Source organism: Maribacter sp. Hel_I_7, assembly GCF_000688315.1.
In the GTDB taxonomy this organism is placed as follows: domain Bacteria; phylum Bacteroidota; class Bacteroidia; order Flavobacteriales; family Flavobacteriaceae; genus Maribacter; species Maribacter stanieri.
Genome location: NZ_JHZW01000002.1, coordinates 631,196 through 688,866, shown reverse-complemented (window position 1 = coordinate 688,866; position 57,671 = coordinate 631,196). Strand labels below are relative to the sequence as shown.

Below are 57,671 nucleotides of genomic sequence, written 5' to 3'. Positions count from 1 at the left end.
ATATAGACAGAAGCGAAAGTATCTGCGCTGTAATGCAACGAGTTCTTTAAATTTTCCTCGCCGTAAACATCTTTTAATTCCATGGATGCAAAAGCGTCATACTTTACAATTTTTTTCTTTAAATCTGGAATCTGCTCAGAGGAACAAGAAAAACCTCTAAGTGGGTAATGCTTTTCTTTGTTATAATAGCCTAGAACAATATCTGCGTTGCCATTGGCATCAAAGTCATTGTAATACACATCAAAAGGTTTGTCGGAGTTAGTTTTGTATTTGTAATTAAGACCTAAATTACCAGCTATATAATCCATATCGCCATCATTGTCAAAATCTCCTTGTTCTATGCTAAACCACCACCCGTAAGATGATTTAAAATCTTCCATTTCACGTTTTGATAAGCTTCCATTGTTGTTTTCGAAGATGGTGATAGGCATCCATTCACCAACTACAATTAAATCTAAATCACTGTCATTGTCATAGTCGCTCCAAATAGCATCGGTTACCATTCCCATGTTTAATAACTGTGGGGATAATGATTCTGTTTTGTTTGATAATTGTCCGTTATCATTAATAAGCAACATACTAGATGCCGGATTAGGATATTGCTGTGGTGTGTGTCTAGCGCCTATAAAAAGGTCCCAATCGCCATCACCATCATAATCTGCTGCTTTTACAGTAGAACCACTAATTCTAGCGCTATTTAAAATTGCACCTTTTTTAAAAATTCCATTACCTTGGTTTAGATAAATTCTGTCAGTGTAATGGAAATCGTTTTTTGGGTATTCGTTACCACCGCTTACCACATACAAATCTGTAAATCCATCATTATTAATGTCTACAAAAAGAGCGTCGATATCTTCATATGCCGCTTCTTTTTTCCAGAATGCCGTCTCAATTTCTTTGAAACTTCCATTTTGTTCTTGAACAAATAGAGAAGGGGATTGATTTGCGGCACCACCAATATAGAAATCATCTAAACCATCATTATTAATATCACCAGCAGTTAATGCTGGTCCGAACTGCGATAATTTATGAGGTAGTAAAATCTGTTTTTCAAAATCATCAAAGCTATTTTCTATATGGTTGAATTTAGCCGGAAATGATGAAGTCCTATCCGCAAAAAGGTATTTGGAAGATTCTTCTGTTTTCGGTGTTATTTTTTTAGAATCACTAGATGAAATTTTTAAGATTTGATTTGTCTGAATGTTCTTTTTACTAGTAATGTTTCCATTAGGCCATAGTACGGTAAGACTATCTATTTTATTAAGATTGTTTAGTCCAAAATGTAGGGTAGATTCACTTGTAGAATAGATGCCCCTAACATTGGTAGTTTCTAAAGTCTGCACACCTTGTGAGGTGTAAACTTGAACTCTAGCGCCAAAGGTAGGTTTGTGATTATCATCAACTAATTCAATTCTTAGAAAATTTCGGTCGTTAGCCGTTTCAGAGTTGTTTCTGTAAAAGAAAGCCTCGTTGTTGATGTTATTTACTACTAAATCTAAATCACCATCATTGTCAAAATCTGCATATGCAGAACCATTGGAAAATGATTCATCATCTAAACCCCATTCTTTTGAGCTGTTTTCAAATTCAAGTTCTCCTTTGTTTTTATAAGCATAGTTTCTTAAAGGTTGGGAAGGGACCATGCTTACTGCTTTTTCTAGGTCAACTACGTCCCATATACTTTTAATGTTCTGTGCATTAGGGTTTTTCTGAAGCCAATTTGCCCTAGTAGTATTTATGTAATTAGCTACGTTTTTATCAGCATCGGTATTTCTAATATCTCTTAGAAGACCGTTGGTTACATAGGTGTCTTTTAACCCGTCATTATCAAAATCAGCGATGAGGTTAGACCAGCTCCAATCGGTTGCTGCCATACCGGAAAATTGTGCAATGTTACTGAAGGTTTCATTACCGTTGTTAAGTTGTAACGTATTGTACATGTATTGGAAACCCCCACCATCTTCTACAACCTTCCAGAAAGAACCAATGTTCATTCCGCTCATGTTAGATTTTAATCTAAAGTTGTCTTCCGAGACCATGTCAAGTACAAAAATATCTAGGTTTTGGTCGTTGTTAATGTCCGCAACATCAACACCCATACTGTAATAAGAAGTCTGTTTTAAAGCACTTTTTTCAATACTGGAAAAAGTACCGTCTTGGTTGTTCAAAAATAAAAAATCTGGAGCATAAAAATCATTGGCAATATAAAGGTCTGTCCAGCCATCATTATTTATGTCACTTGCAGAAACAGCATTGGGGAATCCGGTTCTATCAATTCCTGCCAATTTAGAAACATCTTTGAAAGTGTCTCCGTTATTTTTATAAAGTTTTAATGCATATTCAGGTATAAGAAGATTGTCTGCATTGTGGTATTGCGAAAGACTACCAGGATTTGGTGGTTGCGTTAAAAGAAATAAATCTAACAACCCATCTTTATCATAATCTAAAAAAGTAGCATGTCTAGTTCTTTCAGTATTTGCTATCTGATATGTTTCTGCCTTTTCTTCAAATGTACCATCACCTTTGTTGACGTATAATAGGTTTCTTCGCCATTCAGGATTTTCATCATAAAGCTCTCTACTGACATAAATATCTAAATGTCCGTCATTATTAATGTCCGCAACAGTAACGCCGGTTGACCACCCGTCAAAATTTATGATACCCGCTTCTTCAGTCTTGTCAATGAAACTTAAATTGCCTTGGTTGATGTATAATTTGTCTGGCACCATATTGCCTGCAAAAAAAATATCTTGAAGCCCATCATTATTAAAGTCGCCAACACCAACACCAGCACCGCCATAGAAGTTGGCGTATGCAAAAATGTTTTTATCCTTATCGTCTTTTATACGGTTGTTAAAGTCGATTCCTGTTTCATCAGATTTTAGTAAAGTGAAAAGTTTTTCATTCACTTCAATTTCTTTAGTGGTAGTGTTACAGCATATTAGCAGTAAAGAACAGCAATAAAATAAAAGCCTGGTTTTCATGATTACAAGATACTATTTTACACAAAAAAAAGGAGAGTTTCCTCTCCTTTTCAAACTCAATATAAATTAACTCAACTATTATGAGAGGTTTCACTCAAAAACCTGTCGTAATATTGTTATTGTGCATCCCACCAAACTCTAGTGGTAAGAACATCTGGCCCTTGAGCTGCTACTGCAGCTGCATAATTATCAGGGTTAGTACTTTGTTCACTCTCAGAATACGTAAGTCTTCTTGGTATAGTACCGTTGGTAACATTACCAGGGTAGTTTACTGGGGTAAGATTAGGGAAACCTGATCTTCTCCAGTTAGAAAACGTTTCATATTCATTTAAGAATGTTGCTGCCCAATATTGGGTATTTATTTGCTCTATGGCATTTGCAGCATCATATGGGTTCGCAGTTAAATAAGCTGTAATGTCTTCATCAGCTATAACTGCATCTTCTCCATATAGAGATAAATGTTTCATAGCAGCGGTAACACCATTGTTATAATGTGTAGCAGCATCACCAGCAAGACCCCAACGTACATTTGATTCTGCTAACATAAATTCCACTTCGGCATATGTTTGGAAAATCATTGGAGTTGTTTCTCCTGTAATGATACTTCTATTTGGTTCTGCATAAGCATCTGTATTGTCCTCACCTGTTAACTCTAATAACATTGGTGAATCTAAACCATTAGGAAAACCTATTAAATCTTCAGGAGCAGTACTACCATCACTTCTTCTTGCTGCCAAAATTGGTAATCTTGGGTCATCACCACCTTGTAAAAAGTCAATGAAAGTCTTACTCATTCTTGGATTGCTGTCTGCTGTAAAAACTTCTCCTATTCCATTCTTGTTATCAGCATCATGTTGTAGGTAGAAAATGTCTTCATTTGAAGTCATTACTCCACCAGCAATTGCTTTGGTTGCCCATGCTTGAGATGCTGCTGGATCAACTTTTATCAATCTAAGACCTAAACGTAACATTAATGAATTTGCTAGTTTTTTCCATTTAGCTTGGTCACCTCCGTAAACTACATCTGCAGATCCAAATTCTGAAGTTCCAGTACCTAAAGCGGCAGCTGATTCTTCCAATTCTTTTAATAAATCTGGATATATTTCACTTTGTGCATCATACTTTGGAAGGAAAATACCGTCTATTACAGCTTTGCCAGCTTCACTATAAGGTACATCACCATATAGATCTGTTAGCCTTGAATATGCAAAAACACGCAATATTCTTACAATAGCCTTCATTTCTTCCGGGGCACTCTCTTCTTCTAATTGAAATTGCAAATCTTCTATAGATTTTATGGCGTTGCCATAATAACGATCTAATAAAGAAGAAGCATAGCCTCTGTTCCAAGTATATTTATCTCCACTCCAGTATCCTGCAGTTGTAGAAATATGCTGCATCATTGTAGATTGGTAAATCATACCAGCTCTCCAATTGTCATATCGCTCACTAGAGATAAATTTTATAATAGCAGTTAGCTTATTACTAGCTGCAACTTGACTTGGTTTGGTAGGATTGACATTCAATTCCTCAAAACCATCGTCACATGCACCAACAAAAAGTAGTGCGAACATTAGTATAAATATTGATTTTTTCATAGTTCTCTTTTAAAACTTTACATTGATAGTTAGACCATAACTTCTAGCTGAAGGAACCCCGAAATATTCTAAACCTTGAGAGTTACCTGCAGTATATGCACTTTCAGGATCGATGTTATCTACACTTCTTTTAATGTAAAATAAGTTAGAAGCGATAAGGGAAACATTTACATCTGTTAGGAATACATTATCCAAAGATTTCTTTGGTAATGAATACCCGATGCTCATTTGTCTGAATTTGATATAATCTGAATCTTCAACGAATTCTTCAGCGATATCATTTATTTCACCATAGTAAGTTTCTAAATCTTCTGGTGCAACAGTTGTTGTAAAAGGTTGCCCATTTGCAACATCAATACCTGAAACGGTTAAACCGTTTTCACGACCTTCTAAAGTGTTTTTATGTAATCCTGTTCCATAAAGTATAGTATTGGTTCCAGAAAAAATCTGACCACCAAATTTACCGTCGATCAAGAAATTTAAATTGAAATTCTTATATCTAAATGAGTTTGTGAAACCAACTGTTAATGGTGGTACACCTTCACCTAAAATTTTACGTTCACCTTCTACTGCTCTAGGAACACCATCACCATCTATTTCATAAATGATAGTACCGTTATCATCACGTTCGTAAGATACACCTACGATAGTACCGTAAGTTTCGCCTACGATATGTGTAATTCTAACATTTTGAGTTCTTGGCTCATCTAAATTAACATCAGAATCAACATTATCTGTAGCAACAACTAAACCTTCGTTGTAAGCACCGTTAATTGTCGTATTCCATGAAAAGTCTTTTGTTTGAATAGGAGTACCACTCAAAAGAAATTCAACACCTTTATTTGAAACCTTACCTAAGTTAGCACTTGCGCCAGAGAAACCAGAGTACTCAGAAGTGGCAACATTTACAATGTCATTTGTAGTTTCATTGTTATAGTAAGCGAAATCTAATGAAAGTCTGTTATTGAATAATCTCATATCCAAACCAATTTCAGTTTCGTTTTTACTGAATGCAACAAGATTTGCATTTGGTACTGTACTACCAGAAATTCTACCTAATGGTTGACCTTGAATAGGGTTTCCGAATATTTCATAAGTTAACGCAAGAGAATAAGGATCCTGAGCACCACCAGCAACTTCAGAATAACCACCTCTTAGTTTTAAGAAGCTTACGAAATTTGGTAAGTTCAAAGCATCTGATAAAATTAAACTAGCATTTATAGATGGATAAAAATCATCATTAGGCGTTGTCTTTCCAGGGAAAGATAAGGTAGAGAACCAGTCATTTCTACCTGTAAAAGTTACGTAAGCCCAACGATCGTAAGACAATTCTAATGAACCATATACAGAACCAATTTTTCTTTCAGAATATTCTCTGCTTCTTGATTGGCTAACAGTGTTACCTATATCCTCTAAACCAGGAACAATAAAATCATTACCACCTAAGAATAAGTTTTCAGATTTTACGTGGTTGTTGTTCGCTCCTACAAGAGCAGAAATTGCAAACTTGTCTGTAATGTTCTTTTCTGCAGCTAATATTAAATCAGCATCAACTTGGTTATATCTTCTTTCTTCTTCATTGATACCACCTAAAGGTTTGTATGCTGTACCAAATGGCTCTACAGATGTTCTTCTGATAATGTCATTATCTATACCAACTCTACCGGTTAGGGATAACCAATCTAATATATCATAACGTAAAGAAGTAGATGCTATAATTCTATTTCTTACATCTTGATTGTTGAAGTTATAAGCAGCAAAATATGGATTCGTAGAGAACGTGTTGTTTGAAAAGCCTCTTTCACTTCCATCAGGATTTGTTGATGGTTGTAATGTTGTTACATCAATATTACCTGGTAACAATGCAACTGAGAAGTTTGCGTTACCTGGTGAATCTGAAAGTCTAGGTCTATTCTGAACCTTTTCTATAATATATTTAGCATTAACGTTACTTGTAAGTTTCTCGCCTAAAATTGCACTAGAGTTAATAGAAAATGATTTTCTATTTAAACCTGCATTTGGCAATACATCTTCGTTTGTTAAGTCTGATGCAGAAAGTCTATACGTTAAGTTTTCAGAAGCATTGGTGATTGCTACAGTATTAATAAATGTAGAACCAGATCTGTAAAATTTATCTACATTATTACCTGTGTATGAGTATGGTCTAGAAACACCATCAAACTGAGGAGTACTAACACCGTCGTAAGCCTCACCCCAAGATGAAGTGCCTGCTTCAAGGGCAGCTTGCTGAGACCCTGGTCTTACACCTCTTACACCTTGACCGTATTCTCTTTGAAAGTCTTGTAAGTCGGTATTTACTTTATCAAAAGTTACCGAGCTACTAAATTCAACTCCAAAACCTTCTTGTCCTTTACCAGATTTGGTTGTAACTATAATTACACCACCTGCAGCACGAGAACCGTATAGTGCAGAAGCCGCACCACCTTTAAGAACAGAAATAGATTCGATATCATCAGGATTTAAACTAGAGATACCATCTCCACCATCAGATCCACCCCATAAACTAGCAGAACCATTGTTTCCATTACCTATAGGAATACCATCTACAACATATAAAGGTTGGTTATTACCAGATAATGAACTTGCTCCTCTAATTACAACTCTACTTGAACCAGCAGCACCTGTTGCATTTTGAGAAATGTTCACACCCGCAATTTTACCTTGTAATGAGTTGATTGCGTTTGGTGTTTTAACCGTAGAAATTTCATCGGCATCAACCTCTGTTAAAGAATAACCTAATGCTTTGGTTTCTTTACGAATACCTAAAGCCGTTACTACAACTTCATCTAATTCGCTAGCATCTTCAGCGATTGAAGTGTTTACTGTTGACCTTCCATTAACGCCAACTTCCTTAGTCTTGTACCCTAAAGAGGAGAAAACTAATGTTGCGTTTGCATCAACGCTAATTGCATAATTACCATCAAAATCGGTAGAAGTTCCGTTCGATGTGCCTTTTTCAACTACGTTAACACCCGGCAAAGGTGATCCTGTATCATCTGTGACAACACCGGATACGTTTTTATCTTGACCTGTTACTCCTTGAAAAAAAAGCAGTAATGTAATGGTCAAAAAACTTAAGAATTTTTTGTTCATAAATGATTGAGTTTAGTTAGTTTGTATAAAATACGAGGATAAGTTGAGCTATATTCCATCTAATGTTCAAAAATTTCGACTAATAACTATTGTGATAAGCTTAACAACGTGTTAATAAAAAGTAAATTTTTAAATATTAAACATTAATCATGGGTTTTGTGATGCACTAATAACACGCCATTGGTCATCTGTTATAGCAGGTCCATCGAAGAAAGAAACACCTTTTGCACCATTGCTTTTAGCTTGGTAAATAGCTTCTTTTAATTGCTCAGGGGTCATTTCTGGTACATAAATTCCGGTATGTAGTTCTGTATCTTTTCCTTTTAAATCTTCAACACCTTGTTTAGTAGCATACCCGATCCAATCTATTTCTTCGTTGTAGAATACATTGTAAATCATTGGTAATACGGCATCTACTTGCCATTTATCCCATCGTTGGCGTACCATGTGATCTGCCATTTCTGGATAAGGAAATACGGCGGCGGTTAATTGTTTGCCATTCTCATGTGTAATTTTGTATGCCTCGTCAACAATAGCTTTAACCTTATTCAATCTAAAATTTTTCCATTCCATATCTATCGCAGGATTGCTGAAATCCTTAGGATTCTTATGGTGTTCTTTTTCAAATTCTGACGTACAAACATCACAATAGCAGAAGTCATATCTCGCTAATTCTGTCTCTTGCTTTAAATCATATTTGGGTAACAAACCAATTGGAAGGAAAATATCGGAATATCTAATATAATCTAAATGGAAACTAGCTACGCCTTCTACTTTAGCTAGACCTTCTATTAAGCTAAGTACATGTTCGCGCGATTCTTTTCTGGTTGGGCAAAGCCATTTGTAATAACCAACATAAGGTGGTTCGTCAAAACAAGATTTTCCATCTCTACTTACAGCGTACCATTCTGGGTGTTGTTCCGCAATTTTATCTCCGGGGCGGTTCATGGTAAACATCCAAGCATGTACTTCTAAATTATGCTTTTTTGCAATAGGTACAAGTCTAGCAAGTAATTCTGGATCTCCATACGTGTTTATTAAAATAGCATCTAGACCATTGTCTCCATACTTTTTAAATTCTTCATCAAAAGATTCGTCGGTTCTAGTTTTTTCGGCAGTAACCCAAGTCCATAATTTAAATGATTCTTCTTTGATCGTAGAAGATTTTTCAGTAGTTGAGGATGCTGTTTTTTCTTTTTTTGATTCGCATGAAATAGTCAAGGCGAATACAAAAAGGACTATAAATTTTAAAAGTTTAGTTGGTTGTATCATTATATGTTTCGAATTTTCCGTCTGTGTGTATGACTAGTTTTTTGTTGGTGAATGGGCTTTTGATCCAAATGTCAAAACCAAAATTATTCTTTTCTAAAATAGCGGTAACTGACTTTCCTAATATTAGTTTAGACTCTTTTTGAAGAATCCCTTTTTTTAAAATCCACCCATCTTCGGTGCTATTTTTATTTATTTGATTTCTATATAATTCATACAAATACCATTTAATATGCTCGTCTTCTGGTATGGTGAAATCAGTAGTAGCTCCCATTGAATTTTTATCAAAATAGACATAACCCCAATGTTCTGGCTCATGCATATTAATAACACCTTGTGGAGACCATACCCAGTTGTATTCTGGTAAAAACTTGCCTGATGGGTCTTTTTTTCTACTATAACGACCATTTTTAAGATCAAAGTCCCAATTTACACGCGAAAAATTCATTCTCCAAAAGTCATTTTCTGGTATATTGGTGGTTCCCCCCGGGGCAGTTGTAAATGACCAAGGAATAGCAATTTCTATAGTCCAGCCTTCGTCTATGTCAGTAGAATTATTCAAAGTTCCTTGTACTTGAACAGCTGATTTTAAGCCTTTAAAATCCCATCCATCCATAATATAACCGTTATTTCTATAAGGTTTAGATAGGTATAGGTCCCAAATTGTATTTAGAGCGTTCATTTCAAACTCATAATAATTATGAGTGTCGCCATCTGGGTCAAAAAAGATTTCAAAATCATTATTGTAAAAAATAATGGTGTCTTTCTGTTTTAAGGTAGCCCAAACATGAGGTTCTTTTAATTTTACAAAGAAATAAATATTGGCATCGTCCCAAAGCATTTTAAACTTTGTTTCGTATGTTGGTTTTTTAACCCCTTCTATATCTATAAAGTTGCTGGACCATGCTGTTTTTTGCCATGAAGATTCGTTCATTTTACCATCAATTTTAATATTTTCAATGGTGTTATGAGCCACGTAAGTTCTTGGTGTTTCTTGTGCTAGCATTGAAATAGCACCTAAGTATAACATAAACAATAGTAGTGCTACTGCCTTTTTAGCTTTCAATGATTTTTTATTGAAAATTTCCATAATCTTATTTTTTAGCACTTAACTTCTTTAAAATCAACAACTCCGAGATTTTTTCAATCTTTTTTTTATCGATTTAATATGAGATGAAGTTTGAATAATGTTGAATTTTAATCAATCAACTTAACCCTTTTATTAAGCTCATTTTAAAATGAAGCTGTGCAAATGTTGTTTTTAAGTACATTTAACAACATATTTGAGTTTTCGTTATTCTGTATATTTAGATTGAATATTTTCATAATTATTAGTAATCTGAATATTTTTAGCCTAACAACTTAAGATTAGTGCCCAACGTCATATTATTGAAAAGTATTAGAGTTTTTAAAACCTATGGATGTTAGATTAAGAAAGTTTTTAAGTAGGCCTAAGTTCTTTGGCACAAGTGAGATAAAACCTTGGCATCATATTTTGTTTTGGTTGGTCTATTTTGTCTTCAATACTTTTCGTTGGACTTTTATTCACGATGATTTTTTACTTTCCTTACGTACCAATTTAATTGGTTTTCCTATACATATGTTCTTGGCGTATTTAAACGCGTATTATTTAATGCCAAAATTTATATACACTAAAAAATATGTTCAGTATACAATATGTATTCTTGCATCATTGTTTGTAATGTTATTGGCCAAATATAATCTTACTTATTATTTGGTAAGTACTAATGTAATGCCAGAGGGCTTAGAGGTTATTAACTCTTTAACAATTGGTTATGCGGTACAAACCATGATCGGTGAGGTCTATGTAATATCGTTTTTTACAGCTATAAAATTAACGGTAGATTGGCTTAGGGAGAGTAGTAAGCTTCATGATTTGGAAAAACGACAATTGAAAACCGAGCTTCGTTTTTTAAGGTCTCAAGTATCTCCACATTTTTTCTTTAATACCTTGAACAATATATACTCTTTGACTTTGGAGAAATCTGACCAAGCTCCAGAGGTCATCTTAAAGTTGTCTGAACTTATGAGGTATTTGTTATATGCCACTAAAAAACAGCGACAAGATTTAACAAGTGAAATCAATTGTATTAGAAATTACATAGATTTGGAACGTATTCGTTTTGATGATTCTTTAAAGATAGATATGAATATTTCTGGTAATCTAGATAATTGTAAGATTCCACCTATGTTATTAATACCTCTTATAGAAAACTGTTTTAAACACGGTGCAAGTAAAAATATAGGTGAGATGAAAATTAAAATTGATATAAAAGTAGATGAGTTTTTTATGGATTTTAAAGTCTCTAATTCCATACCAAATGTCAATAAAGAATTTGTTTATCCTGTAAATAGAGGTGGTATAGGTCTCTCTAACGTTAAAAAACGTTTGGAGTTGGGATATGGTAAAAATGATTATGATTTAAAAATTTTCGAAGAAAATAAAATGTTCAACGTTTTTTTAAAGCTAAAGGTAATATGATTTTGAAAGTGATAGTAGTAGATGATGAGCCATTGGCAGTAAATGTGATTAAAAATTATATACTTCGTGTTAAAGAATTGCAGTTAGAAGGCACTTTTTCCAATGCCTTAGATGCGTCCACCTTTTTAAGGGATAACGAAGTGGATATTATGTTCTTGGATATTAATATGCCATTTTTAGACGGACTAGAGTTTTTGAGTACCCTTCATAAAAAACCTTTTGTCATTATGACTACTGCTCATGAAGAGCATGCACTTAAAAGTTTTGAGCTTGAAGCTATAGACTATTTGGTGAAACCAATTTCATTACCAAGATTCTTTAAATCTGTAGATCGTGTAATTGGTTTAAAGAAAGGTGCCAATAATGGTACATCAGATAAAGATGAAAAGCCTTCTATTTTTGTAAAAGTGGATAAAAAGAAATTACAGAAGATTTATCTAGATGAAATAATGGTGATAGAAAGTCTCAAAGATTACATCAGAATTATAACACCAACATCAAAGTACATTATCCATAGAACATTAAGTAGTTTTACTGATGAACTGCCAGGAGATAATTTTATTAGGATCCATAGGTCTTATACCATTGCTGTAGACAAAGTAAGCGTGGTTGAAGGTAATAGTGTAGAAATTGGCGGTATCAGATATACCATTGGTAGAAGCTATTTGACAGATGCGAAAAGTAGAATATTAAATAACCTGACTGACTAAACATCTAGTTCAATCAACTACATATTTAATTTATTGTGAGCGAGTTATTTAAGTTTAAACAGTTTGATATAAATCAAGACCGTTGTGCTATGAAAATTGGTACAGATGGCGTTCTGCTAGGTGCGTGGGCTAACCTAGATAACGCTCCTGAGACTATTCTGGATATTGGTACTGGTACTGGGGTAATTGCATTAATGTTGGCGCAAAGAAATGCGGCAGAGGTAATTGATGCTATTGAGATAGATGCAGCTGCTTATGAACAATGCGTTGAAAATTTCGAATCATCACCATGGGGAGATAGATTGTATTGTTATCACGCTGGTTTAGATGAATTTGTTGATGAGATTGACGATAAGTACGATTTAATTGTCTGTAATCCTCCATTTTATTCAGAAACAGTTACATCTGGTAATTTGCAACGAGATCAGGCAAGGCAGAATGAGTTTTTACCTTTCAGTGAATTGTTAGAAGGAGTTTCTAAATTGTTATCTGACAATGGTACTTTCGCCACCATTATACCTTTTAAAGAAAAAGAGTCGTTTATTAAAATAGCTACTGAATTAGGTTTGTTTGTAAACGAATGTCTTCATGTAAAAGGTAACCCTACAGCAGAAATTAAGCGTACGTTGTTATCCTTCTCACGAAATGATTCACCAAGTAAGGTGACTGATTTAATAATTGAAACAGACCGACATGTTTATACTACTGACTATGTGGAGCTGACTAAAGACTTTTATTTAAAAATGTAACTTTAGTGTTGTATATTGTTATATTTCTTTAATTATCTTTGATAAAAGCATTGTTATGAGACCAGATTTATTTGAAGCACCAGATTATTACAATTTAGACGATTTACTATCTGAAGAACATTTGTTGGTACGCGATGCTGCGCGCCAATGGGTGAAAAGAGATGTATCTCCTATTATTGAAGAATATGCCCAAAAAGCAGAATTCCCGAAGCAGATTATTAAAGGTCTTGCAGAAATTGGTGCTTTTGGTCCTTACATACCAGAAGAATACGGTGGAGCAGGGTTAGATCAAATTAGCTACGGACTTATCATGCAAGAAATTGAAAGGGGGGATAGTGGTGTTCGTTCTACGGCTTCTGTACAATCATCATTGGTCATGTATCCTATTTACACTTATGGTACAGAGGAACAACGTAAGAAATATTTACCAAAATTAGCTTCAGGTGAATGGATTGGGTCATTTGGATTAACAGAACCTAACCACGGTTCTAATCCAAGTGGTATGGAAACTAAATATAAAGATATGGGAGACCATTATCTTTTAAATGGTGCCAAGCTTTGGATTTCTAATTCACCTTTCTGTGACATTGCCGTTGTATGGGCAAAAAATGAAGAAGGGCGTATTCATGGATTAATTGTTGAGCGTGGTATGGAAGGATTTACAACACCTGAAACACATAACAAATGGTCATTAAGAGCTTCAGCTACTGGTGAGTTAATATTTGATAATGTAAAAGTGCCTAAAGAGAATCTTTTGCCAAATAAATCAGGTTTAGGAGCTCCATTAGGATGTTTGGATTCTGCTAGATTTGGAATATCATGGGGTGCAATTGGTGCCGCAATGGATTGTTATGATACTGCCTTAAGATATGCAAAGGAACGTGTACAATTCGGGAAACCTATTGCAGCTACACAATTGCAACAAAAGAAATTGGCAGAAATGATAACTGAAATTACCAAGGCGCAATTACTGGCGTTTAGATTGGGACAATTAAAGAATCAAGGTAAAGCTACTTCTGCGCAAATATCAATGGCGAAAAGAAATAATGTAGAGATGGCTATAAAAATAGCTCGCGAAGCAAGACAAGTATTAGGTGGTATGGGTATTACCGGTGAGTACAGTATTATGAGGCATATGATGAATTTAGAAAGTGTTATTACTTATGAAGGTACGCACGATATTCATTTATTAATTACAGGTGCCGATATTACGGGAATGCCTGCTTTTCAATAAATTAACAGTTTGCTGTAATAGGCTTAACATACCATACGAAAACAAAAATTATCTTTGAACTGCACGGGTAAGATGTGTGTATGTTTTTTGAAATAAGCTATAGCCGATGGGAGCATCGGCTTTTTTTATACTTAATTTTTAGTAGAAAGAAACTCACTAAACCATTTTCCAGATTCTTTGATAGTCCGTTTCAAGGTATTAAAATCAATATGTACGAGACCAAATCTTGGAAAATAACCTTCTGCCCACTCGAAATTATCTGTAAAGGTCCAAACAAAATAACCATGTACATTTAATCCTTCTTTCTTAGCTTTAAAAACTTGATTTAAATACTGCTGAAGAAAGTTTAAACGGTCAGTATCTGCTATACCGCCTTTTACTACTTTGTCTTTAAAAGCGGCGCCATTTTCTGTAATGATAATTTTCTTTATCTGTGGGTAATCACTGTACTTCTTAATCATATTATAAATACTAGGTGGATACATCTCCCAGTCCATTAGCGTAGTTTTTACATTTCGTGTGCTCGCTTTTATAATTTTTGCTCTTATGTATGGCACTAAAAGACTGTACTTGACTTTTTCCCTTGTATAATTTTGAATGCCGATGAAATCAAAATCGAACTTACAATTTGCCATATCAGTTGGTAGAATATATGGTTGTAGTTTCTTTAAAATAGATGCATCGTCAGTTGGGTATCCCAAGCCTAAAACGGGTTCAATGAACAATCGGTTTAATAGGGCATCAACCTTAATAGCTGTTTTTTTATCTCTTTTGTTTTGTCTGTACGGGTCAATTTGAGAACATGAAAAAGTGGATCCTATTTGTGCGTCAGGTATTAATTGGCGAAGTAATCTGCCGCCTTCAGCTTGGCAAAGAACTGCATGATGTGCTGCGGGCAAGAAATTTTTTAAACCTTTTTTCCCAGGAGCATGTACTCCTAGAAAATAACCGGCTCCAGTAAAAACCATAGGCTCGTTCAAAACCATCCAATGTTTTACTCGGTCGCCAAAAGTATTGGCACAGAGCGTTGTGAATTCCGAAAACCATTGAATAATAGTTCTATTGGTCCAACCTCCTTTCTCTTCTAGAGCTTGTGGTAAGTCCCAATGATAAAGCGTAATCCAAGGTGTTATTCCTTGTGCTAGGCAAAAATTGATAACGTCATTGTAGAATTGTAATCCCTTTTCATTCACAGTTCCAATACCATTAGGTAATACTCTTGCCCAAGATATTGAGAATCGATAGTTATTTATATTCATTGACTTCATCAACAGAATATCTTCTTTGTATTTATTGTAAAAATCACAAGTGGAATTGGCATTTTCCCCGTTATGAATCTTTTTCGGATTTTCGGTAAATTTGTCCCAAATGGATTGTCCTTTGCCATCAGAATCATGACCACCTTCAATTTGATAAGCAGCAGTAGACACTCCCCATGTAAAATTTTCCCCAAAATGGGATGCCTTCAGAAAAAACTCTTTTTGTTTTTTCAATTTGATACCGACCTTTCATTGCAGATTACAGAGGCTTCCTCTAATAGTTGAGAAACAATTTTGTCGGTAATATCTGGATAGTCCACTAAAACAGTAGAATCTGAATCTACCCATTTTTTTAATTTATCTAAATGTTTCTTCTTGAGAGATTTGATCATAGGTACTCCCATTTCTGATAAAGCTGCTGCATTACATTGTTGTTCATATTGCCCTTTCATTGGTATTACCAATAGTTTCTTTTGCATGAACAGACTTTCTGCGGGCGCTTCAAAACCAGCACCACATAAAACACCCTTGCTAGTAGCCATACTATTTATAAAGGCTTCATTGGTAATAGGTTTAATGTGAATGTTTTTACTGAAGTATTCATAGTTATTATGCTTTGAGAATACCTCCCATTTTGTGCTTTTCATTTGACTTAAAAAGTTCAATAATTTTTCATCACTGTATGAAGGAAGGTAGACAGTATAATGTTCACCTTTTGAAATTTCAGCAGAGCGTATGTCATTTCTAATAATGGGCGTATAAATGTTGGATTCATAAGATTTAAAATGAAGTCCAAATTGATGAGTAGTGGGGCATAATTATTCAAAATCCATTTACCCATTTTATCCTTTTTCTTAGGTTTTGGAGCTTGGGTAGATAATACAGCTGCTTGATGACTAAAACTATAGCATGGTTTGTTTTTTAATTTACATGCCCAAGCTGTAACAGGTTCAAAATCATTTATAATTAGATCATAATTTTCAATCGGTATACTTTTAATTTCTTTTTGCAAACGCATAGAATTTGCTTTGTAATAGGTCTTCCAAATGTCTACTCCACCTTTTTTGCCAAAAATAAAGCTCAAGCCTTTTAATTGATATTTAATAGGATAAGGTAGCTTGATGTCTGCCTGTATTCCACTAACCAATAGGTCTAATGAAATATTATGTTTTAAAAGCGCAGGAATTACATCGCGAGCCCTACTTAAGTGACCATTGCCCGTACCTTGTATTGCGTATAATACTTTCATTTGGTTGTTTGGGACATTCTACTAATTTTAAATTCTTCTAATAGACTAGCAAATAGTTCAGCTTTCTCTAAAACATAGGTTTCTTCCTTGATATCTTCTGTATGGTCAATTACCAATTGATCATCGAGGTAGGAGTATAGTTTCCATTCTCCCTCATAGTATTCTAAGGACGTTAAGTTCTCTATCCAGTCACCTGAATTTAAATAGGTGACCTCGCCTTTATCGGTTTTTATTTTACGTATTTCCGGTTGATGAATATGCCCGCATATCACGTAGTCATACCCATTTTCTATGGCAATTTCTGCTGCAATCTGTTCAAAATCGTTTATAAACTTCACGGCAGATTTTACGCCGTTCTTTATTTTTTTGGACATTGAGATAGGACCTTTACCCATTTTCTTGCTGATAAAGTTTATCGCTCTATTTAAAAGGATCAAGAAATCGTACCCTTTAGCACCTAGCTTTGCAACCCATTTGGAGTGTTGCATGGTAACATCAAAAACATCACCATGAAAAATCCACGCTTTTTTATCTTCCAAAGGAATCACCATTTTATTAACGATACTAAGAGAACCCATATTATTTCCTGAGAATTTCCTTAAGAGCTCATCGTGGTTACCGGTTATGTAATGAACGGGAATACCTTTGGCTACCCATTCAAGTAAAAGCTTTATCACCTTCATGTGAGATTTTGGCCAATAACGCTTGTTAAATTGCCAAATATCTACAATGTCACCATTGAGGATAATTTCTTTTGGCTTAATTGATTTTAAATATTTTAGAAGTTCTTTGGCGTGGCAACCATATGTTCCTAAATGAACATCAGATATGACTACGATGTCTATCGGTCTTTTTTTCATAAGTATAATGCAGGTTCCTTTTTCTTAATTTTTGACAGAAGTAGAATCAGCATATACTTGAAGTTTTTTACAAGAAAAGCTAAAATGAAAAAGGTCAATTTGATAGATTTCATATACTGAAACTTATGACCGTAAAGATTCAATAAATCTATTGATGAAAAGGTTACTACTAACTTATGTTTGAGTTATGGGAGTGTTAAACTATTGACTATGAATGTGTTTTTGTTAACTATTTCTTTACCAGTCTTACTTTTATAGACTTGCTAATTGGTGTCTTACTTCTTTCCGCAAAATGATTGTAAGGTACTAGCACGTTCGTCTCTGGAAAATATGAAGCTAAATTACCAGATGGAATGTTATAAGGTACAACCTTAAAATTATGTGCTGTTCTAACCTTATCATCATACGTACTGGTAATATCCACTACATCTAATTTGTTAAGTCCAATCGCTTTCATGTCATTTATATTCATGAAAATTACTCGTCTTGCATTATACACGCCTCTGTACCTATCATCTAAACCGTAAATAGTAGTGTTGAACTGATCATGAGAACGAATGGTCATCATCATATACTCATCTTTTTCAAGGTCGTGATGAGGTAATCTATTGATAGAAAACTGCGCTTTGCCATTTGGTAACATACTAAAATCTAGTTCTCTTACATTGTTTGGCAAATAATATCCCGCTCCTTTAGAGCGTTCTTTCGTTTTGTTAAACCCTTTGGCTACTTGATCAATTTGTGTTCTGATCAAATCATAATCTTCACCTAAAGTTTTCCATTTCATGGGGTGGTCGTCACCAAAATAAGTATGCCCAATATTTGCTATTATTTCTGGCTCGCTCATAATTGTATCTGCGGCAGGTTTAAGAATCCCTTTAGATCTTTTAACCCTGCCCATACTATTTTCTACTGTAAAGTGTCTTGCCTTACCATCTTTTATGTCTTTTTCAGATCTGCCAATAGTAGGTAAAATTAATGCTGTCTTTCCGGTAATTAAATGTGTTCGGTTTAATTTGGTGCTAATCTGTACGGTAAGATCACAATTTTGAATTCCCTTTGCAGTGTACTCCGTATCAGATGCCGCCATTAAAAAATTACCGCCAAGGCACATAAATATTTTTGCATTGCCTTCATACATTGCTTTCATAGAACCCACAACATCTACACCCTCTTGATCTGGAGGTGTAAATCCTAAGTGTTGTTTTATACGTTCATTCATTTCTTTATCAATGAAATGTTGTATACCTACGCTTCGGTCTCCTTGTACGTTACTATGGCCGCGAACAGGGCAAGTACCTGCATTTGGTTTTCCTATCGCTCCTTTTAATAATAGAAGATTTATGTATTCTCTGATGTTTTCTACTCCATTTTTATGTTGGGTGAGTCCCATTGCCCAACATACTATAATTTTAGATTTATTTGCTAATAGCGCTACTGTTTCATTGATTCTTTCTTCAGATACTCCTGTTTGTTTTAAGAGCTCTTCTGAATCGTAATTTCTTAAATCATTGATTAAAGCATTGTAACCGTCTGTATATTTTTCTATGAAAGCATGATCAAATACATCTTTAGATTGTTGGTCTAGCGCAACTAGTTTTTTCAATATCAATTTTACTAATGGTATATCTTGGTTGATATTTACCGGCAAATGGATGTCTGCCATATCTTCACCACCACCAATCCAACCGTTAAGGTGTTGCGGATTTTTAAAATGTACCAAACCTGATTCCTCAAGCGGATTTATACTAACAACCTTACCGCCATTTTGCTTACATTTCTCTAACGCAGATAGCATTCTTGGATGATTCGTACCCGGATTTTGACCAGCAATTAAAATTACTTCTGCCTCGTAAAGATCTTCTAAAGTAGTTGAACCTTTACCAATGCCTAAAGTTTCCCCTAATGCAACACCGCTACTTTCATGGCACATGTTAGAGCAATCTGGTAAATTGTTGGTGCCTAATGCACGGGCAAACATGCCATATAAAAAAGCAGCTTCATTGCTGGATCTACCAGAGGTGTAGAAAATAGCTTCATCTGGGTTATCAAGTTTTTTTAATTCAGATGCGATTAAATCAAAAGCAGCTTGCCATGAAATAGGTTCGTAATGAACACTACCAGGTTTTAAAACCATTGGTTCTATTAAACGTCCAAATTTATTAAGTTCATAATCAGTTAACCGAGAAAGATCTTCAACTGAATTTTTTTGAAAAAAACCGGCGCCTATTTGTTCTCTAGTTGCTTCATCTCCTAAAGCTTTAGCACCATTTTCACAATATTCAGCTACGGGAGATGGATGTTCTGGATCAGGCCAAGCACAACTAGGGCAATCAAAACCGTCTTTTTGATTCATGCTAAGTAATGTACGCATGGATCTAAGTACGCCCATTTCCTTAAAAGTATGCTTTAGTGCCTCACGTACGCCTAAGTAACCTGCAGCATGTGTTACAGGTTCTTTAATTTCAATATCTAGAAATTCCTCTGATCCTCTAAACGATACGTTGCGTTCGGTTTTGTTGTCCATACTTTAAACTTAATAAATGTTAGAGTAATGGCAGTGCACATTTCTATTAAAATGTACTTTATACAGTTATAAAATTACGCTTTAGCTTAATTTAGGGTTTGGGTAGTTGTCAGATTGATCTTCAATAGTATTATCTAAACACGTAAAATCTTTCTCTAATAGCAAGTATAAATCGTTTCCTGAAGTTGTTTTTATAGTATGGTCAAATGTTATTATGTCATTTGAAAACCAAGACTTACCATTGACTTCCGGCATTTCTAAAACTATACTATCATTTTCAAACTTGATGCTTAAATTTTCTGCTTCACTCGTAAGAACTACACCGTAGCTAAATTTTGTAGTCCCAAAGTTCGTGGAGTCATAAATCTTTCCATTATTTGAAAGTGCTTGCACTTCAGTTTGTGTCAGTCGAAACCGTATGGAATCACCTTTTATTCTAATTTTCATAGCTATAAATTGAGTTCACAACAAAAATAGACCATCTCACCACATTATTTAAGTTGTTGACATCAATTTGTTTTTAGTATTTAACCTTACTACTATATTTACAATGTAATAAAAAACGAATTAAAATTTTTTCATTTTCATATAGTGTTCTCGTAAAAGAGTCCAATCTCAAAAGATTGGACTCTTTTTAGTTTAGGTCAATTTTGGGTATAAAAAAACCCGTTAAATAAAATTTAATGGGTCTTAATATATTTAAGTGAATACGCTTATTTCCAAATAGGAGCAGGGTATTTACCTGAATCAGATTTTTCTTTTAAACTGTTCATTGCTTTTTCTTTATCACTAGCGTAAGTAACGCCAAACCAATCTCCACCAGAAGGAATACACTTCACTTCAATTTCTTTAGCTTGTAACATTTCTTGTATCATAAAAGGAATGTAAAGCTCGCTATTTGCAATACGATCTTCATCTTTTAAGAATATTCTAAATTCAGATTCTATCTTATCAAAAATAGATGGTCTACAAACCCAGAAATTCATACTAGCTTGTTCGTCACCGGTAAATTCTAAGTTAGTATCCTCGTCAACGATATTATTTTCTTTCTGTACTAGTTTTAATCGTTCTTGTACAGCTATAAGATTATCACCTTTAACTTCACAAACACCTCTAGATACAGAGCCATGTTCAGATAAGGTATCTTTCAATGTATATCCTAATAATGCATAGGCATCATTATCCGATTTTATGAAGTCGGCTGCTTTTTTGTAGGCAGATTGTCCGTAAAAATCATCGGCATTAATAACAACAAAAGGTCCGTCGATAACTTTTCTTGCAGTCCAAACAGCATGTGCCGTACCCCATGGTTTTTTACGCTCACCTGTAAAAGTTACTCCATCAGGTAAATCTGTAAGTTCTTGGGCAAGAACATTTAATTTTATAGTACTAGGTATTCTTTTAGAAAGATGTTCCTCTAAAAAAGCAACGTTTTCTTTTTTTGTGATAACCACAATTTGTTCAAAGTTATTTTGGATGGCGTCATAAATGGCAAATTCCATTAAAAACTCACCGTTAGGACCTAAATCATCAAATTGTTTAAGTTTCCCATATCTACTACCGCTACCGGCAGCCATTAAAAGTAATGTCATGATTTCTGTATTTACAGGATCAAAAATAGCGAATGCTATTAAAAATTCCATCAAATATTAGATGTATCCTCATTAAAGTTGATGATAAGTTAATGTGGGTCAAGAACTTTTTATAAATTCAAAGTTCATAATCATCGCACATAATGACAACAAGAAGAAATTTTATCAGAAATACATCTATAGCAGGTTTAGGTTTAGTTGCAGTACCTGGTTTTGCCAATAACAGTTTTAGTGCTGTAGATAAACTAAATGTAGGTTTAATCGGTGTAGGCTTAAGAGGAACTAATCATTTACAGAACTTACTGTTGCGAAAAGATGTGAATGTGACTGCTATTTGCGATGTGGACGATAATAGAATTGCCATGGCGAAAAAACATATTGCCGACGCTAAAGGTAAAGCGCCTAAGGTATTTGGGACCAATGATTTAGATTATAAGAATCTACTGGCACTACAAGACGTAGATGCAGTTATTATTGCCACTCCTTGGTTATGGCATACACGTATGGCAGTTGATGCTATGGAAGCTGGTAAATATGCAGGAGTAGAGGTTTCTGCATCTAATACTTTAGAAGAATGTTGGGATTTAGTGAATACCCATGAGCGTACCGGTACGCATATGATGATATTGGAGAACGTAAATTACCGTAGAGATGTACTTGCTGTACTTAATATGATAAAGCAAAATGTTTTTGGTGAAATGGTACATTATAGATGTGGGTATCAGCATGATCTAAGACATGTAAAATTTAATGATGGTAAAACGGCTTATGGTAAGGGCGTAGAATTTGGTGAAAAAGGAATTTCGGAATCTAAATGGCGTACCGAGCATTCGGTAAAACGTAATGCAGATGTATACCCAACGCATGGTTTGGGACCTATTGCCGTGATGGCAGATGTAAATCGCGGTAATCGTTTTGTGTCAATGACATCTCATGCATCTAAAGGTATTGGCTTACATAATTATATTGTAAAGGAAGGCGGGGAACAGCACCCTAATGCAAAAGTGAAGTTTAAGCAGGGCGATGTAATTACCTCTACTATTGATACCGCCAACGGAGAAACTATAATTATTACTCATGATTGCAATTTACCAAGACCTTATTCCTTAGGATTTCGTGCGCAAGGTGCAAATGGACTCTGGGAGGTAGACGGTAGTCGAATTTATGTGGAAGGAAAATCCGAGCCACATAAATGGGACGAAGCACAATCTTGGTTAGATACCTATGATCACCCATTATGGAAAAAATATGGTGAGTATGCCTTAAATGCCGGTCATGGGGGAATGGACTTTTTTGTACTGAACTCTTTTGTAGAATCTGCAAAGCAAAATATCGCACCACCATTGGATGCTTATGATGCTGCGGCATGGAGTGCGGTCACACCACTTTCAGAGCTTTCTATTGCCAATAACGGTGAGCCCCAAGACTTTCCCGATTTCACTCGCGGTCTTTGGATGAAAAGAACACCTTATCAATGGATGAAAGAAATGTATTAGAATTTAGCTTGCTTTGGCTTCGTTCAAAGTTTTCTCATCTTCATAGTTGCCTTTAGCAATGGTCATTTTAGATTTTCTTTTCAATAGTTTGCTAGTAATTTTACGTTCTCTGTCTGCTCTAAAACTGGTGGTTTTGAAAATATCTGGGGCAAAGGAAATCGCTAAAATAATTAAGCCTAAAGCAAGTAACGTAATCGGATTTATAAAGTAATCGCTAAAAGAGAATATACCTATAATTAGTAGTGTTGAAAATGGTAGAGAACATGCTAAGATGTTTAAACCGAAGTTAACATCAAAAGTAGGATTCGGTTGTTCGTCATTGTCTTCCATTGACTGTATAGCGCTCATATGGGCAAATGGCCAGAAACTACATGCGCTTTGAGGAAATACAACCAATAATAAAATCATAGCCGGAGTTAAAGCGGGTATGGCATATGCAAAAAGTCCACTAAGTAAAAATGCAAGTCCCATTCTTCGAAACAACATAGAAATTATCAATTTAAACTCTCCTTTATTGATTCTAACCGCCATACCAATAAATAGCAGTACTAACGGAGTCATTAAATCTTTAATGCTCAAAGCTGTATTTTGAAAGAATGTAGGTAGAGATGAAAGATTCAATCCAAAGCCCAACATAACTAAACCTACTACTATGACGATGTTTATAGGTTCATTGATGAGAGAAATAAACAGCCCTTTTAATTTGGCAGAAGATGATTCTTGTTTCTCCACAACTGCGTTTTTTCGATACCAGTGCATGGCTAGCATGTAAAGAAGTATCAGAACAAAAATTTTATTTCCAATATCTGCAAGTGCAGCCAATGCTAAGGTATCGTCACCTAAGTATGCTACAATAAATGGAAAGCATGAAAGACCAGGTGCAGTAGATGGTAAAAGCATCATCAAGGTCCGTTTTTTACTTTTCTCTTCTTTATGTAATGATGCCGCCAAAAAATATTTAGTAGCCAATAACATGAGAAGGTTAAAAGTTAAAGCTGCTAATGGAAAAACTAATAGGGTGCCATTCAGCTCTATTTTTAAGAGGGCTACGAAAATAGTCGCTGGTAAAGCCACACTTAAAATAAGAACTTTTACTCCTTTTAAATCTTGTTTTGCTACCTTCTTTTGTAAAAGCACGCCAAGACCAATGATCAATATTAATTCGAGGGTTTTTTGTAGTGCAAAATTCATTTTTCGAGTGTTTTGGTTTGAGTAGATAGATGAATTATGAATAGTCCGAAGGAGTTGAATTCAGGTTTTTTGTGTCAAGGCAATTATCCTTTCTTCCAACTCCTGGACTAATTCAAACTTAAACTAGCACTTTTTCAAGGGCAGCTGTAAACAACTTCATTTCATCCATAGTACCCATGCTCACACGGCACCAGTTTTTACCGTAGATTTCAAAAGCTCTTACACCAACACCTTCGGCGGTCATTTTTTCTAAGAAAGGTTTACCGTCCATTTCTATTGGGAATATTATAAAGCTTGTAGATGAAGGCACATATTCAAAACCTAATCTATTAAGGTTTTCATATACATATTCTCTACATTCCTTATTCAGTTTTCTCGATTTATCTTTAAAGGCTACATCTTCCATACTGGCCATTGCAGCATAAACAGATGGTAATGAAATACCCATACCGCCACGCGTAATTTTTTGAATAATATCTAATGTTTCAGGTTGTGCAACTACATAACCAACTCGTAAACCTGCCATTCCCTGAATTTTAGAAAAAGTACGTGCAATGATTACATTTTTACCCTCATTGATAAGTGAAACCATACTTTTTTTAGCAGCATCATCTAAAAAACCTAAGTATGCCTCATCAACAAAAATTGGAGTCTTTTCTGATACACGAGAACAAAAATCTACCAGTTCTGCGTGGTCGGTCATGCTACCTGTTGGGTTATTAGGGTTACAGATATAAACCAATTTTGTATCATCATCTACAGCAGCTTCCATTGCTGCTAAATCATGAGACCAGTCTTTTTTCAGCGGAATAGGTTTCCATGTTGCGCCAGTAGCTTCTGCAACTTTGATTAATGACATATACGCTGGATCTGCAGAAACTATATTCCCTCCATTTTGAAAGAAAACCATGGCTGTTTTTTCCAATAGATCAGATGACCCAGGACCCATCATAATATTCTCTTGTTTAACACCTTCTTCTACAGCAATCTTATCCATTAATTGATACAACTCTTTCCAAGCATATCGGTTTCCTTTTGGTGCATATTCTTGCATGGCAGAAACAGCCATAGGTGAAGGACCGTACGGATTCTCGTTTGCATTTAATTTTGCTGCAAGTTCTAGAGGTTGCGTTGGTGCATATGGTAAATACTCTTTGAAAAACGGAGTGTACGGTATGTTTCCTTTTGCATCTAAAGCAATAGGTTGCGAGGGGAAAGCCCCGTAGGTCAAATAAGGTGCTGCCATTACACCTGCTGCTGTGAGAACGCCTCTTTTAAGCCAATCTCTTCTGTTTACATTTGTTTTCATATTGTGCTATGTTTAAGTTAAAAAATCTCTAATTCGTTTCAACAGGATCTGCATTGATTCCTAAATCTCCAGTAGCAACTATTGTATCATCACTAGGGCTAAGGCTAATGCTTACATGGGCATCTAGCGTCATAATAGAATCATAGAAATCGGTATCTGTTATGACAAAAAATTTATTGGTCATAAACTCACCCGTACTTCCACTTACATCGTCTAATGCTATAATAGTAGTGCTACCCATATCGGCTGCGCCATCTACTATTAATGCAGGGTGCATTTCACCATCAATTGTATTGTATAATGATAACTGGACCAAGGTTTGATCTAAGGTTGTTTCGTAAAAAACAATTCTTCCATACACATTAGAACCCATGGGGTCTGTTGACATAACGCTATACGCTATGTAGTTATCTAAAGTTCCTCCACCTTCGGCAGTTGTAAGTACTGGATCTAAACGCTCTTGCTCACAAGAGATCAACAAGCCAAAAATCATTGTTAATAATAGTATGTTATTTATATATTGTCTCATAATTTTATTTTTAACGGTTTAACTAGTTGATTATAGGCTAAATGTTAGTCTGCCAAAATAATATGAACCTGCTGAACCTTGCTGATACTGAGAGTAAAGGTTAAAGGTGCGTAGCTCATATCTTATAATTTCTGGATACTCATTGAAGATGTTGTTACCACCTACAGTTAAACTAATCGCATCAGAAAATTTATAAGTAAGTCCTATATCCGTTGTAAATTCTGGTGTAAAATATTGATCGGCGTAATCTGTTGTGCCGTCTAAAAGAGTTCTGGTTCTGCTATCTCTTGTTTGTACAGATCCGTAACGTGTACCTCTTAACATTGCAGAGAACTTACCTACAGAGTAGTTCAACGTACCGATAACTTTTGAACTTGGTGTACCTGTTTCAAATTGTCCAATAAGAGAACGGCTAACATAAAGGTCTACCAATTCATCATCTGTAAGTGTGGTGTTCAAATCTGGCACATTAGCACCTTCAAATTTATTTTCTCTAAAAGTACCTGCAAGTACTAAACCTAGTTTACCAGCACCAAGAATAGTGTTATAGTTAACTACTGCCTCAATACCCTGGGTACTAACATCGCCACCGTTAATTCTAAAACTAGCTAAACCACTACCAATAATAGGTTCTAGCACAGGTGCACTAGCAGAATCAAATTCACCGGTTTCAAAAATTCTGTCTAAAATGTCAATTTTATAGGCATCTAATGTAATATCAAATTTTCCAATTTTCGTAGTAAATCCAAGACTTACGTTTCTTGATCTTTCTTCTGTTAATTGACCTATTCCTAATGCTTTTGCTGCAGAACTACTATTAGGATAAAGGGTACCGTCAAAAGGAGTTAGACCTAAGAAGAACGTGTAGCTATGAGAGTAATTTAATTCTTGTAAAGAAGGAGCTCTAAAACCACTACTGTATGAACCTCTAATAGCAAAATTTTCTCCAATTTTATAACGACCCGATATTTTACCTGTCATTACATTACCAAAATCTGAATAGTTTTCTACACGTACAGCTCCAGATAATAATAGATTCTCATTAACATCTAATTCCATATCCAAATATGCAGCCATTACAGATCTCCAACTATCACTCTCGTTTTCAGGTGCAAAACCTCTAAAACACTGACAGTTCAATGCATAATTTTTAACCAATAACTGGCTTACACCTGCATATTCTAAAATTTGTGGGGCACCACTATCATCTGCATATGGGTTTCCGCCAAGGTCTTCTAAAGGAAATCCGTCAGGACCAACCAAGGCTTGATTGTCTTCTGTAGCGGTTACTACACCGTAAGTGCCAGATGTCCAGCTTTCTTCTTGTCCTGCTTCAATAGCATAGTTTTCAAATCTAAGTTCTCCACCAAATGCAACATTTAATCCAGATAAGATATCCTCATAGAAATGCGATGCATCTAAGTTGATCGTATTTTGTAAAAAGCTATGCGTACCCAAGTTCATGTCTGTAGGTGAACTTGGACCGATACTAGCGTTCCACGTATTGAACATACCAAATTTTGCGGAATTATTACCGAAGGTGTTACTTAGGTCAAATTCGTAATCTCCTAATATACCTGTTATACCGGTTGCAAGAGAAATATTGTATTGGTCATTATATATTTGTGGTCTAAATCCGTTAGGGTATAAATCAAAACTTGCTCTATCAGATTGTGCCGCTCTCCTGTAAAAACAGCTATAAGCATCTGAATATTGATAACCTACATCGCCAAAAGCATAAAAGCTTGCGGTATCTGAAAACGGAGTTTCTAAGTTAAATGCGAAACTCATATTTGTTTTTGCCGGTAGGCCAGAATACGTAGCTACATCTATTTGTTCAATATCTCTAGCGTCCATTAAACCTCTAACGGTTTGTAAAGAAGCTATAGATGCAGCATCGCCCGCAGCTTGTGCGGCAATTAGTTCTGGGTTTGTAATTATTGGCAAACCTTGTGTTGTTGTTCTGCCATTAGATAGGTACAGGTCATCATAAAGTGGTGCTCTGTCGATACCTAATACTGTTGGTCTAACAGTACGTTCAGATTGTGCTACCATTATTGAAGCATTGAAATAGCCTCCGTTCTCAAAACCGATACCGTAATTACCATCAAATTGAAAATTCTCACCATCCCAACCATCTAAAGAACGTGTTAGTTCGCGCTCACCATCTGTTAGGTCAGATTCGTCATAATTGGGTTTGTTCGTGTAAGCACCAGCGGTTAAACTACCAGTAAACTCACCAGTACCTTTTTTCATTACCATATTTATTACCCCTGCAATGGCATCTGAACCATATTGTGCAGAAGCGCCATCTCGTAATATTTCAACACGTTCTACTCCAACAGATGGAATAAAACGCATATCTACACCAGGACCAGGTGTTCCTGTTTGATTACCTGCGAGTATTGCCGAAGCATGTCTTCTTTTTCCATTAACAAGTACAAGCATTTGACTTGCTGCCAAACCTCTTAAACTTGGTTGGCTTACAAAGGAGGATAAATCACCACCACCACTGGTAAATGCGGTAAATGATGGTGCTGCTGCAGCTAACATTTGTGAAATGTCTTGCTGTGGCATGTTGATAGCATCTTGTGCTATATTAATAACGTCTACAGGTACAGGAGTGTCAAGTTTTGTGCGTCCTTGTCTTCTTGACCCCACTACCACTGTCTCTGTCAATTGTTGAGCAGATTCTACCAGTGTAGCGTTTATTGTTGTTTTACTATTAACTGGAATTTCTAATTTGGCATACCCTATAAAGGAGTACACTAAAATGGCGTCACTATCTGCAGTAATGGAATAAAGACCGTCAAAATCTGTAATGACACCTTTTGTGGTTCCTTTGACCAAAACGTTAACACCGGGTAATGGGCCTTGAGCATCTGATACTTTACCGTTAATTGTAATTTCCTGTGCTTGTGCTACGAATAGTGTACATAGTAACAAGAAGGTTAATGTTAGAATTTTCTTCATAATCATGTGAGTTTAGTTGTTGCTCAATAGTATGCCTACCTAAAAAGCGTTTCTGTGGTTAGCAGAAATACTAATGGGGGAATACATTATGCGTAAAAGAAAAGTTCCGGACACTTTACAGGTCAATAAATCAGGTTATTAAGTGATTATATGACTTAGACAATATTATAAAATGTTAAAGAAATATAAAAACTTCATACTTGGCTAAGTGTCTGTAATAAAGTATGTTGTGAAGTCTTATTTTAAAAAATAGTTAGGTTTTTTTAAAAAATCTATTGATAATGCAGCTTTTTGTATATACAGGGTTCATAAAGTGTCAAATTTATATTATTGCCTAAAAAAGTGCTTTTTATTCTTTTGTCAATTTGATTAGGGAATAATAAGTAATACCTCATTTTTTGGTCTTTTTATTGTCATATTTTTGCTAAAAAAACTATAACTATAAATTAAATTTGTTAAAACAGGCTAAAACCTTATAATAGTTCAATGATAGTTGAATTTTTATGCAGTTAATGATTTTAAACTTTTAAAACAGATGAGGAATAAATTAGACCAAGTTGATTTTAATATTTTAAATATTTTGGCAGAAAATGCACAGACACCTTATACTGATGTTGCCAAAAAATTGATAGTTTCTCCAGGTACGGTGCATATGCGAATGCGTAAGATGAGAGAAATGGGCTTAATAACTGGTGCAACCCTAAGTCTGAACTATGCTAAAATGGGATGGAAGATGACCATATTCCTTGGTATATTTCTAAGTGAAATAAGTATGTTTAAAAAGGTAATGGAGCAATTAAATGATATAGAAGAGGTGGTGAAAATACACCACGTAACCGGCAAATACGACATTTTCATCAAAATGCATGCAAGAGATAGTTTCCATTATAAACAAGTTTATCAAGATGATATACTTGGCATTGCTGGTATACGTGGTATAGAATCATTTATTTCAATAGAAGAGAATTTAGAAAGACATATTCAATTCGTTGAAGTAGAAGAAAAATAAATTATAACAATTTCATTTCGGTTGGGTTCCAATCAACTGGCTGTTTTCTAGAGTAACTTTCATTTGCCAATAATGCAGCTCCGGCAGCTCTAAGACCAAATTTTGGGTCTTGTATTACTTTACCGTTTGTTCTTATGCTGGTAAAGAAATTATAAAAATGATCATAATGTGCTCCCTTATAATCTCTTGGTGCTTGCCAAGTAGTTGTACCAGTGGCTAAATTGCTTGATCTGGTATCTAGTTTTTTAGAGGCGTATTCTTTTTTTATTTGTGCTTGCATGTCTTCAGTAAAGGAAATTAAAGAATACCCACTTGGTTCCATACCCAGCTTTGAGCGTTTAACAGTAACTGAATTTTGACCTATTTCCATTTCACCTTCGGTGCCAATTAGTTTAAAGCCACCACCACCGCCACTACCTGCAATGAAGTTAATACGAAAAGCAGCGTTAAAAGGCGCATGTGTTTCTGTTTTTGGATAATCATAAAGGGTAATAGATACATCCGGCACATCTCTACCATCTTTCCAATAACGGAGGCCGCCAGTCGCCAAAGCTCTATTAGGTCCATCAGAACTTATTACATAGTTTAATGTAGAAAATGCATGAACAAATAAATCACCCGCAACACCGGTACCGTAATCTTGATAGTTTCTCCATCTAAAAAAACGATTGTTGTCATAAGCTACTTTTGGTGCACTACCCAAAAATGTATCGAAATCTACTGTTTCTGCATCCGCATCTGTAGGTATTGGATATTGCCAAGCTCCTTCAGATGAGTATCTATCATTGTACATATCTAGCATAACAATATCACCAATTGCTCCATCTTCATACAATTCTTTTGCCTTTTCATTACCTAAAGAAGACATTCCTTGGCTACCTATTTGACAAATTTTGCCAGAACTTTTTTGTGCTTTTATAATTTCTTGTCCTTCATTAAAATTTTGTACCATTGGTTTCTCACAATATACATGCTTACCCGCTTTTAAAGCGGCAACGGTAATAGTTTGGTGCCAATGGTCTGGTGTAGCAATTAAAACAGCATCAATATCTTTTCTATTTAGAATTTCGCGATAATCTCGTGTCACGAAAATATTTTGTCCCCATAGCTCTTTTGCACGTTCAAGTCTTCCTGTATATAAATCGCATGCGGCAACTATTTTAACGCCATCAACCTGTAATGCAGATTGCGTGTCGTATATGCCTTGAATACCTGTACCTATTAAGGCAATGTTGATTTGGGCATTATTTGAATAGTGCTCAAAAGAATAATTTCTATTTAATATTTGAATTTTATTTGTAGCGGCAGCCAGTAAAAATGGTGATGTACTTATTGCAGCTGAGGTAAGCGAAGCGCGTTTTATAAACGATCTTCTCGTATTTTTTTTATTCATGTTTTGGTTTGAGTTGAAATTAGTTGTTGTTAGCTACTAAAAATACCAAATTATTATGGTGCATAAGGTAGCCTAAACGTGATTATCGGGTAATGTCACAATTTCTAGATAACATATATATTAAAATGAAGTCGTTGGTCTTTATTATTGACCAATGAGCAATATTTATGATTTAAATGGCATATTTTTTTTTAGATCAACGTAATTTTGCATTCGCTTAAAAAAGAGATTTGTTGAAAGATTTACTTATAGCAGCACTTTGGAGCATCTCCCCATTAGGAGAGGCTAAGGTGGGTATACCTTATGGTCTTCTTCACGGGGCAAATATTTATATGGTCTTCGTAGTATGTTTTTTAGCTAACGTTATGGTTTTTCCTATCATGATGTTTTTTTTGAACACCGTTAATAGATCGTTGCTTAAGTGGCATTTTTATAAAAAGAATGCACTTTTTGTAGCAAGAAGAGCAAAAACAGGCTCTGGCGATAAGATAAAAAAATATGGTTTTTATGGACTCATATTTTTTGTAATGCTGCCTGTACCTGGTACTGGTGTATACGCGGGTAGTATTGCTAGTTATCTTTTTAAGTTTGATAGAAAAAAAGCATTCTTGGCTAATACTATAGGTATATTTTTATCATCTTTAATTGTTTGGGCCACTACTTTATTGACCATGAAGGGTATGGCTTAAACCAATAAGGTCTTTTGATTTTATCTTTACATTTTGTGAATAACTAAACCTTGTAATAATTCCATTACCAAGCTTAGCCCTTTAAATTTGCAGCTTTTTTAAGCTATGGATACCCTAAAGATTGGTGATAAATTATATAATGTTGAACAGGATGGATTTAACGATTTTGCAAGATATTCCTTTTCAGAAGTAGTACGACTTACCGAAACTTTGGCGGTATTAAAAAATGGAGTTAGGCTTATTAATAGACCTAAACAATCATACATAATGGAAGATGTTGGCTATTCTGTTTCTCGTAACAAAGGTTCGCATTGGCATATTGTTTCTTTAAAAGCTATTAGAAATGCACAGATTGAAAACGAAAAAATTAAGGTGCATGATTGGTTCGAATCAAAGCAATTTACTTTTAAAGAGAAGCAATATATTTATAATCTTTTTAAAGCAGATGAGACCCAGTAAAATTCAGAGGCAGCTTAAGTTGTTATAAGAAATGAACAGACCGTTTTTTTATTAAAAAACCTTTATTACCTTTGCAAGGTTGTGTTGTGTCTCAAAGTATATTTGAGGCAATTGTGTTTATCGGATTACACCGATAGAACCCAATGAAAGGCTTTCCATTAAGGGAGGCTTTTTTTGTTTTTACCCTATAGTCTATGAATGATGTAATGTATTAAAGAGGCTGCTAGTTTTGCGGTTTGGTCATCAATATCATAGGCAGGGTTAAGTTCCACTATATCTACACCTAACAATTTGCCAGAATCGATGATTAGTTTTAGACTTTCTAATACCACATCTGGTGCAAATCCCATAGGTGATGCTGCGCTAACTCCGGGTGCAAATGCCGAAGAAAAACCATCTAAATCTATTGTTGTGTAAACATAGTCTACATCTTCCATAAATTGAATGAGCCGTAGTTGAACGTGCTCTAAATAATTTATACCAAAATGTTTTTGCAGAAGATAATTCACTTTGTGCTTTTCTGCAAACTCGAATAAATCTTTGGTATTGGCATCTTTTCGGATACCAAGCGCCATATATTTTATAGCCTCATTTTTGGCTTCATGTTCCAGTGCAATTTGATAAAATGGTGTACCTGAATTATTCCCATTGGTATTTGCCCTAAGATCAAAATGGGCGTCGAAATTGATAATACCTAGTTTTTCGCCATTTTTTAAATGTTTGGCTAATCCGTTATAATGACCATAGGCAAGATCATGACTACCTCCTAGTATAATAGGCATTGTGTCACTTTCTAATAAAAATGAAACAGCCTTAGCTAAATCATTTTGTAATTTTTCTAAATCTTGATTTTCACATTCTAAATTTCCAAAATCTACTAATTGGGCTACTTCGCTAAGATGGTTAGACATTTTACCTAATTCTTTACGAATAGCGTCAGGACCCATAGCTGCACCAACCCTGCCTAAATTTCTCTTTACACCTTCGTCACTGCTATAGCCTAATAAAGCAATGGTCTTCGTATTTGTAGCTGTAAAAGACTCTTTAATGCTTGAAAATTGTACTTTCTCGTGCAGATAGTGTTGCTGATTAGAAGAACGTCCTTTCCAATTTGCTTTATCCGCTAACTTATAGTTTGACATATAATCCTAAATTTAATGAATTATAAAATCTTGAATTTCTTGAAATTCGGGGGAACCTTAAGATTTTACATTTTCTGACAACAGAACTGTAAAGTAATACTAATCTTACATTTTTAAAATATTAAAAAGTAATTAAGCTAATTTTTATAGCAATAAAGCAATCACAACCACCTTAAAATAAATTATCTAAAAGCTTATTCTCAACTAATGTTGGTATGGTAACCTTTAGTGTTTTGGTTCTGTCCATTTCCCGTTGTAAAGCAAACATTGCTTCTTTATTCCTCGCCCAGCTACGTCTTGCAATTCCGTTGTTTACGTCATAAAAGAGCATGTTTTTTAGCTTTCGTTCCGAATCTTTCGATCCATCCAATACCATTCCGAATCCGCCATTGGTGACTTCTCCCCAGCCAACTCCGCCGCCGTTGTGTATAGATACCCACGTTGCACCTCTAAAACTATCGCCAATAACATTGTGTATTGCCATATCTGCCGTGAATTTGCTGCCATCGTAAATGTTACTTGTTTCTCTATAGGGAGAATCTGTACCACTAACATCATGGTGATCTCTCCCCAAAATTATTGGAGCACTTAATTCTCCATTATCGATAGCTTCGTTAAATGCCAATGCTATTTTAGTCCTTCCTTCGGCATCGGCATATAAAATTCTGGCTTTTGAGCCAACGACCAATTTATTTTGTTCGGCTTCAGCTATCCATTTGATATTATCAGATAATTGTTGCTGAATTTCTGTCGGAGCATTTTTCTTAATTTCCTTTAGTACGCGCAGTGCAATCGCATCTGTCTTTTGTAAATCTTCTATTTTTCCTGAAGAGCATACCCAGCGAAATGGTCCAAAGCCATAATCAAAACACATAGGACCTAAAATGTCTTGTACGTAAGACGGATATTTAAAATCAATATCATTTTCTGCCATAACATCTGCGCCTGCTCGTGAGGCTTCCAACAGAAAGGCATTGCCATAGTCAAAGAAATAGGCACCTTTTTTGGTATGTAAATTTATGGCATCGGCATGTCTGCGTAACGATTCTTGAACACTTGTTTTGAAAGCTTCTGGGTCCTGATTCATCATCACGTTGGACTCTTCAAATGAGAGTCCGGCAGGATAATAGCCGCCTGCCCATGGGTTATGTAACGATGTTTGATCAGAACCGAGATGTATGAAGATGTCCTCCTTAAAAAAACGTTCCCAAACATCTACCACGTTGCCAATAAATGCTAATGAAACTATTTCATTTTTAGATTTAGCAACTTTGGCTCTAGTAACTAAAGTGTCTAAATCTTCAATTAACTCATCTACCCAACCTTGTTCATGTCTCTTCTTTGCTGCAAGCGGATTCACTTCTGCGCAGATTGTGATGCATCCGGCTATGTTACCGGCTTTTGGTTGTGCACCGCTCATTCCGCCTAAACCTGCAGTTAAGAATATTTTTCCGTTAGGATTTTCATCCGCCTTCAACACCTTTCTAAAAGCATTCATAACCGTAATTGCAGTACCATGAACAATGCCTTGCGGACCTATGTACATATAAGATCCAGCCGTCATTTGACCGTATTGTGTTACGCCAAGTGCATTGTACTTTTCCCAATCATCTTGTTTGGAATAATTCGGAATCATCATACCATTGGTAACCACAACTCTAGGAGCTTCTTTTGATGACGGAAACAAACCCATTGGGTGACCAGAGTAGATATGCAAAGTCTGCTCATTCGTCATTTCAGACAAATACTGCATTGTTAACAGATATTGTGCCCAATTTTGAAAAACGGCACCGTTACCGCCATAGGTAATTAGTTCTTGTGGATGTTGTGCTACCGCTTGATCTAGATTATTTTGTATCATGAGCATGATAGATGCAGCATGACTTGTTTTTGCCGGATAATCTGAAATAGCTCGGGCATGTATGTCATAAGATGGTTGAAAGCGATACATATAAATTCTGCCATAGGTCTGTAATTCTTCGGAAAATTCAGGAGCCAACACAGCATGCCACTCCGCCGGAAAATAACGCAACGCATTTCTAATCGCCAATTGCTTCTCTTCTTTAGAAAGTATTTGCTTTCGGTTTGGAGCGTGACTTACCGCTGAAGAACGCTCCTTTTTTGAAGGTAATTCAGTAGGTATCCCAATCTGTATCTGTGCTTTAAAATCCATCTTTAATATTTAAATAAATTAATTTGGTTTTGGATTTAGAGGTTTATTTTCCAACAACCAACAACCAACAACCAACAACCAACAACCAACAACCAACAACTAATTATGCCTATCAAAAACCAACGCTCCATTTTTCCAAACCATACACGGTTTTAGATTCCCTTGGTTGTAAAGAATATCTTGGTAATTATCTGAGTGGAATACGGCTAGATCAGCTAAAAGTCCCGCTTCCAGTTTACCGCGGTCCTCTAATTTCAAAGCGGCGGCAGCTCTAAAAGTGATTCCTGCCAAGACCTCGGCATTTGTTAATTTTTGAAATGTTCCAAGAATACTGGCTTGGGTCAGTAAATCGCCCATTGGGGCAGATCCTGGGTTGTGGTCACTCGCGATTGCAAGTGCCGCGCCTGCATCTAACAGTTTACGGGCTGGAGTAAAGTCGCACCCTAAGCCTATTGAAGCTCCTGGTAGTGCAACAGAAATAGTATCGCTTTGTGCTAATAATGCTATTTCTGTATCTCCGCTTGTTTCTAAATGATCTGCGCTTATTGCATTAAACTCAACCGCCACTTTACTGCCACCTGCAGAAAATTGGTCTGCATGCACGGTAATATCAAAATTCATTTCACTGGCTTTTGAAAAATATGCCTGTATATCATCCGCAGAAAAAGCACTTTGTTCTATAAAAGCATCAATACGGTGTGTTAGATTTTCTTCTTTGAGAATGGGAAATAACTCCTCTGAAATCATTTTTAAATATTCGGTCTCTGAGCCATCAAAATCTTTGGGTAGCATATGCGCTGCAAGGCAAGTAGAAATCAATTCTGGCAATGCTTGCTCATTGGCTCCTTTAATAGCACGTAGCATTTTTAGCTCTTCTGCAACTGTTAGTCCGTAGCCGCTTTTGACCTCAATGGTAGTCGTTCCATTTTTAAGATGACGATTGGCTCTTTTTATAGTGTTTTTCGTTAATTCTTCTAAGCTAGATTTTCTGGTTTGGGTAACGGTATCCCAAATGCCACCGCCGGCATTGGCAATTTGTAAATATGATTTTCCGGCATTTCGCATGGCATAATCTTTGGCGCGTGAGCCACCAAAACAAATGTGGGTATGCGCATCAACGAAACCAGGTACACAAACATGACTTCCTTTTAATAGATGAATCTCTGCTTCTGGATATGCTAATTTTAAGTCCTCAAAATTACCTTTGGCTAAGATGAGGTTGTCTTCGATTAAAATTCCGCCGTCAACAATCACCTCAAGTTCTTGGTCTGCTATGGCTCCTTTAAGATTTATACCTGTCATTGGTATAATCTGTTTAAACGGACCTATAAGTGTTCTATTTTTCATACAACTAGTAGTTTTCGAACTCTTCTGAGTGTTTTGTTTTTAAAGATATGTTATGTTCTGCTTGAACACGATCTATTACTTTAAGTATTGTTTGGTCTTTGATCATTGCTATACCCTTCTCAATATCATCTGCAAAAACACGGTCTTTATCTGCAAAAGCAACATGTTCACGTACCGCATTATGTACTTCGTCTAGGTAAATACCCGATTTTAAAGGTCTTCTAAATTCAAATGCTTGTGCTGCCGTTAATAATTCAATTGCTAAAATTTTCTCTACATTACCAATAACCTGCAATGCTTTTCTGCCACCAATAGACCCCATACTTACATGGTCTTCTTGACCTAAAGATGTAGGAATGCTATCTGCACTTGAAGGGAAACAAAGACCTTTATTTTCACTTGCCAATGCTGCGGTAGTATATTGCAAAATCATGTATCCGGAATTGATGCCGGTATCGTTCATCAATAATTTTGGCACTCCAGGACTATTTCCTTCTAAAGATAAATAAATACGTCTGTCCGAAATGTTCCCGATTTCTGATGCTGCCAAACAGGCATAATCTAATGCCATAGCTAACGGTTGTCCGTGAAAATTACCACCGCTAATGGTCAGTTCTTCATCAATGATTACTGGATTGTCCGTCACTGAGTTTAATTCAACTTCTAATAATTCTTTAAGGTGTAGCCACGCGGTACGCGAAGCACCATGTACTTGTGGAATACAACGAATGGAGTAGGGGTCTTGGACTTTCTCGCAATCTACATGCGCTTCCATAATCTCAGAGCCTTTCAGTAATTTTTTAACCCGTTTAGCTACATGTACGTTGCCTTTAAATGGACGAAGGGCATGCAGTTCATTGTAAAATGGTTTAACTGAACCTTGCAGACCTTCTATCATCATAGCACCAATAACATCTGCCTGTGCCAAAATTGAATGAAGTTGGGTAACTACTTTTACAGCATGTGCAGCTATAAATTGAGTTCCGTTAATAAGAGCAAGTCCTTCTTTTGGACCAAGTGCTATTGGTTCTAATCCCGTTAATTCAAAAAGTGTTTTCGTTGTAATGGTTTCGTTGTTATATTCCACTTTTCCCAGTCCAATAAGTGGTAGGAATAAATGGGAAAGCGGAGCCAAATCTCCCGATGCACCAACTGATCCTTGTGATGGAACAACGGGTATAGCATTATTATCTATATGCCAAATTATTCGTTTTAATGTATTTAATGCGATACCGGAATACCCTTTTGCCAGTGATTGCGCTTTAAGAATTAGCATCAATTTTGCAATGTCTTTTGCTATTGGGTCACCAACACCTACACTATGACTTTGAAGTATGTTGGTCTGTAGAATATTGGTTTCCGATTTTGAAATCTTAGTCGTACATAATGGTCCAAAACCAGTATTAATGCCGTAAACAGGATGCCCCTTGTCTACTATATTCTGCACAATTTTCCAGCTTTTGGTTATTTTTTGTTCTGTAGTTTCAGACAGCACAGTAGATAAATTACCATTAACAATCTGCATGGCCTTACCTGCGGTTAGCCAATCTTTACCTAATTTAAAAGACTGTACGTTCATAGCTTTCTGCTTTCAATATTTAAATTAAAATTAATGACTATTTTTAATACCTGGTAATATCAATTTTATCATCAATTCATAACTATGAGTAATCAAATAGAATTACGTCATCTTACCTATTTTCTAGCGGTAGCGCAAGAATTACACTTTAGAAAGGCTGCAGAAAAGTTGTTTATATCACAACCCGGACTAAGTAGACAAATTAAGCAAATGGAAGATATTCTGGAAACCCAATTGTTTGAGCGAAATAAGAAAAAAGTGGCGTTAACACCCGCTGGACATTATTTGAAAATTGAGGTAGAATATATATTCAACCATCTTGAAAAAGTGGAGCGGCAATTGAAACTAGTGGGTGATGGAAATAGTGGAGAATTACGAATCGGATTTTTAGGTTCTGCAATGCAACAGGTGATACCACAATTATTATTACAGATAAAGGAAAACTATCCTAAGGTAAAAACATCTTTGGAAGAACTATCTAATTTTGCCCAAGTGGATGGGGTTTTAAATGATCAGTTAGATATGGGTTTTGTACGTGTATCAAGAGTTCCTAGTACTTTAGAAATGAAAACGGTATTTACCGATACCTTTTCATTGGTTTTACCAGAAAGATATCCAATACTTACTAGGGAATTTGAAGGAATGCATCAATTCGTAAATGATGATTTTATATTGTTCAGTCAGGCATATAGTCCGTTGTACTATGAAACCATTATGAGTATTTGTAAGGATGCAGGTTTTGCTCCTAAAATATCACATAAATCTGTTCATGCCCATACTATCTTTAAATTGGTTGAGAACCATATGGGAATAGCAATTGTACCTACATCTTTGCAAAACGGATTTCAAATGCGGGTGAAATTTATTGAGCTTAAGAATATACCTCAGCGCGCAGAATTATCTGTTATTTGGAAAAAAGAACATACAAATCCTGTTTTAAAGAACTGCATGGAGCTACTTTTAGATGAAAAGAACAGTTATTTATAATAGATTATTTTAATAATTATCTAACACCATTTTAGATGGTTAAGGTTTAATTTTACATTAATCGAGAAAAAGAAAACAAATGATATTTGATATAATAAAGAAGAGACGTTCCGTGTTTCCGGTACAATACAATGATAGCCCTATTGCAAAAGAGAATATTGAAAAAGTATTAGAAGCAGGTAATTGGGCACCAAACCACAAGTGTACAGAACCATGGCGTTTTAAGGTAATACAAGGTGATGCTAAAAAAAGATTGGGTATTTTCCTATCTAAGAAGTATGAGGAATTGGACCCAAAGCCAAAAGCTATGAAGGTTAAGAAACTTCAAGAGAATCCGCAAATGGCAAGTGCTATAATTGCAATTTGTCTGCAAAGAGATCCTAAAGAATCTCTACCAGAATGGGAAGAAGTAGCTGCGGTAGCTATGGCAGTACAGAACATGTGGTTACAATGTACAGAGATGGGTATTGGATCGTATTGGTCTTCACCGGGACTCATAAAATATATGGATGAATTTTTGAGTCTTAACGAAGGCGAAAAATGCCTTGGGTTTTTCTACATAGGCAATTTTGATGGCGAATTAACCGAGGGTAAACGAGAGCCAATTGCATCTAAAACAGAATGGATAACCGAGTAAGTTTAATTAAAGTAAGGAAATAAGGCATTACTATGCTCCCAAGCTTTTGAAATGAATAAGCCTAGAAAAACTATGGCTACCATAAATTTCAAAAATGTACCCGTTAAGAATCCTAAAAAAGAACCAAAAGCCGCTTTCGTAGCGGTTTTTTTGTCCGCCTTATTTAGTAATTCTCCTACTAAAGCACCCACAAAAGGCCATATAATAATTCCGAATGGTCCTAGTACAGGAAAAATTAAGGCAACCAACAAACCTACGGTGGTGCCAATAACTCCCGCCTTTGTACCTCCAAATTTCTTGGTTCCTATAGCTGGTATTACATAATCTAGTCCAAAGACTATTAAGGCAATGGCAAGGGTAATGCCCAAGAATGTCCAATTCATGGTAATTGCACTGGTAGAGTATAACAAAAGTAAACCTACCCAGCTAATTGGTGGACCAGGTAACACTGGTAAGAAGCTTCCTAAAATGCCTACGAGCATTAAAATGAATCCTAGAACTAATAAAAATATATCCATTGTAAAATTTAACTATTGCCTATAAGACTAATATAGGTTGCATTTGTTACATAGACATCAATCAAACATAATTTTTTAAACTATAAAATTAGTTTAAACTAAATATTTAGTTATATTTGAACATCAAACTAAAAGATTAGTTGAATGAAACAGTTGACAAAAGCAGAGGAAGAAGTGATGATTGTGTTATGGGAATTACAGAAATGTAATGTAGCATCGATCATTGAAAAATTACCGGAGCCAAAACCCGCCTATAATACAGTATCTACTATTGTTCGGATTTTGGAGAGCAAGGGTTTTGTGGATCATGAACAGTTAGGGAAAGGGTATTTGTATTTCCCCTTGGTAATGAAATCAGATTACAGTAATCAGTCTATAAATAAACTGGTAGATGGCTATTTTCAAGGCTCTTTTAAGAGTATGGTTTCTTTTTTTATGAAGAAAAATGATATGAGTCTTTCTGAATTGGAGTCGGTATTGAATGAAATTAAAAAGGAAAAACCATGATACAGTATATTTTGGAGTGCATCGCCTTTCAGCTACTTTTCTTGGTTATTTATGACTTTTTTCTAAAGAAGGAAACCTTTTTTCAATGGAACAGAGTGTATTTGATCGGAACCTTTGTTTTGTCTTTGATTTTACCATGGGTAAAAATAGAAGCTTTTAAGCAGCAAGTGCCACAAACATTTGCGCGGTATCCTGAATATTTATGGGGATTGCAAAACGAAGCAGTTGTAGTTGATAGTAATGATGCAACGTGGTGGAATGTTACTTGGCAAGAGGGTGTTCTTTATGGTGGAATGCTATTGGCATTACTGCTTTTTGGTTTAAAAATTAGACAATTATATCTCTTGAGAAAAAGCGGGGAGAAAGTTATATATCCCTTATTTACCCAAATAGTAATAACAAATAGTAACATTGCTTTTTCATTCTTTAAATCCATTTTCATTGGAGATAAAGTATTGAAGATGAAACATGATACTATTATAGCCCATGAATTGGTACATATAAAACAAAGGCATACGTACGACTTGTTGTTCTTTGAGTTTATGCGAATTGTAGGCTGGTTTAATCCGCTAGTGTATGTATATCAAAATCGTATTTCAGAATTACATGAGTTTATTGCCGATGCTCAAGTATCAAAAGAACATAAATCCGATCATTATGAGCAGTTATTAGCTCAAGTATTTCAAACAGAACATATATCATTCATCAATCAATTTTTTACACAATCATTAATCAAAAAACGAATAATCATGTTACAAAAATCAAAATCAAAGAAAGTTTGGCAGTTGAAGTATTTACTATTAGTGCCTATGGTGTTAGGGATGTTGTTGTATACTAGTTGTGAAATGGAAAGTAAAACTACCAACAGTGATATTATAGAAGAAACTACTTTGAAATCAAGTGCTGATTTTCCTTTCACTGTAGTAGAAGAGGTGCCGATTTTCCCTGGCTGTGAAAATTCTGATGATAAACGAGCTTGCTTTAATGAAAAAATACAAAAGCATATTAGTAAACATTTTAATTATCCGCAGGCTGCTCAAGATGCTAATATAGAGGGTAGGGTAAATTCAATGTTTTTGATAACCCAAGAAGGCACAATTGAAAATATTAAAATGCGCGGTCCAGATAAATTGTTAGAAGACGAGGTAGAACGTATCATTAAAAAATTACCAAAAATGACACCTGGTAAACAATTGGGCAAAGTAGTGAATGTTCCTTTTTCTATTCCTATTCAGTTTAAATTACAGGAGGATAATACAGCAAACATGGTTTCAGAAATTTCAAATGAAAGTGAGATAGATCCATTATATTATGTTGATGATAGAAAAATCACTAAATTAGAAATGGAAGCTTTAGACCCAAATACTATTGAAAGTATTTTTATTCTTAAAGATAAAAAAGCGATAGAAAAATATGGTAAAGAGGGTGAAAACGGTATAATCGAAATTAAAATTAAAAAAGAATAATTGAAACTATTTTTTATTTTAACAGTGCTATTATTACAAATTAAAGCCGAGGCGCAAACCTCGGCTTTAGCTATTGCAGATAGTTTATACAGCATTGGTAATTATTCAAATGCAATTAATGAGTATTCTAAAGTTGGCGGACTTTCTTCTGCCCTTCAAATTGCAAGAAGTTATAACGCTATTGGTAATTATGAGAAAGCGATTAAACAATACCAATATGTAGTTGGAGAAGATGTTGAACATCAACTCGCTCAATTTGAACTTGGAAAATTACTGCTGAAACTAAAAAGATTTGAAGAAGCGAAATCTGTTTTTACTGATTTATCAATTTTCAATGAAAGCAATCCTGAAATTCAATATTACTTAGGCGAAGTTTATAAAGAACTAAATAAAGCAGATGAGAGTCTAGTTCATTATAAAAATGCTGTAAGCTTAGATAGTACCCATCTTAGAAGTTTGTTTCAACTTTCTAAATATTATACCATTAAGCAAGAGCGAGACAACGCTTTAAAGTATATATTAAAAGGTTTGGATTATTATGAAAACGATGTGTCTTTAATAAATTTACATGCACTTGTTCTTTTTAATGATTTTCAATTCGAGAAGGCAATTCCACTATTTGAACAAGTTTTAGAACTAGGGGAAGACAAGGACTATGTTTATCAGAAATTGGGTTATTCTTATAATAAGAATTGGGAGTTCGAGAAAGCAAAGCAAACTTATAAGGTGTTGTTGAATAGAGATGATACCAATTCACAAACCTATTTTGATTTGGCTAGCGTTTATCAAAAGGAGAACAAATTAGATAGTGCCAAGATTTTTATCAATAAGGCAATGGATGCTCAAAAGCCGATTTTTGTACAAGGTTATAATGAATTAGCGGGTATAGCCCATCAGCAGAAAGATTTAAAAACAGCATTGAAATTTTACCAAATGGCTCATCAAGAAGATAAGTCAGACGCTCGTATTTATTATAATATTGTAACAGTGTACGATCAAATAGGTTCTGATCTTGGTAAGAAGTTGGCGTATTATCAGAATTTTCTAAAGCAATATCCCAATGAGCATCCATTCTATTATGAAACTGCTAAAAAACGAATCTCAGAATTAAAGGAGGAAATCCATTTTAGCAAAGAATAAACTCATCAAAAAAATCGTAATTTCACCAGTAGAACAGGTGTAATGAAACGATTAATTTACTTTCTTCTTTTTTTAGGTGTTAGTTCTTGTTCGTTTTTTGAATCTCAACAAAAACGAACCCAAGAACAGATCGATGAAAAAATGCTCGGTATTGATTGGAGTACTGTAGATTCATATCCATTGTTTGATTCTTGTGACGAAGGGGATACTAAAGACGAGCAAAAAAAATGCTTTGAAGAAACTTTGGCGTCTCATTTTCAAGAAACTTTAAGCGAGTTTGAATTTACGCTTACCGATAAAGAGAGTGAGATTGTAGAAGTTATTTTTGTAATTGATACCATGGGTAGAATCAATGTCATTAATATTGAAAAAGATGCTTCTGTACTAACCCAAATGCCAGAATTTGATGGTGTTATTACGCAAAGCTTAAAGAATCTTCCTAAACTTGCACCCGCTATAAAACAAGCAATTCCGGTGAATACCAAATACCGGATTCCTGTTCAATTAAAAACAAACTAAGCACTTTGGCGAACGAGAAAATAATATTGGGTATTGACCCAGGTACTACTATTATGGGTTTCGGACTCATAAAAGTGGTAGGTAAAAAGATGGAGTTTATTCAAATGAACGAACTACTACTTCAAAAATATAGCGATCCATACACCAAACTAAAGCTAATATTTGAGCGTACCATTGAGTTAATTGACACCTATCACCCAGATGAGATTGCAATAGAAGCACCTTTTTTCGGTAAAAACGTACAGTCTATGCTCAAACTAGGTAGGGCGCAAGGGGTTGCCATGGCAGCAGGGTTATCACGTCAAATACCAATTACAGAATACTTACCCAAAAAAATTAAAATGGCGGTTACAGGTAATGGAAACGCCAGTAAAGAACAAGTAGCAAAAATGCTACAAAGCGTATTGGGTTTAAAAACATTGCCAAAGAACTTGGATAGCACCGATGGTTTGGCTGCTGCCGTTTGTCATTTTTATAATGAAGGTAGGGTTGAGATAGGTAAAAGTTATACTGGTTGGGATGCATTTGTAAAGCAAAATGAGAAAAGAGTGAAAAAGTAGTATTCAGTTTTCAGTGGGCAGTAGGCGGTAACAGTTGTCAGTTACAGTATTCAGTATCAGTTGGCATTAGCAGTAATAAATAAAATAAATATGCAGTTTCAAGATTTATTGGCTTATAAGAAGTCTTTTGCGCTTGCTATGAAGATATTTCATTCCTCAAAAAACTTTCCTAAAGAGGAGAAATATTCCTTGACTGACCAAATTAGACGTTCCTCTAGAAGTGTAAGTGCTAATATTGCAGAAGCATATCGTAAAAGAAGTTATCCTAAGCATTTTGTAAGTAAGTTGACAGATAGTGACGCGGAAAATTCAGAAACTCAAACCTGGCTAGAGTTTGCATTTAAATGTGACTATATTGACCAAATAACATTTAATGATTTTAAAAAAGATAGCGAAGAAGTTGGTAAGCTGTTAAACTATATGATTAATAACCCAAGTAAATTTGGTTCAAACTAATAACTGTAAATTTTTTACTGAATATAGGTACTGCCTACTGAATACTGGTACTACCCACTGAAAACTGAAAATATGTCCGGTATTTACATCCACATTCCATTTTGCAAACAAGCATGTCACTATTGTGATTTTCATTTTTCTACCACTATGGGGAAGAAAGAGGCGATGGTGAGTGCATTATGCAGAGAATTGGAACTACGTAAAGATGAGTTCTCTAATGTCATTGTAGAGACAATCTATTTTGGAGGTGGTACTCCGTCTGTTTTGGAGACTTCAGAAATTGAGCAGCTTATAACTGCAGTTCGTGAACATTATGATGTTGTAGACAATCCGGAGATTACGTTAGAGGCGAATCCTGATGATTTGTCTGAAGGAAAAATAATTCAACTCGCAGAAAGTTCCATTGACCGTTTAAGTATTGGTATTCAATCGTTTTTTGAGGAAGATTTAAAGCTGATGAATAGGGCGCATAATGCCTTAGAGGCGGAAAAATGTCTTCAACTGGCTAGTGAGTATTTCGATAATATTTCAATTGACCTTATTTATGGAATGCCAAACATGACTTTAGAGCGTTGGAAACGGAATATCGATAAAGCACTTGGTTTCGGTATTCCACATATATCTAGTTACGCGCTAACGGTAGAACCGAAAACTGCGCTTGCTAAGTTTGTGGAGAATGGATTGATCATTCCCGCTACCGACGAAGAAACACAGGAGCATTTTAACCTGTTGAACGAGATTTTAATTTCAGCAGGGTTCGATTGCTATGAAATATCCAATTTTGGAAAGCCAGGGTATTACTCTAAGAATAATTCTGCCTACTGGCAGCAGAAAAAATATATAGGTATTGGTCCGTCCGCACATTCTTTTGACGGCGTGCGTAGAGGGTGGAATATAAATAACAATCCCAAATACATAAAATCTATAGAACAAGATATAGTTCCTATGGAGGTTGAGGTGCTTTCAGCTACCGATAAATATAATGAGTATGTAATGACAGGGTTAAGAACAATTTGGGGAGTTTCGCTCACGAGAATTTCTGAAGAATTCGGACCTAAATTTAAAGAATACGCATTAATTCAAGCTGATAAATTTATAGAACGACATCTATTATATATTGACGATGAAATCTTGAAAACTACTAAAAAAGGCATGTTTTTAGCTGATGGCATTGCTGCAGATTTGTTTATGGTTAACCTAAAGTAACGCTTAAAAAGTTGTAATTTCCTTACTTTAAAGCCAATGTAATTACCCTTTTATTGGCTTATTGATTGACTAAGAGTATATGAAGACTACTATAATTTACGAAAACAAAAATTACCACATAGACCTATCTCAACCCTTAGATATTTCCATACCTATTACCGGTAAAAAGGATAATGTAAACGCTTGGTATGTTAAAGCACCAACTATAGAGCCTCATAGAGAAGCTAATTTTACGGGGAGTATATTGGCGGGGTCGAGTACTAATTTTTATGATATTTCTTTCAATCCACATGCGCATGGTACTCATACCGAATGTGTAGGGCATATATCAAAAGAACATCAATCTGTAAATCAGAATTTAAGGGAGTTTTTCTTTATGGCTGAGGTAATCACTATAACGCCTTTAGAAAACAACCAAGATTTAGTAATTACAAAAGAGCAATTAGAGACAGCATTAAAGAATAAGAAGCCAAAAGCATTGGTAATAAGAACGCGCCCAAACCTAGAGGTGAAGATTCATAGACAATATTCAAATACCAATCCGCCTTATTTTTTAGAAGATGCCATGGTATTTATAAGGGAGTTAGGTGTTGAACATTTATTAATAGACCTGCCCTCTGTAGATAAAGAAAAAGATGGCGGTGAACTATTATCTCACAAAGCATTTTGGAATTTTAATGGGGATATACGTTTAAGGGCAACAATAACCGAATTTATTTTTGTGTCAGATATTATTATTGACGGACCTTATTTTTTAAACTTGCAAGTGGCACCTTTTGAAAATGACGCAAGCCCAAGCAGACCGGTGCTTTATAAAATAAAATATTTATGAAAAATTTACTAAAACTAGAAGAGCTAGCATTAATGATACTTGGTATTTTTATGTTCGGGTTACTAGGCTATCAATGGTGGTGGCTGCCAGTTTTAATATTGACCCCAGATATTTCTATGTTGGGCTATATTGCGAATTCAAAAGTAGGTGCAATTTGTTATAACTTATTTCATCATAGAGGAGTAGCCATACTTTTATACTTTGTGGGAATTTATTTAATGTTACCCATTATACAATTAATTGGCACAATTCTTTTTATACATATAGCGATGGACCGTATATTTGGCTATGGACTCAAATATGAAAAGGGGTTTAAGTTTACTCATTTAGGTGAAATAGGAAATAAAAATGGATAACATTTTCGATACCATTCTCGGCTTAGTTTTAGGTGCTATTGGTATGTACTGGCTTTTTAATTTTTTTAAAGGCAAAAAGAGCAAAGAGATTACTACACATCAATCTACCGTATTATTAGAAAAGATGAAGAGCGTTTGTAAGTTAATATCTGTAGAGGGTGAGTTTGCTGAAATCTATAAATATGAAAACGTAAAAGATTTTTTGAGTTTGGTAAGTAGCAAAAAGAAAGCGCTTGTGGTGATAAAGGCAAAAGCCCATATTGGGTATGATTTAAGTAAATTGCTAATGCATGCAGATGAAGCTAATAAAAAGATAATTCTAGATAATTTTCCAGAGCCCGAAGTTTTGAGTATTGAACCGGAATTGGAGTTTTATGATATTAAAAGCGGATTCTTTAATTTCTTTGCGCCAGATGATTTAACCAAACTTAATGCAGAGGCAAAAACACATATACGTGAAAAAATACCAGAAAGCGGATTGATGGATACCGCTCGAAAAGAAGCATTGCAAACAGTTTTAATAATGGAAAAAATTGTTGAGACTATAGGGTGGGAGTTGGATTATTCTGCTCTTAAAATTCCCCAAAAACAAATTGAACTACTAGAAAAATAACACCAAACAACTTAGATTTAAAAAATGAAAAACGTAATTTGTATCCTTGTATTAACACTAATGACCACTATAACTTTTGGTCAAAATGATAAAGAAATGACAGAATTCGATTCTAATTTTTCCCATACCGTATTTTTCTGGTTGAAAAACCCTGATAATCAAGCAGACCGTACCGCTTTTGAGACTTCATTACGTAAGTTTTTGGATAACTCCGGTTATGCAAAAACAAAATTTATTGGTACACCTCCAAGAGCTAGCAGAGATGTGGTAGATGGTTCATTTACCTATTCTTTAATTGTAAGTTTTGATTCTGCAGAGTCTCAACAAGCGTACCAAGATGAGGCGCCGCATAAAGTGTTTATTGCCGAATCTGAAAGCTTATGGTCTAAGGTCATCGTTTACGATTCTACAGGTATCTAATTTTTTTTAGCATGATGCTTAGAGAGGCTACTGCGGCTGATGTTGAGAAAATAGCCAAATTACATTCCGTTAGTTGGCAACAGAACTATCGCGCGTCTTTTAGTGCAGAATTTCTGGATAATTTGGCATTTGATAATAGGCTTAATGAATGGAAAAAGCGCTTTGAGCATCCGTCAGATAATCAGTTTGTTTTTATAGCAGAGGAAGATGGCGAGTTCTTGGGTTTTATGTGTGCCTATTTCAATCATGATGTTCAATATGGAACATTGCTAGATAATTTACACGTAAGTCTTAATACTCAAGGAAAAGGTATAGGTACAAGGTTAATAGCAGCTTTAGCGGAAGAAATTGTACAACGAAATGGAGAGAATGGCTTCTATTTATGGGTGTTAAATACCAACATTGCTGCAATTAAATATTATGAAAAGATAGGCGGCGTCGCAATTGAAACTGTTGAATCTAACGATATAGGTGATAAGACATTTTTAAAGATTAGATACTATTGGCAGAATGCCTCAGAGTTTTTAGAAAACGTAAGAGTCAAAAGATCATAAAATGAATGTTGAAGAATACCGAGAATACTGCATTTCTAAAAAAGGAGTAACGGAATCCTTTCCTTTTGATGAGACAACGTTGGTATTTAAAGTCATGGGTAAAATGTTTGCCCTTTGCGGGTTGGATAATGTTCCACTACGAGTCAATTTAAAGTGTGATCCAGACAGAGCAATAGAACTTCGCGAAACTCATGACGGTATAATTGAGGGCTGGCACATGAGTAAAAAACATTGGAACACTGTCTACCTAGATCAAATATCTAAAGAACTTACGCTAGAGCTTATTGATCATTCTTATGATCTGGTCGTTTCTAAGTTAACCAAGAAGGTGAAGTCGCAGTTAGAAGCACTATAGTACTAGGTATCTAAAGCCTTGTATAATTAATAAGAAAAGCCTGTTCCCTCACTCAAAAGTATCATTCACTCATTCCTACTTTTTTTCAGTTCCTATTTTTTGGTACTTAATAGTGTATAAAACCACTATTCATGAAAAACCACAGATCTCCACAAGAAGTAAATGCCGGTTCTATGGCAGATATCGCTTTTCTATTATTGATTTTTTTCTTGGTCACCACTTCTATAGAGAATGATGCTGGACTTAATCGTCTAATGCCTCCGAATGATAATGAAGCTATTGTTGATATCAGAGAGCGAAACCTTTTTGAAATTAGTATTAATAATAGTGATCAAATAATGGCAGAAGAGGAAATCATAAATTCAAAAATCCTTAGAAAGAAAGTAATCGCCTTTATAGATAACGGTGGTTATACATTGGGTATAGATGGATATTGTGATTATTGTAAAGGCGACCGTTTACCAGATTTATCTGAAAATCCTGATAAGGCTATTATTTCTATAAAAACACAACGCAATACGAGCTATCCGGTTTATGTAGCTGTACAAAATGAAGTGATTGCAGCATATAACGCCTTGCGCAATAGAGAAAGCTTACGATTGTTCAATACCCCTTATGAAACCATTTATTCTGATTATTACAATGAAGAGATTAATGATGACCAAAAGGGACAATTAAAAGAACGCCTTGAAATTATAAGAGCACTTTATCCGCAGAAAATTCTAGAACCAGAAACAGTATATAACTAATACCATGATAAAATTCAACAAGTATCGATATAGTAAAAGCTTGCCTCCGGTATCAACAGCATCATTACCTGATATTGTTTTTATACTTCTCTTTTTCTTTATGACGGTTACCGTTATGAAGAATCAGAATTTATTGGTGGAGAATACCTTGCCAACCGCAACTGAAACTGAAAAATTGGACAAGAAAGACCGAGTTATAGAAATTTATGTGGGTAGGCCTACTGCAGAAGCCAAGACCAATTTGGGAGATAAGCCCAGAATTCAAATGGATAATAAATTTATCACCGTAGATGAAGTAGGCGACTATGCCCTACAAGCTTTGTCGTCAATGCCAGAGCATTTGAAAAGTGTAGCAACAGTATCTATTAAAGCAGATATTGGAGTGAAAATGGGTATTATAGAAGACCTTAAAAACGAACTTCGTATGGTGAATTTGTTGAAAATAAACTATACCACTTATGAAGGTGTCGCTGTAGATAATTTATAGAATGAAATGAATGTTTTAAAAACTGCTTTCCATTTATAGAAACCACTTTCTAAGGTTATCTTTGCCTTTTCTATAATAGGTTGATATTCATGAATAATTTAGAGGAATTTTACACCCAACGCGTACAAAAGTTTGATGAGCTTATAGAAGCCTTAAATAAGAAACTATTTTTATTTAGCACGCTGCGGTTACTGATTTTTTTAGGTACTATCGCTGCACTTTATTTCGCTTCGATAAATGCAAAATATGTAGTTGCCGTGTTATTTGTAGGTATGCCATTGTTCTTGTTTTTAGTAAGTAAATACACAAATCTAAAACTTCTAAAAGCTAAAATTGAAGAGTTGCGAAATATCAACTTGGTAGAATTGCAAGTGCTAAAAAGAGACTTTTCTAAATTGCCTAACGGAAAAGAATTTGCCGATGACATTCATTTTTTCAGTCAAGATATAGACTTGTTTGGTGAAGGTTCTTTTTATCAAATTTCTAATAGAACAAAACTTGCTGAGGGTAGCCTTTTATTGGCCGATATCTACAAGGAAAATTCAATAAAAGATATTGAAGAAAAACAAGAAGCTATTGTTGAAATTGGAAGGAATGTAGATTGGCGACAAGAATTCTCAGCTATGGCCGCTCTAACTAAAACAGAAACATCTACCCATACTATTGCCAAATGGTTAAAGGATTATAAGCCATTTGTGCCCAAGGCAATGAAATATATTCCTTTGGTTTTTTCATTATTGTCAGTGGCTATTTTCAGCGCTTATTTTTTAGACCTGTTGCCAGAATCCGCATTAATTTTTTGGTTGGCCTTAGGTATGGTCATTGTGGGTGTCTTTACCAAAAAAGTAACAAATTTGGGACAGAGTGCCACCAAAATGAAATCTACGTTTGATCAATATAATCAGTTATTGGCTATGATAGAGCAAACTGATTTTACGACTGATCTATTGAAAAAACAGAAGTTAAGCATCTTAAGTAATGGCGATGATAATTCTAAAGTGCTCAAAAAATTCGCGTCTCTTTTAAGTAACCTAGACCGTAATAATAATCTACTGTATTTAATATTTGCTAATGGTTTTTTTCTACGGTCACTAACAGACTGTCTTGCTATAGAAAAGTGGATAGATGAACATGGTAAGAGTGTCGAAACATGGTTTAATACTATTGCTTTTTTTGATGCGTATAATAGTTTAGGGAATTTTGCTTTTAATCATCCGAATTTTACGTATCCGACGATTACTAATGACGGAGTGGTATTGAAATCTAAAAATGCAGGTCACCCGTTATTAGACCCAGCAAAAAGTATATTGAATGATATTACTATTGATGGCGGACAGTTTTTTATCATTACAGGTGCAAATATGGCTGGTAAGAGTACATTTTTGAGAACGGTATCACTGCAGATAATGATGGCAAATGTAGGGTTGCCAGTTTGTGCAGAAGCAGTAAGTTATTCCCCTATAAAACTAATTACTAGTATGCGTACTACAGATTCATTGACTGATGATGAATCGTATTTCTTTTCAGAGCTTAAGCGATTACGCTACATCGTAGATGAAATTCAAACAGATCGTTATTTCATTGTTTTAGATGAAATTTTGAAAGGAACTAACAGTACTGATAAAGCTTTAGGTTCACGAAAATTTGTAGAACGATTGGTAAAAAGTAAATCTACAGGGATTATTGCTACGCACGACCTAAGTCTTTGTGAAGTCGCTAATGAGCACCCAGCTGTAAAAAATCATTATTTTGATGCTGAGATAATAGATAACGAATTGCATTTCGATTATACGTTCAAAGATGGTATTTGCCAGAATATGAACGCTTCTTTTCTCTTAAAAAAGATGGGGATTATAGAATAGAAGGTTTTTATTCTTAGATTTAATGTTGTAATCATTTTCCGTCTTTTTTCATGCATAGAATTTCGTTTTTATTCCTTGTGCTTTTTTCAAACATCCTTTTGTCTCAAAACGATATTGGCAATAATCTGGTCAAGGATAAATTCTTGAAATATTTTGAGTTGCCTAGAGAGTCTGTATTTCTGCATACTAATAAAACAACCTATATAGCTAATGAAGAAATATGGTTAAAAGGTTATGTATATGATAGGCATAATAGCAAGCCGTTTCAACAGAGCTCTACAATACATCTTGGACTATATAATCATGAGGGTAACCAACTTAAAACATATCACTTTAGGGCAAAAGACGGATTCTTCAAAGGTAATATAGAGGTAGATTCGGTGTTTGCTAGTGGCACCTATTATCTACGGGCAAGTACCAACTGGATGAAAAATTTTAAGGAAGATGATTCCTATCTTCAAAAAATTGTAATCCTTAATGAGGAACCTTTAAAAAAACCAGTAGCTGCTACAGGATACGATATTCAATTTTTACCGGAAGGCGGAAATTTCATAGAAGACGCTCCTAATGTAATTGGGGTTAAGGTTACAGATAGTAATGGGTATGGGGTAAGAATTGTTGAAGGATCGATTTTTGATATGAACAATGCCCAAGTAGCTCGATTTTCTACATCAATTTTTGGATTGGGTAAATTTAATTTCAATCCTAAAGCAGGTATGGCTTATGTCGCTAAATTAAAGTTTAGTGATGGCAGTATGCAAACTGTGGAAATTCAAAAAGCTGAAAATAAAGGAGTGTCTTTTAGTGTTAAAAATGTTGATAAAGACCGCCTTATAATTAGTTTAACTACCAACAATGCCACAAAAGAGTCTATTCAACAAGAACCATTTTATTTATTAATTCATAGAGATGGTCATGCAAATAGAATTCCTGTTACGTTTCCAAAAAACAAACTATTCGTTTCAAAAATTTTAAACAAAGACATTCTTAATAAGGGTATGAATATCTTAACCCTTTTTGATGTTAATGGTAAACCCATTGCGGAAAGATTGGTGTTTAACTACGCAGATTTGTTAGATAGAAAATTAAATGTAAATAAGTTGGTTGTAGAGGGCGATTCTATAAAGATTCAGCTAAAACTGCAAGAGCCATTTAAAGATTTACTTAACTTAAGTGTCTCCGTTTTACCGGGTAAAACCGTGTCCTACAATCAACAGAATAGTATTTATAGCGCATTTTATTTAAAACCTTATGTAAGGGGGTTTGTAGAAAATCCCAGTTATTATTTTAAAGATGTTACAGCAAAAAAGGAAAACAATTTAGACTTATTGTTAATGACCCAAGGTTGGTCTAAATATGATTGGAATGATATTTTTAGAGGACCGCCAAATCAATTTTATGAATTTGAAAACGGAATAGATTTAGAGGGAACTATTAACAGTAGGGATATTTCATCAACCAATAAACTATTGGTAAGTTTTCCTGACGATAGAAGTACATACTTAGATATATTAGATAATAGATTTCTTATTCAAAAGTATTTTCCTGTTAAAGGCGAAGTATTGAATTTTGCCCTTATTAGTGACAATAAGAAATTGACACAACCCAATATCGATTTAAATATAAGATTAGGTGTAATACCTACTAGAATCAATACCGTCCGGAAAGAAAAAGTAGAGCGTATTGTTGCAGATACTGCTAAAGAAGTAGCAGTGCCAGACTTAATTTATGCCGATAATACCATTAGTTTAAATGAAGTTACGGTGGTTGATAATAAAATTAAAAAGACTGTAGAGAATAACGTCTTTATTCCAAAGTATTTAAAAGGCAAAATGACCGAGGTTACTGAAGATATTGAATTTAATTTCCCTCTAATTAGTGATATTATTAGATCAAGAGGTTATTATGTAAGGGAAGAATTAAGTTTTGGTAGTACAGACAGGGTAATTATTAGAACTAGAACTGTACAGTCTTTTGATTCTAAAAGGTCAATGCCAGTGCCCGTTATTTACTTGGATAATGTACGTTTAACAACTTTTGATTTATTATATAGAATGCCAACCAATGAAGTAGAAAGCTTTTTAATTGACAAGACGGGCGCTGGTGAAGGTGTAAGAGGTTCAGCAGGAGTAATTAGAATTTATACAAGAAGAAGACCTAGAGATTATGATGCTCAGTTTGGTAAAGATGTGAACGTTTTAAACTATAAATTAAAGGAAGGGTTTGAACCTGTCAAGAAATTTTACACACCAAAATACAACTCTTATCTGTCTGATGAATTCGAAAATTTTGGTACCATACATTGGGCGCCTGAATTAAAGATGAATGAAAATGGAATTGCTACTTTCAAAATATTAAACACATTACAAAGAGATATTATCTTTTATATAGAGGGTATGAATGCAAATGGTAATTTAATTTCATCAGAACAAAGTCTTATAATCGAATGATATTTTAAATGGATTCATTAACACAAATTGTTCTTGGCGCAGCCGTTGGGGAAGCGGTACTTGGTAAGAAAGTAGGGAACAAGGCCATGCTTTATGGGGCTATTGCAGGTACGATACCCGATTTAGATGTAATTACGCGGTATTTTTTAGATACGGTTACAGCTACCGAATGGCATAGAGGAGTAAGTCACTCCATTTTCTTTTCAATAGTGTTTGCACCCATATTCGGTTGGTTGGTGTGGAAAATAAATAAAAAAGAATCCGCTACTTGGAAAGAGTGGTCATGGCTCATGTTCTGGGGGCTATTTACGCACCCGGTTTTAGATGCTTTTACTACATGGGGAACACAATTGTTTTGGCCTTTTAAAACCCGTTTAGCATTTCAAAGTGTTTTTGTAATAGATCCACTTTATACGGTGCCATTCATCGTATTTGTTATATTGGCGATGTTTCAAAAACGGACTTCTGATAAGCGCAATAAGTATATAAAACTTGGACTATTAATTAGTACTTCGTATTTAATATTGACTTTGGTTTTAAAAGGAGTAGCTTTTCAAAAATTTGAACAAGCGCTTGAAACTCAGAACATATCTTATCGAGAAATAAATACGCGTCCAGCACCTTTGAATACGGTACTTTGGATGGCTAATATAGAAACGGATGATGCGTACTTAATGGGCGACTATTCCTTTTTTGATTCTCAACCCATATCGTTTACATCGTATCCTAAAAATCATGAATTACTGGGTAAATGGTCTAATAACGATAAAATAGAGCGACTTATAAAAATAACCGAAGGCTGGTATACGATTACCGAAAATGACGGGCACCTGTATTTTAACGACCTAAGATTCGGACTCATTAGTTTAGACGAAAATGAAAACCAATTTGCCTTTAGTTATAAATTAATACCTGATGGTGATGATTTAATTGTAGAAGAAAGACCGAAGTTCAAAAGAGACGCCAAACGTTTAATGGCTGTCCTATGGCAGAGAATGTGGGGTAATTAAACTTTAAAACGGATAACCAATAGCGAAATTTAAGGTCATGTTGTTATCTGCATTCCCAAAAAATGGAGTATTCCAACGCTCATTTTCTGGTAAATAGGGAATGCGAAGTGGCGATGCCAAATCTAACCGAATAACAAAACTTTGAATATCCAATCGAAGTCCGAAACCAACACCTGCCGCAACTTCTGTTAACCAATCTTTTTCAAATTTACCGTCGGTAAACAATGTTTGAGAAAAACTACTCGTCAATTGATCATCTTCAATCTCAGAATAATCACCTGTTAACCATACATTACCTGCATCAATAAAAAAGGCTCCTTTTAAATAAGAGAATAAAGGAAAACGATATTCCACATTAGCTTCTAGTTTTAAATTACCAGATTGGTCAAAATAGTCTGTAGTGGAGTTTTCGGTTTCTGCGTTGAAATTACCGGGTCCTAATGAGCGTATGTTAAATGCACGAACACTATACGGACCCCCAGAATAAAACTGCTTTACAAACGGTAAAGTGGTACTATTGCCATAAGGTACTCCCCAACCTGCATAAACGCGAGAAACTAAAGTTTGTTCTTTTTTCCATCGTAAGTATAGGCGAACGTCGGCATCTACTTTTGCATATTGGGCATATTCTGAACCGAAAATAGTACCGGATCCACCACTAACAAGATTTAACATGTTTCCTGCTAAATCAAAATTTGTATTAAAATAGATTGGGGTTTCTTTTCCAAGGTTAGAGACTTCATCATAGGTGAAACTATATAACAGGCTGGCAATAAATCGTTGCTCAAAACTTTGACTTAAAAACGGATTGTCATCAAGTATGGTTTGAAATTCATCTGTGACATTAGACAATTTCGAATAATTAATGCTAATAGGGTCTAGTGTATGATATACGTATTGATTTTCTTTCCAAGTGTACCCAAATGAAGCGTTAACCGAACCTAATGTAAACAGTTGGCTACGTTGTAAAAAATCTACTCCTAATGAAATTTTAGTTTTAGGTACAGCATATTTAAACCTACTAGGTGAAAATGGTATGGACCTGGGTAT

The 57,671-nt window shown here is 35.0% G+C and carries 51 protein-coding genes (2 of these 51 running past the window's edge); 28 read left to right on the top strand and 23 right to left on the bottom strand.

All coding sequences use genetic code 11. The features are described from left to right. From P178_RS0104510 to P178_RS0104490, 5 genes are all read right to left on the bottom strand, one after another. Positions 1-2,909, bottom strand: partial view of a VCBS repeat-containing protein gene (locus tag P178_RS0104510; RefSeq protein WP_231500501.1) — the 5' portion only. Its footprint begins 352 nt before the window's first position; the window shows 2,909 of its 3,261 coding nt (coding positions 1-2,909); its start codon is at positions 2,907-2,909; its stop codon lies beyond the left edge, outside the window. A 191-nt stretch (positions 2,910-3,100) separates the two neighbouring features. Beyond that, positions 3,101-4,582: a SusD/RagB family nutrient-binding outer membrane lipoprotein gene (locus P178_RS0104505; RefSeq protein ID WP_027065097.1), complete on the bottom strand. Its 1,482-nt coding sequence runs from the start codon at positions 4,580-4,582 to the stop codon at positions 3,101-3,103. Between the two features lie 9 nt (positions 4,583-4,591). Beyond that, positions 4,592-7,696, bottom strand: a complete 3,105-nt coding sequence (locus tag P178_RS0104500) for a SusC/RagA family TonB-linked outer membrane protein (protein ID WP_027065096.1) — start codon at positions 7,694-7,696, stop codon at positions 4,592-4,594. A gap of 147 nt (positions 7,697-7,843) precedes the next feature. Continuing rightward, a complete protein-coding gene (locus tag P178_RS0104495; protein WP_036145710.1) occupies positions 7,844-8,968 on the bottom strand; it encodes a family 10 glycosylhydrolase in 1,125 nt (374 codons plus the stop codon). After that, positions 8,952-10,055: a carbohydrate-binding family 9-like protein gene (locus tag P178_RS0104490; RefSeq protein WP_027065094.1), complete on the bottom strand. Its 1,104-nt coding sequence runs from the start codon at positions 10,053-10,055 to the stop codon at positions 8,952-8,954. Before P178_RS0104490 ends, P178_RS0104495 begins: the two co-directional genes overlap by 17 nt. A 327-nt stretch (positions 10,056-10,382) precedes the next feature. Between P178_RS0104490 and P178_RS0104485 the strand changes: the two genes are divergently transcribed. The 4 genes from P178_RS0104485 to P178_RS0104470 are packed head-to-tail and all read left to right on the top strand — an operon-like array spanning position 10,383 to position 14,161. Next, positions 10,383-11,468 carry a sensor histidine kinase gene (locus tag P178_RS0104485; protein WP_027065093.1) on the top strand — a complete coding sequence of 362 codons (1,086 nt, stop codon included), beginning with the start codon at positions 10,383-10,385 and terminating at the stop codon, positions 11,466-11,468. Next, positions 11,465-12,178, top strand: a complete 714-nt coding sequence (locus tag P178_RS0104480; protein WP_027065092.1) for a LytR/AlgR family response regulator transcription factor — start codon at positions 11,465-11,467, stop codon at positions 12,176-12,178. Before P178_RS0104485 ends, P178_RS0104480 begins: the two co-directional genes overlap by 4 nt. A 35-nt stretch (positions 12,179-12,213) precedes the next feature. Further along, positions 12,214-12,927: a tRNA1(Val) (adenine(37)-N6)-methyltransferase gene (locus P178_RS0104475; protein WP_027065091.1), complete on the top strand. Its 714-nt coding sequence runs from the start codon at positions 12,214-12,216 to the stop codon at positions 12,925-12,927. A 55-nt stretch (positions 12,928-12,982) separates the two neighbouring features. Next, on the top strand, positions 12,983-14,161 hold the full coding sequence (locus P178_RS0104470; protein ID WP_027065090.1) for an acyl-CoA dehydrogenase family protein: 1,179 nt from the start codon (positions 12,983-12,985) through the stop codon (positions 14,159-14,161). A 131-nt stretch (positions 14,162-14,292) separates the two neighbouring features. Here the strand turns inward: P178_RS0104470 and P178_RS0104465 are convergent, their stop codons facing one another. From P178_RS0104465 to P178_RS0104440, 7 genes are all read right to left on the bottom strand, one after another. Beyond that, positions 14,293-15,654 carry a GH1 family beta-glucosidase gene (locus P178_RS0104465; RefSeq protein WP_027065089.1) on the bottom strand — a complete coding sequence of 454 codons (1,362 nt, stop codon included), beginning with the start codon at positions 15,652-15,654 and terminating at the stop codon, positions 14,293-14,295. Beyond that, the gene (locus P178_RS23665; protein WP_316930008.1) at positions 15,651-16,142 is read right to left on the bottom strand and encodes a glycosyltransferase family protein; all 492 of its coding nucleotides are present in this window, start codon (positions 16,140-16,142) and stop codon (positions 15,651-15,653) included. The genes P178_RS0104465 and P178_RS23665 overlap by 4 nt, the downstream gene beginning before the upstream one ends. Further along, the gene (locus P178_RS23660) at positions 16,082-16,669 is read right to left on the bottom strand and encodes a glycosyltransferase family protein (RefSeq protein ID WP_316929985.1); all 588 of its coding nucleotides are present in this window, start codon (positions 16,667-16,669) and stop codon (positions 16,082-16,084) included. The genes P178_RS23665 and P178_RS23660 overlap by 61 nt, the downstream gene beginning before the upstream one ends. Continuing rightward, positions 16,666-17,529: a UDP-2,3-diacylglucosamine diphosphatase gene (locus P178_RS0104455; protein ID WP_027065088.1), complete on the bottom strand. Its 864-nt coding sequence runs from the start codon at positions 17,527-17,529 to the stop codon at positions 16,666-16,668. The genes P178_RS23660 and P178_RS0104455 overlap by 4 nt, the downstream gene beginning before the upstream one ends. Before the next feature lie 229 nt (positions 17,530-17,758). Beyond that, positions 17,759-20,056 carry an FdhF/YdeP family oxidoreductase gene (locus tag P178_RS0104450; RefSeq protein WP_027065087.1) on the bottom strand — a complete coding sequence of 766 codons (2,298 nt, stop codon included), beginning with the start codon at positions 20,054-20,056 and terminating at the stop codon, positions 17,759-17,761. An 81-nt stretch (positions 20,057-20,137) separates the two neighbouring features. Further along, complete coding sequence (locus P178_RS0104445; RefSeq protein ID WP_027065086.1) at positions 20,138-20,503, bottom strand: DUF7009 family protein; 366 nt, start codon at positions 20,501-20,503, stop codon at positions 20,138-20,140. A gap of 266 nt (positions 20,504-20,769) precedes the next feature. Next, positions 20,770-21,699, bottom strand: coding sequence for an NDP-sugar synthase (locus P178_RS0104440; RefSeq protein WP_231500500.1), 930 nt, complete (start codon positions 21,697-21,699; stop codon positions 20,770-20,772). Between the two features lie 92 nt (positions 21,700-21,791). On the opposite strand from P178_RS0104440, the gene P178_RS0104435 reads away from it, so the two are divergent. Beyond that, positions 21,792-23,144: a Gfo/Idh/MocA family protein gene (locus tag P178_RS0104435; RefSeq protein ID WP_027065084.1), complete on the top strand. Its 1,353-nt coding sequence runs from the start codon at positions 21,792-21,794 to the stop codon at positions 23,142-23,144. A gap of 3 nt (positions 23,145-23,147) precedes the next feature. Here P178_RS0104435 and P178_RS21435 read toward each other — a convergent pair whose 3' ends face one another. From P178_RS21435 to P178_RS0104415, 4 genes are all read right to left on the bottom strand, one after another. Next, positions 23,148-24,335 carry an AEC family transporter gene (locus P178_RS21435; RefSeq protein ID WP_197026779.1) on the bottom strand — a complete coding sequence of 396 codons (1,188 nt, stop codon included), beginning with the start codon at positions 24,333-24,335 and terminating at the stop codon, positions 23,148-23,150. A gap of 118 nt (positions 24,336-24,453) precedes the next feature. After that, positions 24,454-25,644 (bottom strand): pyridoxal phosphate-dependent aminotransferase, encoded by a 1,191-nt coding sequence (locus P178_RS0104425; protein ID WP_027065083.1) that lies wholly within the window; start codon positions 25,642-25,644, stop codon positions 24,454-24,456. A gap of 28 nt (positions 25,645-25,672) precedes the next feature. After that, positions 25,673-26,173 (bottom strand): hypothetical protein, encoded by a 501-nt coding sequence (locus P178_RS0104420; RefSeq protein ID WP_155941576.1) that lies wholly within the window; start codon positions 26,171-26,173, stop codon positions 25,673-25,675. A gap of 30 nt (positions 26,174-26,203) precedes the next feature. Further along, positions 26,204-29,146 carry a TonB-dependent receptor gene (locus tag P178_RS0104415; protein WP_197026778.1) on the bottom strand — a complete coding sequence of 981 codons (2,943 nt, stop codon included), beginning with the start codon at positions 29,144-29,146 and terminating at the stop codon, positions 26,204-26,206. A gap of 535 nt (positions 29,147-29,681) precedes the next feature. Here P178_RS0104415 and P178_RS0104410 point away from each other — a divergent pair. Continuing rightward, the gene (locus P178_RS0104410; protein ID WP_027065080.1) at positions 29,682-30,155 is read left to right on the top strand and encodes an Lrp/AsnC family transcriptional regulator; all 474 of its coding nucleotides are present in this window, start codon (positions 29,682-29,684) and stop codon (positions 30,153-30,155) included. A 1-nt stretch (position 30,156) separates the two neighbouring features. Here the strand turns inward: P178_RS0104410 and P178_RS0104405 are convergent, their stop codons facing one another. Continuing rightward, a complete protein-coding gene (locus P178_RS0104405) occupies positions 30,157-31,548 on the bottom strand; it encodes a Gfo/Idh/MocA family protein (RefSeq protein ID WP_027065079.1) in 1,392 nt (463 codons plus the stop codon). A gap of 230 nt (positions 31,549-31,778) precedes the next feature. On the opposite strand from P178_RS0104405, the gene P178_RS0104400 reads away from it, so the two are divergent. After that, positions 31,779-32,237, top strand: a complete 459-nt coding sequence (locus P178_RS0104400) for a COG2426 family protein (RefSeq protein ID WP_027065078.1) — start codon at positions 31,779-31,781, stop codon at positions 32,235-32,237. A gap of 105 nt (positions 32,238-32,342) precedes the next feature. Next, a complete protein-coding gene (locus P178_RS0104395; protein WP_027065077.1) occupies positions 32,343-32,696 on the top strand; it encodes a hypothetical protein in 354 nt (117 codons plus the stop codon). Between the two features lie 185 nt (positions 32,697-32,881). On the opposite strand, the gene hutG is transcribed toward P178_RS0104395, so the two are convergent. The 4 genes from hutG to hutH form a co-directional block, all read right to left on the bottom strand. Further along, positions 32,882-33,838: a formimidoylglutamase gene (gene hutG, locus P178_RS0104390; RefSeq protein WP_027065076.1), complete on the bottom strand. Its 957-nt coding sequence runs from the start codon at positions 33,836-33,838 to the stop codon at positions 32,882-32,884. Between the two features lie 172 nt (positions 33,839-34,010). Further along, positions 34,011-36,011 (bottom strand): urocanate hydratase, encoded by a 2,001-nt coding sequence (locus tag P178_RS0104385; RefSeq protein WP_027065075.1) that lies wholly within the window; start codon positions 36,009-36,011, stop codon positions 34,011-34,013. 99 nt (positions 36,012-36,110) lie between these two features. Next, positions 36,111-37,358: an imidazolonepropionase gene (gene hutI / locus P178_RS0104380; protein WP_027065074.1), complete on the bottom strand. Its 1,248-nt coding sequence runs from the start codon at positions 37,356-37,358 to the stop codon at positions 36,111-36,113. 4 nt (positions 37,359-37,362) lie between these two features. Beyond that, positions 37,363-38,937 (bottom strand): histidine ammonia-lyase, encoded by a 1,575-nt coding sequence (gene hutH / locus P178_RS0104375; protein ID WP_027065073.1) that lies wholly within the window; start codon positions 38,935-38,937, stop codon positions 37,363-37,365. 84 nt (positions 38,938-39,021) lie between these two features. On the opposite strand from hutH, the gene P178_RS0104370 reads away from it, so the two are divergent. Both P178_RS0104370 and P178_RS0104365 read left to right on the top strand, forming a co-directional pair. Then, the gene (locus P178_RS0104370) at positions 39,022-39,924 is read left to right on the top strand and encodes a LysR family transcriptional regulator (protein ID WP_027065072.1); all 903 of its coding nucleotides are present in this window, start codon (positions 39,022-39,024) and stop codon (positions 39,922-39,924) included. A 79-nt stretch (positions 39,925-40,003) separates the two neighbouring features. Then, entirely contained in the window at positions 40,004-40,561 is a 558-nt protein-coding gene (locus tag P178_RS0104365; RefSeq protein WP_027065071.1) for a nitroreductase, read from the top strand. Positions 40,562-40,563: 2 nt separating this feature from the next. Here the strand turns inward: P178_RS0104365 and P178_RS0104360 are convergent, their stop codons facing one another. Beyond that, positions 40,564-41,079, bottom strand: a complete 516-nt coding sequence (locus P178_RS0104360; RefSeq protein WP_027065070.1) for a DUF456 domain-containing protein — start codon at positions 41,077-41,079, stop codon at positions 40,564-40,566. 144 nt (positions 41,080-41,223) lie between these two features. Here P178_RS0104360 and P178_RS0104355 point away from each other — a divergent pair, with 144 nt between their 5' ends. The 18 genes from P178_RS0104355 to P178_RS0104270 all read left to right on the top strand — a co-directional run bounded on the left by P178_RS0104355 (position 41,224) and on the right by P178_RS0104270 (position 56,621). Continuing rightward, positions 41,224-41,586: a BlaI/MecI/CopY family transcriptional regulator gene (locus tag P178_RS0104355; protein ID WP_027065069.1), complete on the top strand. Its 363-nt coding sequence runs from the start codon at positions 41,224-41,226 to the stop codon at positions 41,584-41,586. Continuing rightward, a complete protein-coding gene (locus P178_RS21430; RefSeq protein ID WP_081819388.1) occupies positions 41,583-43,052 on the top strand; it encodes a M56 family metallopeptidase in 1,470 nt (489 codons plus the stop codon). The genes P178_RS0104355 and P178_RS21430 overlap by 4 nt, the downstream gene beginning before the upstream one ends. Next, the gene (locus tag P178_RS0104345; RefSeq protein ID WP_027065068.1) at positions 43,053-44,192 is read left to right on the top strand and encodes a tetratricopeptide repeat protein; all 1,140 of its coding nucleotides are present in this window, start codon (positions 43,053-43,055) and stop codon (positions 44,190-44,192) included. Between the two features lie 42 nt (positions 44,193-44,234). Beyond that, entirely contained in the window at positions 44,235-44,711 is a 477-nt protein-coding gene (locus tag P178_RS0104340) for a hypothetical protein (protein ID WP_027065067.1), read from the top strand. Positions 44,712-44,716: 5 nt separating this feature from the next. After that, positions 44,717-45,271 carry a crossover junction endodeoxyribonuclease RuvC gene (gene ruvC / locus P178_RS0104335; RefSeq protein WP_027065066.1) on the top strand — a complete coding sequence of 185 codons (555 nt, stop codon included), beginning with the start codon at positions 44,717-44,719 and terminating at the stop codon, positions 45,269-45,271. A gap of 90 nt (positions 45,272-45,361) precedes the next feature. After that, positions 45,362-45,727 carry a four helix bundle protein gene (locus tag P178_RS0104330; protein ID WP_027065065.1) on the top strand — a complete coding sequence of 122 codons (366 nt, stop codon included), beginning with the start codon at positions 45,362-45,364 and terminating at the stop codon, positions 45,725-45,727. A gap of 72 nt (positions 45,728-45,799) precedes the next feature. Beyond that, positions 45,800-46,933, top strand: coding sequence for a radical SAM family heme chaperone HemW (gene hemW, locus P178_RS0104325; protein ID WP_027065064.1), 1,134 nt, complete (start codon positions 45,800-45,802; stop codon positions 46,931-46,933). Between the two features lie 79 nt (positions 46,934-47,012). Next, positions 47,013-47,765 carry a cyclase family protein gene (locus tag P178_RS0104320; protein WP_027065063.1) on the top strand — a complete coding sequence of 251 codons (753 nt, stop codon included), beginning with the start codon at positions 47,013-47,015 and terminating at the stop codon, positions 47,763-47,765. Then, entirely contained in the window at positions 47,762-48,121 is a 360-nt protein-coding gene (locus P178_RS0104315; RefSeq protein ID WP_027065062.1) for a DUF4260 domain-containing protein, read from the top strand. The genes P178_RS0104320 and P178_RS0104315 overlap by 4 nt, the downstream gene beginning before the upstream one ends. Beyond that, positions 48,114-48,734 carry a DUF4230 domain-containing protein gene (locus P178_RS0104310; RefSeq protein WP_027065061.1) on the top strand — a complete coding sequence of 207 codons (621 nt, stop codon included), beginning with the start codon at positions 48,114-48,116 and terminating at the stop codon, positions 48,732-48,734. Before P178_RS0104315 ends, P178_RS0104310 begins: the two co-directional genes overlap by 8 nt. A 24-nt stretch (positions 48,735-48,758) precedes the next feature. Continuing rightward, positions 48,759-49,154 (top strand): Dabb family protein, encoded by a 396-nt coding sequence (locus P178_RS0104305; RefSeq protein WP_027065060.1) that lies wholly within the window; start codon positions 48,759-48,761, stop codon positions 49,152-49,154. 11 nt (positions 49,155-49,165) lie between these two features. Further along, entirely contained in the window at positions 49,166-49,708 is a 543-nt protein-coding gene (locus tag P178_RS21425) for a GNAT family N-acetyltransferase (RefSeq protein ID WP_051638167.1), read from the top strand. A 1-nt stretch (position 49,709) separates the two neighbouring features. Further along, positions 49,710-50,063: an MmcQ/YjbR family DNA-binding protein gene (locus P178_RS0104295; RefSeq protein ID WP_027065059.1), complete on the top strand. Its 354-nt coding sequence runs from the start codon at positions 49,710-49,712 to the stop codon at positions 50,061-50,063. A gap of 131 nt (positions 50,064-50,194) precedes the next feature. Continuing rightward, the gene (locus P178_RS0104290) at positions 50,195-50,812 is read left to right on the top strand and encodes an ExbD/TolR family protein (protein WP_027065058.1); all 618 of its coding nucleotides are present in this window, start codon (positions 50,195-50,197) and stop codon (positions 50,810-50,812) included. Between the two features lie 4 nt (positions 50,813-50,816). After that, a complete protein-coding gene (locus tag P178_RS0104285) occupies positions 50,817-51,299 on the top strand; it encodes an ExbD/TolR family protein (RefSeq protein ID WP_027065057.1) in 483 nt (160 codons plus the stop codon). 89 nt (positions 51,300-51,388) lie between these two features. Continuing rightward, on the top strand, positions 51,389-53,161 hold the full coding sequence (locus tag P178_RS0104280) for a MutS-related protein (protein WP_027065056.1): 1,773 nt from the start codon (positions 51,389-51,391) through the stop codon (positions 53,159-53,161). Between the two features lie 98 nt (positions 53,162-53,259). Further along, positions 53,260-55,611: a hypothetical protein gene (locus P178_RS0104275; RefSeq protein WP_027065055.1), complete on the top strand. Its 2,352-nt coding sequence runs from the start codon at positions 53,260-53,262 to the stop codon at positions 55,609-55,611. An 8-nt stretch (positions 55,612-55,619) separates the two neighbouring features. Further along, positions 55,620-56,621, top strand: a complete 1,002-nt coding sequence (locus tag P178_RS0104270; RefSeq protein ID WP_027065054.1) for a metal-dependent hydrolase — start codon at positions 55,620-55,622, stop codon at positions 56,619-56,621. A gap of 3 nt (positions 56,622-56,624) precedes the next feature. On the opposite strand, the gene P178_RS0104265 is transcribed toward P178_RS0104270, so the two are convergent. After that, on the bottom strand, positions 56,625-57,671 hold the 3' portion of the coding sequence (locus P178_RS0104265; RefSeq protein ID WP_036145708.1) for a BamA/TamA family outer membrane protein. It continues 1,278 nt past the right edge of the window; only the last 1,047 of its 2,325 coding nucleotides appear in the window; its start codon lies beyond the right edge, outside the window; the stop codon is at positions 56,625-56,627.

Excerpts from the sequence above, each read along its gene's own strand:
- P178_RS0104505 (WP_027065097.1), bottom strand. The coding sequence starts at position 4,582 with ATGAAAAAATCAATATTTATACTAATGTTCGCACTACTTTTTGTTGGT.
- P178_RS0104500 (WP_027065096.1), bottom strand. The coding sequence starts at position 7,696 with ATGAACAAAAAATTCTTAAGTTTTTTGACCATTACATTACTGCTTTTT.
- P178_RS0104495 (WP_036145710.1), bottom strand. The coding sequence starts at position 8,968 with ATGATACAACCAACTAAACTTTTAAAATTTATAGTCCTTTTTGTATTC.
- P178_RS0104490 (WP_027065094.1), bottom strand. The coding sequence starts at position 10,055 with ATGGAAATTTTCAATAAAAAATCATTGAAAGCTAAAAAGGCAGTAGCA.
- P178_RS0104485 (WP_027065093.1), top strand. The coding sequence starts at position 10,383 with ATGGATGTTAGATTAAGAAAGTTTTTAAGTAGGCCTAAGTTCTTTGGC.
- P178_RS0104480 (WP_027065092.1), top strand. The coding sequence starts at position 11,465 with ATGATTTTGAAAGTGATAGTAGTAGATGATGAGCCATTGGCAGTAAAT.
- P178_RS0104470 (WP_027065090.1), top strand. The coding sequence starts at position 12,983 with ATGAGACCAGATTTATTTGAAGCACCAGATTATTACAATTTAGACGAT.
- P178_RS23660 (WP_316929985.1), bottom strand. The coding sequence starts at position 16,669 with ATGAAAGTATTATACGCAATACAAGGTACGGGCAATGGTCACTTAAGT.
- P178_RS0104455 (WP_027065088.1), bottom strand. The coding sequence starts at position 17,529 with ATGAAAAAAAGACCGATAGACATCGTAGTCATATCTGATGTTCATTTA.
- P178_RS0104450 (WP_027065087.1), bottom strand. The coding sequence starts at position 20,056 with ATGGACAACAAAACCGAACGCAACGTATCGTTTAGAGGATCAGAGGAA.
- P178_RS0104445 (WP_027065086.1), bottom strand. The coding sequence starts at position 20,503 with ATGAAAATTAGAATAAAAGGTGATTCCATACGGTTTCGACTGACACAA.
- P178_RS0104440 (WP_231500500.1), bottom strand. The coding sequence starts at position 21,699 with ATGGAATTTTTAATAGCATTCGCTATTTTTGATCCTGTAAATACAGAA.
- P178_RS0104435 (WP_027065084.1), top strand. The coding sequence starts at position 21,792 with ATGACAACAAGAAGAAATTTTATCAGAAATACATCTATAGCAGGTTTA.
- P178_RS21435 (WP_197026779.1), bottom strand. The coding sequence starts at position 24,335 with ATGAATTTTGCACTACAAAAAACCCTCGAATTAATATTGATCATTGGT.
- P178_RS0104425 (WP_027065083.1), bottom strand. The coding sequence starts at position 25,644 with ATGAAAACAAATGTAAACAGAAGAGATTGGCTTAAAAGAGGCGTTCTC.
- P178_RS0104420 (WP_155941576.1), bottom strand. The coding sequence starts at position 26,173 with ATGAGACAATATATAAATAACATACTATTATTAACAATGATTTTTGGC.
- P178_RS0104415 (WP_197026778.1), bottom strand. The coding sequence starts at position 29,146 with ATGAAGAAAATTCTAACATTAACCTTCTTGTTACTATGTACACTATTC.
- P178_RS0104410 (WP_027065080.1), top strand. The coding sequence starts at position 29,682 with ATGAGGAATAAATTAGACCAAGTTGATTTTAATATTTTAAATATTTTG.
- P178_RS0104405 (WP_027065079.1), bottom strand. The coding sequence starts at position 31,548 with ATGAATAAAAAAAATACGAGAAGATCGTTTATAAAACGCGCTTCGCTT.
- P178_RS0104395 (WP_027065077.1), top strand. The coding sequence starts at position 32,343 with ATGGATACCCTAAAGATTGGTGATAAATTATATAATGTTGAACAGGAT.
- hutG (WP_027065076.1), bottom strand. The coding sequence starts at position 33,838 with ATGTCAAACTATAAGTTAGCGGATAAAGCAAATTGGAAAGGACGTTCT.
- P178_RS0104385 (WP_027065075.1), bottom strand. The coding sequence starts at position 36,011 with ATGGATTTTAAAGCACAGATACAGATTGGGATACCTACTGAATTACCT.
- hutI (WP_027065074.1), bottom strand. The coding sequence starts at position 37,358 with ATGAAAAATAGAACACTTATAGGTCCGTTTAAACAGATTATACCAATG.
- hutH (WP_027065073.1), bottom strand. The coding sequence starts at position 38,937 with ATGAACGTACAGTCTTTTAAATTAGGTAAAGATTGGCTAACCGCAGGT.
- P178_RS0104370 (WP_027065072.1), top strand. The coding sequence starts at position 39,022 with ATGAGTAATCAAATAGAATTACGTCATCTTACCTATTTTCTAGCGGTA.
- P178_RS0104365 (WP_027065071.1), top strand. The coding sequence starts at position 40,004 with ATGATATTTGATATAATAAAGAAGAGACGTTCCGTGTTTCCGGTACAA.
- P178_RS0104360 (WP_027065070.1), bottom strand. The coding sequence starts at position 41,079 with ATGGATATATTTTTATTAGTTCTAGGATTCATTTTAATGCTCGTAGGC.
- P178_RS0104355 (WP_027065069.1), top strand. The coding sequence starts at position 41,224 with ATGAAACAGTTGACAAAAGCAGAGGAAGAAGTGATGATTGTGTTATGG.
- P178_RS21430 (WP_081819388.1), top strand. The coding sequence starts at position 41,583 with ATGATACAGTATATTTTGGAGTGCATCGCCTTTCAGCTACTTTTCTTG.
- P178_RS0104340 (WP_027065067.1), top strand. The coding sequence starts at position 44,235 with ATGAAACGATTAATTTACTTTCTTCTTTTTTTAGGTGTTAGTTCTTGT.
- P178_RS0104330 (WP_027065065.1), top strand. The coding sequence starts at position 45,362 with ATGCAGTTTCAAGATTTATTGGCTTATAAGAAGTCTTTTGCGCTTGCT.
- hemW (WP_027065064.1), top strand. The coding sequence starts at position 45,800 with ATGTCCGGTATTTACATCCACATTCCATTTTGCAAACAAGCATGTCAC.
- P178_RS0104320 (WP_027065063.1), top strand. The coding sequence starts at position 47,013 with ATGAAGACTACTATAATTTACGAAAACAAAAATTACCACATAGACCTA.
- P178_RS0104315 (WP_027065062.1), top strand. The coding sequence starts at position 47,762 with ATGAAAAATTTACTAAAACTAGAAGAGCTAGCATTAATGATACTTGGT.
- P178_RS0104310 (WP_027065061.1), top strand. The coding sequence starts at position 48,114 with ATGGATAACATTTTCGATACCATTCTCGGCTTAGTTTTAGGTGCTATT.
- P178_RS0104305 (WP_027065060.1), top strand. The coding sequence starts at position 48,759 with ATGAAAAACGTAATTTGTATCCTTGTATTAACACTAATGACCACTATA.
- P178_RS21425 (WP_051638167.1), top strand. The coding sequence starts at position 49,166 with ATGATGCTTAGAGAGGCTACTGCGGCTGATGTTGAGAAAATAGCCAAA.
- P178_RS0104295 (WP_027065059.1), top strand. The coding sequence starts at position 49,710 with ATGAATGTTGAAGAATACCGAGAATACTGCATTTCTAAAAAAGGAGTA.
- P178_RS0104290 (WP_027065058.1), top strand. The coding sequence starts at position 50,195 with ATGAAAAACCACAGATCTCCACAAGAAGTAAATGCCGGTTCTATGGCA.
- P178_RS0104285 (WP_027065057.1), top strand. The coding sequence starts at position 50,817 with ATGATAAAATTCAACAAGTATCGATATAGTAAAAGCTTGCCTCCGGTA.
- P178_RS0104280 (WP_027065056.1), top strand. The coding sequence starts at position 51,389 with ATGAATAATTTAGAGGAATTTTACACCCAACGCGTACAAAAGTTTGAT.
- P178_RS0104270 (WP_027065054.1), top strand. The coding sequence starts at position 55,620 with ATGGATTCATTAACACAAATTGTTCTTGGCGCAGCCGTTGGGGAAGCG.